At 57.7% G+C, this 56830-nt stretch carries 55 protein-coding genes, 3 tRNA genes, 1 other RNA gene and 1 other annotated feature (2 of these 60 only partly in view); of the genes, 36 read left to right on the forward strand and 23 right to left on the reverse strand.

Features of this window, described 5'->3' with window-relative positions:
• Window positions 1–356 carry the 3' portion of a protease HtpX gene (gene htpX, locus JK232_RS14005; RefSeq protein ID WP_101828521.1) on the forward strand. 526 nt of this gene lie to the left of the window's left edge, so only the last 356 of its 882 coding nucleotides appear in the window; the start codon falls outside the window, past its left edge; its stop codon occupies window positions 354–356.
• An 82-nt stretch (window positions 357–438) separates the two neighbouring features.
• Here htpX and JK232_RS14010 read toward each other — a convergent pair whose 3' ends face one another.
• Both JK232_RS14010 and rhaS read right to left on the reverse strand, forming a co-directional pair.
• The gene (locus JK232_RS14010) at window positions 439–1815 is read right to left on the reverse strand and encodes an MFS transporter (protein ID WP_072930997.1); all 1377 of its coding nucleotides are present in this window, start codon (window positions 1813–1815) and stop codon (window positions 439–441) included.
• Between the two features lie 118 nt (window positions 1816–1933).
• A complete protein-coding gene (gene rhaS, locus JK232_RS14015; RefSeq protein ID WP_072930995.1) occupies window positions 1934–2758 on the reverse strand; it encodes an HTH-type transcriptional activator RhaS in 825 nt (274 codons plus the stop codon).
• 280 nt (window positions 2759–3038) lie between these two features.
• Between rhaS and kdgR the strand changes: the two genes are divergently transcribed.
• On the forward strand, window positions 3039–3830 hold the full coding sequence (gene kdgR / locus JK232_RS14020; protein WP_072930994.1) for a DNA-binding transcriptional regulator KdgR: 792 nt from the start codon (window positions 3039–3041) through the stop codon (window positions 3828–3830).
• Between the two features lie 69 nt (window positions 3831–3899).
• On the opposite strand, the gene JK232_RS14025 is transcribed toward kdgR, so the two are convergent.
• From JK232_RS14025 to kduI, 4 genes are all read right to left on the reverse strand, one after another.
• Window positions 3900–5291, reverse strand: coding sequence for an L-cystine transporter (locus tag JK232_RS14025; RefSeq protein ID WP_072930992.1), 1392 nt, complete (start codon window positions 5289–5291; stop codon window positions 3900–3902).
• A gap of 193 nt (window positions 5292–5484) precedes the next feature.
• Window positions 5485–6048: a metal-dependent hydrolase gene (locus tag JK232_RS14030; RefSeq protein WP_072930990.1), complete on the reverse strand. Its 564-nt coding sequence runs from the start codon at window positions 6046–6048 to the stop codon at window positions 5485–5487.
• Window positions 6049–6234: 186 nt separating this feature from the next.
• Window positions 6235–6996, reverse strand: coding sequence for a 2-dehydro-3-deoxy-D-gluconate 5-dehydrogenase KduD (gene kduD / locus JK232_RS14035; protein ID WP_212589326.1), 762 nt, complete (start codon window positions 6994–6996; stop codon window positions 6235–6237).
• 64 nt (window positions 6997–7060) lie between these two features.
• Complete coding sequence (kduI, locus tag JK232_RS14040; protein WP_072930987.1) at window positions 7061–7897, reverse strand: 5-dehydro-4-deoxy-D-glucuronate isomerase; 837 nt, start codon at window positions 7895–7897, stop codon at window positions 7061–7063.
• 76 nt (window positions 7898–7973) lie between these two features.
• Here kduI and JK232_RS14045 point away from each other — a divergent pair, with 76 nt between their 5' ends.
• Together JK232_RS14045 and JK232_RS14050 are read left to right on the forward strand one after the other, a co-directional pair.
• Window positions 7974–8150, forward strand: coding sequence for a hypothetical protein (locus JK232_RS14045; protein WP_165698423.1), 177 nt, complete (start codon window positions 7974–7976; stop codon window positions 8148–8150).
• Between the two features lie 36 nt (window positions 8151–8186).
• Window positions 8187–8519 carry a cupin domain-containing protein gene (locus tag JK232_RS14050; protein WP_072930985.1) on the forward strand — a complete coding sequence of 111 codons (333 nt, stop codon included), beginning with the start codon at window positions 8187–8189 and terminating at the stop codon, window positions 8517–8519.
• A gap of 65 nt (window positions 8520–8584) precedes the next feature.
• Here JK232_RS14050 and hxpB read toward each other — a convergent pair whose 3' ends face one another.
• Entirely contained in the window at window positions 8585–9250 is a 666-nt protein-coding gene (hxpB, locus tag JK232_RS14055) for a hexitol phosphatase HxpB (protein WP_072930975.1), read from the reverse strand.
• Window positions 9251–9440: 190 nt separating this feature from the next.
• Between hxpB and JK232_RS14060 the strand changes: the two genes are divergently transcribed.
• Window positions 9441–9989: a YniB family protein gene (locus tag JK232_RS14060; RefSeq protein ID WP_101829401.1), complete on the forward strand. Its 549-nt coding sequence runs from the start codon at window positions 9441–9443 to the stop codon at window positions 9987–9989.
• Window positions 9990–10040: 51 nt separating this feature from the next.
• Here JK232_RS14060 and JK232_RS14065 read toward each other — a convergent pair whose 3' ends face one another.
• Window positions 10041–10916: a fructosamine kinase family protein gene (locus tag JK232_RS14065; RefSeq protein WP_072930972.1), complete on the reverse strand. Its 876-nt coding sequence runs from the start codon at window positions 10914–10916 to the stop codon at window positions 10041–10043.
• 181 nt (window positions 10917–11097) lie between these two features.
• Entirely contained in the window at window positions 11098–11412 is a 315-nt protein-coding gene (ghoS, locus tag JK232_RS14070; RefSeq protein WP_072930970.1) for a type V toxin-antitoxin system endoribonuclease antitoxin GhoS, read from the reverse strand.
• Window positions 11413–11537: 125 nt separating this feature from the next.
• On the opposite strand from ghoS, the gene JK232_RS14075 reads away from it, so the two are divergent.
• The 16 genes from JK232_RS14075 to JK232_RS14150 all read left to right on the forward strand — a co-directional run bounded on the left by JK232_RS14075 (window position 11538) and on the right by JK232_RS14150 (window position 26394).
• Window positions 11538–12164, forward strand: a complete 627-nt coding sequence (locus JK232_RS14075; protein WP_101829404.1) for a transglycosylase SLT domain-containing protein — start codon at window positions 11538–11540, stop codon at window positions 12162–12164.
• 78 nt (window positions 12165–12242) lie between these two features.
• Complete coding sequence (locus JK232_RS14080; protein WP_175558171.1) at window positions 12243–13403, forward strand: ABC transporter substrate-binding protein; 1161 nt, start codon at window positions 12243–12245, stop codon at window positions 13401–13403.
• A gap of 287 nt (window positions 13404–13690) precedes the next feature.
• Window positions 13691–15619, forward strand: a complete 1929-nt coding sequence (thrS, locus tag JK232_RS14085; protein WP_072930965.1) for a threonine--tRNA ligase — start codon at window positions 13691–13693, stop codon at window positions 15617–15619.
• A 3-nt stretch (window positions 15620–15622) separates the two neighbouring features.
• Entirely contained in the window at window positions 15623–16174 is a 552-nt protein-coding gene (gene infC, locus JK232_RS14090) for a translation initiation factor IF-3 (protein WP_072930963.1), read from the forward strand.
• A gap of 96 nt (window positions 16175–16270) precedes the next feature.
• Window positions 16271–16468, forward strand: a complete 198-nt coding sequence (gene rpmI, locus JK232_RS14095; protein ID WP_072930961.1) for a 50S ribosomal protein L35 — start codon at window positions 16271–16273, stop codon at window positions 16466–16468.
• A gap of 40 nt (window positions 16469–16508) precedes the next feature.
• Window positions 16509–16865, forward strand: a complete 357-nt coding sequence (rplT, locus tag JK232_RS14100) for a 50S ribosomal protein L20 (protein WP_013576134.1) — start codon at window positions 16509–16511, stop codon at window positions 16863–16865.
• Window positions 16866–16978: 113 nt separating this feature from the next.
• Window positions 16979–17103, forward strand: a sequence feature (Phe leader region).
• Window positions 16984–17028 (forward strand): pheST operon leader peptide PheM, encoded by a 45-nt coding sequence (gene pheM / locus JK232_RS14105; RefSeq protein ID WP_165698429.1) that lies wholly within the window; start codon window positions 16984–16986, stop codon window positions 17026–17028. It overlaps the preceding feature by 45 nt.
• A 124-nt stretch (window positions 17104–17227) precedes the next feature.
• On the forward strand, window positions 17228–18211 hold the full coding sequence (gene pheS, locus JK232_RS14110; protein WP_212589327.1) for a phenylalanine--tRNA ligase subunit alpha: 984 nt from the start codon (window positions 17228–17230) through the stop codon (window positions 18209–18211).
• Between the two features lie 14 nt (window positions 18212–18225).
• Entirely contained in the window at window positions 18226–20613 is a 2388-nt protein-coding gene (gene pheT / locus JK232_RS14115) for a phenylalanine--tRNA ligase subunit beta (RefSeq protein ID WP_072930957.1), read from the forward strand.
• Between the two features lie 4 nt (window positions 20614–20617).
• Entirely contained in the window at window positions 20618–20914 is a 297-nt protein-coding gene (ihfA, locus tag JK232_RS14120) for an integration host factor subunit alpha (protein ID WP_004717732.1), read from the forward strand.
• Window positions 20915–21651: 737 nt separating this feature from the next.
• The gene (locus tag JK232_RS14125; RefSeq protein ID WP_072930956.1) at window positions 21652–22110 is read left to right on the forward strand and encodes a DUF2502 domain-containing protein; all 459 of its coding nucleotides are present in this window, start codon (window positions 21652–21654) and stop codon (window positions 22108–22110) included.
• 153 nt (window positions 22111–22263) lie between these two features.
• Window positions 22264–23292 carry a vitamin B12 ABC transporter permease BtuC gene (gene btuC / locus JK232_RS14130; protein WP_101828873.1) on the forward strand — a complete coding sequence of 343 codons (1029 nt, stop codon included), beginning with the start codon at window positions 22264–22266 and terminating at the stop codon, window positions 23290–23292.
• Window positions 23293–23367: 75 nt separating this feature from the next.
• Window positions 23368–23919, forward strand: a complete 552-nt coding sequence (locus JK232_RS14135) for a glutathione peroxidase (protein ID WP_072930952.1) — start codon at window positions 23368–23370, stop codon at window positions 23917–23919.
• A 2-nt stretch (window positions 23920–23921) separates the two neighbouring features.
• Window positions 23922–24677 carry a vitamin B12 ABC transporter ATP-binding protein BtuD gene (gene btuD, locus JK232_RS14140; protein WP_212589350.1) on the forward strand — a complete coding sequence of 252 codons (756 nt, stop codon included), beginning with the start codon at window positions 23922–23924 and terminating at the stop codon, window positions 24675–24677.
• Between the two features lie 199 nt (window positions 24678–24876).
• Window positions 24877–25350, forward strand: coding sequence for a C40 family peptidase (locus JK232_RS14145; protein ID WP_072930948.1), 474 nt, complete (start codon window positions 24877–24879; stop codon window positions 25348–25350).
• A 27-nt stretch (window positions 25351–25377) separates the two neighbouring features.
• On the forward strand, window positions 25378–26394 hold the full coding sequence (locus tag JK232_RS14150) for a lipoate--protein ligase (protein ID WP_072930946.1): 1017 nt from the start codon (window positions 25378–25380) through the stop codon (window positions 26392–26394).
• Window positions 26395–26586: 192 nt separating this feature from the next.
• Here JK232_RS14150 and JK232_RS14155 read toward each other — a convergent pair whose 3' ends face one another.
• Complete coding sequence (locus tag JK232_RS14155; protein ID WP_146000765.1) at window positions 26587–26814, reverse strand: hypothetical protein; 228 nt, start codon at window positions 26812–26814, stop codon at window positions 26587–26589.
• Here JK232_RS14155 and JK232_RS14160 point away from each other — a divergent pair.
• Window positions 26786–27514: an EAL domain-containing protein gene (locus JK232_RS14160; RefSeq protein WP_072930944.1), complete on the forward strand. Its 729-nt coding sequence runs from the start codon at window positions 26786–26788 to the stop codon at window positions 27512–27514. The genes JK232_RS14155 and JK232_RS14160 overlap by 29 nt on opposite strands.
• Window positions 27515–27601: 87 nt before the next feature.
• Window positions 27602–29044 (forward strand): protein adenylyltransferase SelO, encoded by a 1443-nt coding sequence (locus JK232_RS14165; RefSeq protein WP_072930942.1) that lies wholly within the window; start codon window positions 27602–27604, stop codon window positions 29042–29044.
• Window positions 29045–29114: 70 nt separating this feature from the next.
• Here the strand turns inward: JK232_RS14165 and JK232_RS14170 are convergent, their stop codons facing one another.
• Window positions 29115–30161 (reverse strand): 3-deoxy-7-phosphoheptulonate synthase, encoded by a 1047-nt coding sequence (locus JK232_RS14170; RefSeq protein WP_072930940.1) that lies wholly within the window; start codon window positions 30159–30161, stop codon window positions 29115–29117.
• A gap of 179 nt (window positions 30162–30340) precedes the next feature.
• Window positions 30341–31162, reverse strand: coding sequence for a posphoenolpyruvate synthetase regulatory kinase/phosphorylase PpsR (ppsR, locus tag JK232_RS14175; protein WP_072930938.1), 822 nt, complete (start codon window positions 31160–31162; stop codon window positions 30341–30343).
• A gap of 134 nt (window positions 31163–31296) precedes the next feature.
• Between ppsR and JK232_RS14180 the strand changes: the two genes are divergently transcribed.
• Window positions 31297–31524, forward strand: coding sequence for a hypothetical protein (locus JK232_RS14180; protein ID WP_165698422.1), 228 nt, complete (start codon window positions 31297–31299; stop codon window positions 31522–31524).
• Window positions 31525–31544: 20 nt separating this feature from the next.
• The gene (gene ppsA / locus JK232_RS14185) at window positions 31545–33926 is read left to right on the forward strand and encodes a phosphoenolpyruvate synthase (protein ID WP_072930936.1); all 2382 of its coding nucleotides are present in this window, start codon (window positions 31545–31547) and stop codon (window positions 33924–33926) included.
• Window positions 33927–34234: 308 nt separating this feature from the next.
• Here ppsA and rprA read toward each other — a convergent pair.
• An RNA gene (gene rprA, locus JK232_RS14190) (antisense sRNA RprA) lies at window positions 34235–34349 on the reverse strand.
• Window positions 34350–34602: 253 nt separating this feature from the next.
• Window positions 34603–35706, reverse strand: coding sequence for an AI-2E family transporter YdiK (ydiK, locus tag JK232_RS14195; RefSeq protein WP_072930934.1), 1104 nt, complete (start codon window positions 35704–35706; stop codon window positions 34603–34605).
• 308 nt (window positions 35707–36014) lie between these two features.
• Between ydiK and ydiJ the strand changes: the two genes are divergently transcribed.
• A complete protein-coding gene (ydiJ, locus tag JK232_RS14200) occupies window positions 36015–39068 on the forward strand; it encodes a D-2-hydroxyglutarate dehydrogenase YdiJ (RefSeq protein ID WP_072930932.1) in 3054 nt (1017 codons plus the stop codon).
• Window positions 39065–39484 carry a hotdog fold thioesterase gene (locus JK232_RS14205; RefSeq protein WP_101828877.1) on the forward strand — a complete coding sequence of 140 codons (420 nt, stop codon included), beginning with the start codon at window positions 39065–39067 and terminating at the stop codon, window positions 39482–39484. Before ydiJ ends, JK232_RS14205 begins: the two co-directional genes overlap by 4 nt.
• A gap of 18 nt (window positions 39485–39502) precedes the next feature.
• Here JK232_RS14205 and JK232_RS14210 read toward each other — a convergent pair whose 3' ends face one another.
• Window positions 39503–39907: a hypothetical protein gene (locus JK232_RS14210; protein ID WP_072930928.1), complete on the reverse strand. Its 405-nt coding sequence runs from the start codon at window positions 39905–39907 to the stop codon at window positions 39503–39505.
• 550 nt (window positions 39908–40457) lie between these two features.
• Between JK232_RS14210 and sufA the strand changes: the two genes are divergently transcribed.
• The 7 genes from sufA to JK232_RS14245 all read left to right on the forward strand — a co-directional run bounded on the left by sufA (window position 40458) and on the right by JK232_RS14245 (window position 47350).
• A complete protein-coding gene (gene sufA / locus JK232_RS14215; RefSeq protein ID WP_072930927.1) occupies window positions 40458–40847 on the forward strand; it encodes a Fe-S cluster assembly scaffold SufA in 390 nt (129 codons plus the stop codon).
• A gap of 11 nt (window positions 40848–40858) precedes the next feature.
• Window positions 40859–42388: a Fe-S cluster assembly protein SufB gene (gene sufB, locus JK232_RS14220; RefSeq protein WP_072930925.1), complete on the forward strand. Its 1530-nt coding sequence runs from the start codon at window positions 40859–40861 to the stop codon at window positions 42386–42388.
• Window positions 42389–42520: 132 nt separating this feature from the next.
• The gene (gene sufC / locus JK232_RS14225) at window positions 42521–43267 is read left to right on the forward strand and encodes a Fe-S cluster assembly ATPase SufC (RefSeq protein ID WP_072930923.1); all 747 of its coding nucleotides are present in this window, start codon (window positions 42521–42523) and stop codon (window positions 43265–43267) included.
• Window positions 43242–44546, forward strand: a complete 1305-nt coding sequence (sufD, locus tag JK232_RS14230) for a Fe-S cluster assembly protein SufD (protein ID WP_101828878.1) — start codon at window positions 43242–43244, stop codon at window positions 44544–44546. The genes sufC and sufD overlap by 26 nt, the downstream gene beginning before the upstream one ends.
• Complete coding sequence (gene sufS / locus JK232_RS14235; protein WP_212589328.1) at window positions 44543–45763, forward strand: cysteine desulfurase SufS; 1221 nt, start codon at window positions 44543–44545, stop codon at window positions 45761–45763. Before sufD ends, sufS begins: the two co-directional genes overlap by 4 nt.
• 42 nt (window positions 45764–45805) lie before the next feature.
• On the forward strand, window positions 45806–46216 hold the full coding sequence (gene sufE / locus JK232_RS14240; RefSeq protein ID WP_072931032.1) for a cysteine desulfuration protein SufE: 411 nt from the start codon (window positions 45806–45808) through the stop codon (window positions 46214–46216).
• A gap of 105 nt (window positions 46217–46321) precedes the next feature.
• The gene (locus JK232_RS14245; protein WP_072930917.1) at window positions 46322–47350 is read left to right on the forward strand and encodes a L,D-transpeptidase family protein; all 1029 of its coding nucleotides are present in this window, start codon (window positions 46322–46324) and stop codon (window positions 47348–47350) included.
• Between the two features lie 173 nt (window positions 47351–47523).
• On the opposite strand, the gene JK232_RS14250 is transcribed toward JK232_RS14245, so the two are convergent.
• From JK232_RS14250 to JK232_RS14275, 6 genes are all read right to left on the reverse strand, one after another.
• Window positions 47524–47760 carry a major outer membrane lipoprotein gene (locus JK232_RS14250; RefSeq protein ID WP_004943717.1) on the reverse strand — a complete coding sequence of 79 codons (237 nt, stop codon included), beginning with the start codon at window positions 47758–47760 and terminating at the stop codon, window positions 47524–47526.
• Window positions 47761–48059: 299 nt separating this feature from the next.
• Window positions 48060–49472 (reverse strand): pyruvate kinase PykF, encoded by a 1413-nt coding sequence (pykF, locus tag JK232_RS14255; RefSeq protein WP_072930916.1) that lies wholly within the window; start codon window positions 49470–49472, stop codon window positions 48060–48062.
• A 540-nt stretch (window positions 49473–50012) separates the two neighbouring features.
• A tRNA-Val gene (locus tag JK232_RS14260) sits at window positions 50013–50089 on the reverse strand.
• A gap of 16 nt (window positions 50090–50105) precedes the next feature.
• Window positions 50106–50182: transfer RNA gene (locus tag JK232_RS14265), tRNA-Val, on the reverse strand.
• A gap of 30 nt (window positions 50183–50212) precedes the next feature.
• Window positions 50213–50289, reverse strand: a tRNA-Val gene (locus tag JK232_RS14270).
• A 172-nt stretch (window positions 50290–50461) separates the two neighbouring features.
• On the reverse strand, window positions 50462–51835 hold the full coding sequence (locus tag JK232_RS14275; RefSeq protein ID WP_101828879.1) for an MATE family efflux transporter: 1374 nt from the start codon (window positions 51833–51835) through the stop codon (window positions 50462–50464).
• Between the two features lie 217 nt (window positions 51836–52052).
• Between JK232_RS14275 and JK232_RS14280 the strand changes: the two genes are divergently transcribed.
• Both JK232_RS14280 and bglB read left to right on the forward strand, forming a co-directional pair.
• Window positions 52053–52709, forward strand: a complete 657-nt coding sequence (locus JK232_RS14280; RefSeq protein ID WP_212589329.1) for a riboflavin synthase subunit alpha — start codon at window positions 52053–52055, stop codon at window positions 52707–52709.
• Between the two features lie 213 nt (window positions 52710–52922).
• Window positions 52923–54062, forward strand: a complete 1140-nt coding sequence (bglB, locus tag JK232_RS14285) for a beta-galactosidase BglB (RefSeq protein ID WP_072930911.1) — start codon at window positions 52923–52925, stop codon at window positions 54060–54062.
• 84 nt (window positions 54063–54146) lie between these two features.
• On the opposite strand, the gene cfa is transcribed toward bglB, so the two are convergent.
• The gene (cfa, locus tag JK232_RS14290; protein WP_072930909.1) at window positions 54147–55298 is read right to left on the reverse strand and encodes a cyclopropane fatty acyl phospholipid synthase; all 1152 of its coding nucleotides are present in this window, start codon (window positions 55296–55298) and stop codon (window positions 54147–54149) included.
• A gap of 347 nt (window positions 55299–55645) precedes the next feature.
• Window positions 55646–56830, reverse strand: partial view of a purine nucleoside transporter PunC gene (punC, locus tag JK232_RS14295; RefSeq protein WP_101828880.1) — the 3' portion only. Its footprint extends 24 nt past the window's final position; 1185 of the gene's 1209 nt are visible here — the last part of the coding sequence; the start codon falls outside the window, past its right edge — the gene reads right to left on this strand; the stop codon is at window positions 55646–55648.

A 56830-nucleotide genomic window follows, 5' to 3' on the forward strand; every position in this document is an offset into this window, starting at 1 on the left:
GGTTCCTGGGCGGTAACCGTGAAGAAGAGGGCAGCAACAACGGCAACCCGCTGATCTATTTCGCGGTGGCAACCGTGCTGGAGCTGGTCTTCGGTATTCTGGCCAGCATCATCACCATGTGGTTCTCCCGTCATCGTGAATTCCACGCGGATGCCGGTTCGGCCAAGCTGGTCGGGCGTGACAAGATGATTGCTGCCCTGCAACGGTTGAAAACCAGCCATGAGCCGCAGGAAGCGGGCAGCATGATGGCGTTCTGTATCAATGGTAAGAGTAAATCGCTCAGTGAGCTGTTTATGTCTCACCCGCCGTTGGATAAACGGATTGAGGCGCTGCGCAGCGGCCAGTACCTGAACTGATTTACACGATAGTAAAAAGCCCCGCCAATGTGCGGGGCTTTTTTATGCCTTCAGCCCGGCGGGTTGCCCGGCGCTTAAGGCATCAGGTGGCCGGGCTGCCTTGCTGGGTCATCCGCAGGAAGCTGACCAGCGCGCCGCCCGCCGCCAGCGACCCGGCCAGCAGCAGTGAGGCATGGGTGCCGGCCTGGGAAAACAGGTTGAACATCAGCGCCACCAGCGCAGCACCGGCCGTCTGGCCCAGCAGGCGGGCTGTGCCGAGCATCCCACTGGCCCCTCCGCTGCGCTCACGCGGGGCCGCGCTGATAATGGTGTGGTTGTTAGGCGACTGGAACAGCCCGAACCCAGCCCCACACAGGATCATCCGCCAGATGATATCACCATCGCTGGGGGCGGCGGGCAGCAGCGCCAGGGCAAAAAGGCCCGCGGCAAACACCATCAGGCCGATGCCGCCCAGCAGCCCGGCATGGTAGCGCTCCACCAGCCTGCCGGCGATGGGGGCCATGACCATCGTCGCCAGCGGCCAGGGCGTCAGCAGCAGGCCGGTTTCCACTTCGCTGCGCCCCAGTACGGTTTGCAGGAAAAACGGCAGCGACACAAAGGCCAGCATCTGGGCGCTGAAGGAGCAGAGGGAGGTGCCGATTGACAGCGAAAAGATCGGGATACGCAGCAGATCAACCGGCAGCAGCGGGAAGGGCTGATTCAATTGCCGCCGCACAAACACCACCCCGACAATCAGCAGCGCCAGCAACTCCCCAAATGTCAGCAGCAGGCTCTGCCCCTGGGCAAAGCCGCTCAGCGCAGTAATCAGTAAGCCGAAGGTCAGGGCATTCAGGATGCCGCTCAGCACATCAAAGCGCTGGCCTTTACGGCGGCTGAGGTTAGCCGGTAAAAACTTCATACCGAGCGCCAGCGCCACCAGGCCGATCGGCAGGTTAATGGCGAACAGCCAGGGCCAGGCGGCAAAGGAGAGGATGGCCGAGGCTACGGTCGGCCCGGCCGCCGAAGAGACGGCGACAATCAGCGCATTGATGCCAATACCGCGCCCCAGATAACGCTGTGGATAGATAATGCGCACCAGCGCCGTGTTTACGCTCATGATCGCCGCGGCACCAAAACCTTGCAGGACACGGGCGATAGTCAGGGTGAGCAGCGAGTCTGACAGGGCACAGAACACAGAGGTAATACTGAATACCAGCAGACCGGCCTGATACACCCGGCGGTACCCGACAATATCCCCCAGCGAGGAGAGCGGGAGCAGGGAGATGGTAATCGCCAGTTGGTAGGCATTCACAATCCAGATCGATGACGCCGGGCTTGCCTGTAAATCCCTGGCGATGGTCGGCAGGGCGACGTTGGCAATGGCCCCGTCCAGCACGGAAACAATAATACCCAAGGCGATAGCGAGGATCGCACCATAACGTTGTGGAACGGGCAAGCCGTCAGCAGGAGTTGCGGTCATGAAAGGGGTCTGATGTTAAACAGGTTTGTTTAAAATATTAACATGCCGGCTACTTAAGCGCGGGGTTTCATGCCGGCAGGCGGCCTCTTTTTTGTAAGCAACCGCTGTCCGCCGGGGGCTAATTATACTGCAGGGATTTGCGTAACTGGCTGGGGCTGACGCCAAACGCTTTTTTAAACGAGGTAGAAAAGTTGTTGCTGTCGCTGAAACCGCAGGCAAACGCAATCTCCGTCAGCGTGTCATCCGTGGATTGAATCTGGTATTTCGCCCGGTTCAGCCGCAGGGTATTGAGGTATTTTTGCGGCGTCTGGCCGGTATGGCTGAGGAACTGGCGGTGCAGGGTGCGTGGCGTGATAAAAAAGCGTTCCGCCAGGGCTTCCCAGTTAATCTCATCCTGCGGGTTCTGTTGCAGGTAGAGCAGGATCTGTTGCAGCTTGTCCTGATTGGAACCGGCCGGGGTAATCCGGTAACGCCCCTGGCGCAGCAGCATCAGGATGCGTAAAAACAGCGTCTCCTGGCGGCACTGCTCAATCAACGGCTCCTGTTCGACCTGAAGTTTCATTTCATCCAGCAGGCTTTTCAGCGCTTTTTTCAGCACCGGGCTGATGCTCCAGACGCACCCGTCATCCGGCGAGGGCAGCAGGTGGCTGAAGTTTTTGATAAAGGTAAAGGAAGTATTCGGCCGGTAAAGAATATTCACCAGGCGCAAATCATCCACCTGTTCAAACAGATGGCGATCGTCTGCATTAATGTAAAAGCACATGCCGCAGTTAATGGTGTAAGGGAAATCATTCAGGACGTGTAACCCGCTGCCGCCATCCACAATAAAGATTTCGTTGAAATCGTGGGTATGCTCAGGAAAAGGCTCCTGCGGCTCGCGAAACGCCAGGGCCACGGCATCCTCCTGGCGCGGAAAAAAATCATAGCTGCGCAAGGTATACATGTGGGTCTCTCACTCTGGCCGGGCCACAAAACAGGCGGCCCGCGGTTAGGTAGGTTTTTTAATTAAAACGTATAAATAAAAAAAATAAACTGGCGTTTCATTAAATTGTGACGGCGGTGAGATATTTTATGATTGAACACAAGAAAGGGTGAAAGGGGCGTAAAAGTCCCGTAGATTGCTAACCGTGCGCGATTTCTCTTATACTGAATTACTGTTCTGATTTTTTTGAAACCCATTGAACCGGGGGCCTGAACCAGGCACCGGCGAAGGTAAGGCAACTATGGCAATTGCAGATTTTGATAAACAACCCGATTCCGTGTCCTCTGTCCTTAAGGTGTTCGGCATTCTTCAGGCGCTGGGTGAGGAGCGGGAAATTGGGATTACTGAGCTCTCCCAACGGGTGATGATGTCCAAAAGCACCGTCTATCGCTTTCTGCAAACCATGAAGTCGCTGGGCTATGTGGCGCAGGAAGGGGAGTCAGAAAAGTATTCGCTGACGCTGAAGTTGTTTGAACTGGGGGCCAAGGCGTTGCAAAACGTCGATTTGATCCGCAGTGCTGACATCGAAATGCGTGAGCTGTCGAAGCTGACCAGGGAAACCATCCACCTCGGTGCGCTGGATGAAGACAGCATCGTCTACATCCATAAAATTGACTCCATGTACAACCTGCGCATGTATTCGCGTATCGGCCGCCGCAACCCGCTGCACAGCACGGCCATCGGCAAAGTGTTGCTGGCCTGGCGCGATCGCAAGGATGTGGCGGAAATTTTGAAAGAGGTGGAGTTCACCCGCAGCACCACGCGCACGGTCGGCAGCGCCGATGAATTGATGCCGGTGCTCGATCTGGTGCGTGAGCAGGGTTACGGTGAAGACAACGAAGAGCAGGAAGAGGGGCTGCGTTGCCTGGCGGTGCCGGTATTCGACCGCTTCGGGGTGGTGATTGCCGGCCTGAGCATGTCGTTCCCGACCATCCGGTTCTCGGAAGAGGCGAAAGTGGATTATGTGGCGATGCTGCACACTGCGGCCCGCAACATCTCCGAGCAAATGGGTTACCACGACTACCCGTTCTGATAACGGGATAACCTGATAAAAAAACCGGCGCCTGGAGCGCCGGTTTTTTTTGCTGCGTACTCAGCAGGCTTAGCGGTGCGCCAGCTCTGCCGTTTCGTCTGCGTTCATCAGCGATTTGTCCGTCTGGCGCATCAGCTGGCTGGTCACGGTGCCGGCCGTCATGGAGCCGCTGACGTTCAGGGCGGTACGGCCCATATCGATCAGCGGTTCGACGGAGATCAGCAGCGCGACCAGCGTCACCGGCAGGCCCATCGCCGGCAGCACAATCAGGGCTGCGAAGGTCGCGCCGCCACCCACGCCCGCCACACCGGCAGAGCTGAGGGTCACGATGCCGACCAGCGTGGCGATCCAGACCGGGTCAAACGGGTTGATGCCCACGGTCGGGGCGACCATCACGGCCAGCATGGTCGGGTAGAGACCGGCACAGCCGTTCTGCCCGATGGTCGCGCCAAAGGAGGCGGAGAAGCTGGCGATGGATTCCGGGATACCCAGACGGCGGGTTTGCGCTTCCACGCTCAGCGGGATGGTCGCGGCGCTGGAGCGGCTGGTAAAGGCGAAGGTCAGCACCGGCCAGACTTTACGGAAGAAGCGGCCTGGGTTGACCCCGACACCGGCCAGGAACAGCGCATGAACCACAAACATGATCGCCAGGCCCAGATACGACGCGACCACGAAGCTGCCGAGTTTAATGATGTCCTGCACGTTGGAACCGGCCACCACTTTGGTCATCAGTGCCAGCACGCCATACGGCGTCAGTTTCATCACCAGGCGCACCAGCTTCATCACCCAGGATTGCAGGGTATCGATGGCCACCAGCACGCGCTCGCCTTTGGTTTTGTCATCTTTCAGCAGTTGCAGTGCCGCCACACCCAGGAACGCCGCAAAGATCACCACGCTGATGATGGACGTCGGGCTGGCACCGGTCAGTTCGGCAAACGGGTTTTTCGGCACAAAAGAGAGCAGCAGTTGCGGGACGGTCAAATCCGCCACTTTACCGGCATAATTCGTCTGCAAAGCAGCCAGACGGGCCGTCTCCTGCGCACCCTGCACCAGGCCATCTGCCGTCAGGTTGAACAGCCAGGTCACCAGTACACCCACCAGGGCGGCAATCAGGGTGGTGATCAGCAGGGTACCGATGGTCAGCACACTGATTTTACCCAGCGACGAAGCGTTATGCAGTTTCGCGACGGCGCTCAGGATAGAGGCGAACACCAGCGGCATGACGATCATTTGCAGCAGTTGCACATAACCATTGCCGACGATGTTGAACCAGCTGATTGAGGTTTTCAGGGTTTCGCTGTCTGAGCCATATACGGCTTGCAGGCCAAGGCCGAACAGGACACCCAGCACCAGACCCACCAATACTTTTTTCGCCAGGCTCCAGGCTTTATGGCGGGTTTGCGCCAAAAGCCACAGGAGGGCAATAAAGACCACTACGTTAATCACGAGCGGAAGATTCATACCCAACTCTCCAGAAGTTTCCAATAAACAGTGCATTATTCTCAGGGCACCCGTTTTTTTCAGACGGTTTACCCTGACTTTTGCCTGTGCATAGGGTAACAGGCCGCAATAAAGGCGCTTATAACCAGATCTTATGGCTTATAACTTTTCCTGCAATTCAGGGCGTTATTTAAGCAAAGTGGCGATAAGGCACTCAGATTGAGGTGATGTTCTTCAGAAATTCGCCCAGTGCCGGGAGATGGAGGGTGTCAATAAAGCCCGGCCCTTGCTGCCACCAGACCGCCAGCCCCACCAGCACCAGGCAAAGCGTGCGCTCCAGCTGGTTGCCCCGCTGGCTGTTCAGGATCGGCACACGGAAGCGCCAGCGGCAGGGCCACAGCAGCGGCACACCGGCCGGGGTGAGCATGTCGGCCATAATATGGCTCAGGTAACCAATGATCATCGCGTGCAGCACATCAAGCGGAATGCCCCAGTCAGCCGGCACCTGGGAGCGGAACAGGAAAATACCGCCGGCGACAGCCAGCAGGCTATGGGTAAACCCCCGGTGGCCGCAAAGGCGGGAGATCGGCAGGGAAAGCCATTTCAGACGTTGGCCAAGCAGCGAGTTGGGGTGGTCTATATCCGGCAGCAGCGAGGTGACCAACGCACCGGGAATAATATGCCACCAGTCCCCCTGGGCGAGCTCAGGGGAAAGTTCTGCCTTTTTGGCAAAAATGGCACAGGCAACAGAAAAAATGAGATGCCCTTCGGCAGTCATACGACAATCCTGACTGAAAAACTGGTAATTTATCCAGTATAAAACATAATGTTGGCGCGCGGAAGCGGTTACCCTGTAACTATTTGCAAGCGCAATCGGCCAGGGTATGAAAGCAGACAACAGCAGGCGGGCAGCAGGCATAAAAAAACGCGGCCGGAGGCCGCGTTGTCGTGATGCGCAGAAACGTTACCGTGCCAGCCAGCCGCCGTCAACCGCCAGCGTATAGCCGTTCACATAATCCGACGCCGCGGACGCCAGGAACACCACCGGCCCCATCATATCTTCCGGTACGCCCCAGCGGCCGGCCGGGATGCGGTCCAGGATCGCTTTGCTGCGGTCTTCATCGTCACGCAACTGCTGGGTATTGTTGGTGGCCATGTAACCCGGCGCGATGGCGTTGACGTTGATGTTGTGCTTTGCCCATTCATTGGCCAGCAGCCGGGTCACGCCCATCACCGCACTTTTGGAGGCAGTATAAGACGGGACGCGGATACCGCCCTGGAAAGAGAGCATGGAAGCGATGTTAATGATCTTGCCGCCGTTGCCCTGTTTAATGAACTGATGCGCCACCGCCTGGGACAGGAAAAACACGGTTTTGATATTGACGTTCATCACGTCATCCCAGTCCTGCTCGGTGAAGGAGAGCGCATCTTCACGGCGGATGATCCCGGCGTTATTCACCAGAATATCGATCCTGCCGAAGGCGGTGACCGCCTGTTCTACCACCGGGGGGATGACCCCGGTGCTGCTCAGGTCAGCTTTTACCGTCAGAAAACGTCGCCCCAGTGCTTCCACGGCCTGCCGGGTTTCCGTGGGTTCTGACATATTAACACCCACAATGTCGCAGCCCGCCTGGGCCAGGCCCAGCGCCATGCCCTGGCCCAGGCCGGTGTTGCAGCCTGTGACCATCGCCACCTTATCTTTCAGTTCAAACGCATTCAGCATCATCTCTCGCTTCTCTTGTCAGCAGCCGGATTGGCGCGGGTTATGCCGTCAGCGGCAGGTGCGCAGGTTAGCGCAGATCGGCCACAGCCACGTGGTCCATGTCATCAAATACCTGGTTCTCGCCGATCATGCCCCAGATAAAGGTATAGCGCTTGGTGCCGACACCGGCATGGATAGACCAGCTTGGCGAGATCACCGCCTGCTCATTGTGCACCAGCAGATGGCGTGTCTCCTGCGGCTCGCCCATCATATGGAAGACCGCGGTCTCTTCGTCCATGTCAAAATAGAAGTAGACTTCCATGCGGCGCTCATGGGTATGGCACGGCATGGTGTTCCACTGGTTGCCGTCCGCCAGTTTGGTCAGCCCCATGGTGAGCTGGCAGGTCGGCAGTACATCCGGCACGATGAATTTGTTGATGGTGCGGCGGTTGCTGGTGGCATCGTCGCCCAGCGTCTGGGGCGAGGCTTCCGCCATGGTAATTTTACGGGTCGGGAAGGTGGTGTGAGCCGGGGCGCTGTTGTAATAGAACTTGGCCGGGCGAGCGGCGTCTACGCTGCTGAAGACCACTTCCTTCGCGCCTTTGCCGACATAGAGCGCTTCTTCAGAGCCGATTTCGAAGGTATCACCATCAACCACGATCAGGCCCGGCCCGCCGATGTTAATGACCCCCAGTTCCCGGCGCTCAAGGAAATAGCTGACGCCCAGTTGCTTACCGACTTCCCCGCCAATCGAGACGCTGTTCTGCACCGGCTTGATGCCGCCGATGATGATGCGGTCGATATGGCTGTAGGTCATGGTGTAGGTGTCGTCTTCAAAGATCTTCTCGATCAGGAATTCCCGGCGCAGGCCGGCAGTATCGAGGTGTTTGGCGTGTTCGCTGTGAATGCTTTGACGGACTTGCATGTCAGTGCCTCTTGAGGGGTAGCGGAGCGGGCGAAGGCCCGTGGGAGGGAATGCACCGGGCAGAGAGGCAGGCCGCGTGGCAGCGACAGCCCGCCTCTCCGGAGTGTGCCCGGTTCATCCTCGTTCTGAAAAAAGCATAAGCCCTGCGGGATGTGAATTCAATAAATATGAAATGATGTTTTATTTATTTTTTGAAGGGCGTCATGCTTTTGCTATTTTTGCGCTGACGCCACAGCCGGAACCCGTAGTATGAGCCACGGTAACCCCCATTTGGTGACAGGAGCAGAGCATGAAAACCTTCTTTTTCGATCAGGAGACCCCGTGGGACGATCTGGGGCAGGGCATCAAACGTAAAGTCATGACCTGGAGTGATGAATTGATGATGGTCGCGGTGCATTTTGAAAAAGGTGCCGTCGGCACCCCGCACCAGCATGACATCCATGACCAGATTGCCTATGTTGCCGCAGGCAGTTTTGAGGTGGAGATTGAAGGGGTGAAACAGGTGCTGAAAACCGGCGATGCCTACCGGGCGGTTAAACATGAGATGCATGGGGTAGTGGCACTGGAAGCGGGCAGTATTCTGATCGACACCTTTTCGCCAAAGCGCGATGACTTCTTATAACGCCTGACGCCGGAGCGCTTCCGGGCCGGGCGGGTGTGCCGCCCGGCCTGGTATCCGGTGCGGTGTCAGGTGAGGTGTTCAACACGTAACTGCGCCAGCGACTCCAGCCTGACGTCTGCCAGCGCCCAGCGGGCATCCCCACGGTTCTCCGGGGCCGGGACCACAATCGAGCGCATCCGCGCCGCTTTGGTGGCGACCATACCGTTAACCGAATCCTCCAGCGTCACGCAGTTAAGCGGATCCACGCCCAGCTCCTGCGCCGCCAGCAGGTAGACCTCCGGGTGTGGCTTGCTGTAAGCCAACGGCTGGGCGGAGACCCGCACCGGGAAATAATCCTCCAGTGCAAACATCGCCAGCACCTTATCCAGCATAAAGCGGGGTGACGCGGACGCCAGGCCGATTTTCAGCCCCTGTTGGCGGCAGAGTTCGAGGGCATGGCTGACGCCGGGCAGCAGCGGGCGATGCTGCTCTACCAGTGCAATCGCGCGGGCGATAATCATCTCCGTCACCTCCGCCCGGCTGGGGCCATGCCACGGCATCGCCTGGTACCACAACTCCACCACCTGATCGATACGCAGCCCCAGCGTGTCCGGCAGGGTGTCACGCTGCGACAGATCCAGCCCCAGCCCGCCGAAGATGTCCAGCTCAGCCTGGGTCCATAACGGCTCTGAATCAATCAGTAACCCATCCATATCAAAAATTGCTGCGTGTATCGGTCGGACATAGGCCATGCGCAAAGGCTCCTTAAGCAGTAAACAGGAAGATAACCGCAGACACTCTACCACTGCCGGCCGCCGGCTGAATATCCCGGCGCCTGCGCCCGGCACGCCGCGCAGGGGCTAAATGATTAAAAGTTTGGGCGGTTTTTGTATCTGTAGGTACACTTGGCTGACAGGAACGACGTCTTTACAAGGGGAATCCATGACGTATCAACAGGCTGGGCGCGTTGCCGTGCTCAAACGGGTATTAGGCTGGGTAGTGTTTATTCCGGCCTTGCTGTCGACAGTGGTGTCACTGCTGAACTTTATCTACAGCCAAAGCAAACAGACTCAGGGTATTAACGCCGTAATGCTGGATTTCCTGCATGTCATGATCGATATGATCCGCTTTAATACCCCGTTCCTGAACGTTTTCTGGCACAACTCGCCGGTGCCTGCGGTGGGCCAGGGGCTGAGCGGGGCGAATGTGATGTTTGCCGTGATTTATATTCTGATCTTCGTCGGGCTGGCCTTGCAGGCGTCCGGCGCACGCATGTCACGGCAAGTCCGCCATATCCGCGAAGGGGTCGAAGACCAGATGATTCTGGAGCAGGCGCGCGGCAGTGAAGGGCGGACGCGGGCGCAGGTCGAAGAGCGGATCATCCTGCCGCGCCATACCATCTTTTTGCAGGTTTTTTCACTCTATATCCTGCCGGTGGTGATCGCGGTAATCGCCTGGCTGGTGCTGAAGCTGCTGGGGCTGATTGCCTGACTCGCGAAACAGGACGAAAGAAACCCGGTGCTGCCGGGTTTTTTTATGCGCTTAGAACGGCTCCGGTTCCGGGTGCAGCAGTTGGTCCACCGCGCGCTGGGCAGCCACCAGGTGCTGGCCGCCAAACAGGTTGCTGCGGTTAAGCAGGAAATAGAGCTGGTAAAGCGGCTGGCGGGCCGGGAAATCTTCCGGCAGCGGCCAGATGCTCTGATAGCCGTCATAGAGCTGGGCCGGCAGGTCAGGGTAACGCGGCAGCATCGCGAGATCACACTCCCGGTCTCCCCAGTAGCAGGCCGGGTCAAACAGCACCGGGCCGTCCGGGCCGAGCGCGCAGTTTCCCGGCCACAGATCGCCATGCAGCAGGGAGGGCTGGGGCTGGTGGTTATGCAACCGCTGTTTCACCAGATCAATAATCTCTTCCATGTTACCGAACACCATGCCTTTTTCCGCGGCCAGCTGTAATTGCCAGCCAATCCGCTGTTCGGCAAAAAAGGTGCTCCAGCGGCGCTGCCAGCTATTGGGCTGCGGCAGCGTGGCCAGGTCGTTGTCAAAATCCAGGCCGAACTGCAGCTGCTCGCTCCACTGGTGCAAGGCCGCCAGTTGTTGCCCGAGCCGGTAAGCTGCCGCGGCATCCAGCGGGCGCAGGGGGATATATTCCAGCAACAGGAAACTGTCATCCCGGTCGCTGCCCACGCCATACACCTCCGGCACCCGCACCGTTTTACTGCGGGCCAGCAGCTCAAGCTGATCGGCTTCTGCAGTAAACATCGGCAGCAATTCGCGGCGGTCCGCTTTGACAAACACCTCATGCTCGCCGTAACTCACCCGCCAGGCCGGATGGATTTCACCGCCGGGCAACTCAACACGCTCGCGTATCTCGGCGATGCCAAGGTGATCATTCAACAGACGACTAATGGCTTGCCACATAGTAGTACCCTCCGTCCGGCCGGTGATTCATCAACGCCGGGAAAGCGCTGATAAAAAACGATCTGGCGCACAGGCAGGCCCCGGAGGGCGCTGCCGGGGCAGCTTGCCCTAGGAAGTATATACGCGATTGATAGTACGCCTGAAAAAAGCGCAAAAATTGTGCAAAGCGGTACGCGGCAGATCACGCTTTTGGCGGCATTTTCGTCTCATTAATCTGTTGCAGGTACTCCTCCAGCGACGCCAGGCTGACTTCCGGAGTCTGGCCCAGCGCGGTTTCACCCAGGCGGGTCGCCAGTTCAGTGACATCCTCCCGGCTGTGCAGGCCGCTGATGCCGTAGCTGTTGGTGCCGAGCTCATGCAATACGCCGTCCTCGCTGGTCAGCGAAGTGGTAAACCCCGCCAGGGTCAGCTGATTGGTGAGCTTTGCCAGGTCAGCCAGGCTCTGCTCCTGATAACGAAAGGTCACGACATAAGGTTTAGGATGTGATAACGCCATAATTCACCTCATTGTTTATTGGGATATTATTGAGAATAGTCCACAAATCCTATTCAGGTGGCACGCCGGAGCCGGTATCCTGACGCCGGTGATGATGAGCACGACAGCGGAAAAAGGGAATGAACATAAACCGAAAACTGAGCTATTTGCTGGCGGCGTTGCTGCTGGCAGGGTGCGCCGGTGAGAAAAAACCGCCGCAGAGCAGCGGCAAGGTGTTTACCGGCACCAATATGAATGCACTGGCCTACAACCAGACCATCCATCAGGCCGCCCGGCGCTATGGGGTCGATGAGACGCTGGTCAAAGCGATTATTCAGGTGGAGTCCGGCTTTAAACCGGATGTGGTCAGCCGTTCCAATGCGGTGGGGCTGATGCAGCTTAAAGCTTCCACTGCCGGGCGTGATGCCTACCGGCTTCAGGGGCGGCGCGGCCAGCCGAGCAGCCGCGAGTTGAAAGATCCCGAAACCAATATTGAATTGGGCACCGCGTACCTGAGCGTACTCCAGCAGCAGCTGGCCGGGATTGACGACCCGCTGACCCTGCGTTATGCCGTCACGGTCGCGTACGTTAACGGGGCCGGTGCGCTGTTGCGCACTTTCTCACCGGATCGCAAGCAGGCGGTACGCGCCATCAACCGGCTGTCACCCACGGCGTTCTACGCGCATATCCAGGCGAACCATCCCGCCCCGCAGGCACCCCGGTATCTCTGGAAGGTGAATACAGCCTATCAGTCCCTGTTGCCGGAAGCCTGATGGCCAGGCGGAAAACGTAGGGCAGGGAGCACGGCAGGTGTGCATGATTGATAATGTAATCAATTCTCATTACTATCCATGCACACTTTTTTACAGGAGTTCCTTGTGCCGCGTTCCCTTTCCCTGCTGGCTGCCGCTGTAGCCCTCTGTTGTGCCGCCCCCGTGATGGCCACCACTTATCCGCTGACCGTCACCGACACCGCCGGCCAGACCGTCACCCTGAAACAGGAGCCGAAACGCCTTATCGTGCAGGATGGCCGGGATATTCTGGCGCTGGCGCTGCTTGACCGGCAAGACCCGTTTGCCCGCGTGGTGGCCTGGAATAACCTGCTGAAAAAGAGCGATGGGGCCACCTGGCAACTGCTTGACCAGAAATGGCCGGCCGCGAAAAAAATCCTGGATATGGGCTTCAGCGACAAAGGGGAAGTGAACCTTGAGAGCGTGATCGCCGAGCGCCCGGATCTGATGGTGGCGCAGCTGCGCGCCAAACCCTCCCTGACTGAAACCGGCGTGCTGGAAAAAATGAAGGCGCTGAATGTGCCGGTGCTGTTTATCGACACCATGCTGAAACCGGTGGAAGACACGCCGAAAAGCATCACCCTGCTGGGAGAAGTGCTTAACCGTGAGCAGGAAGCCAAAGCCTATACCGACTTTTATCAGCAGCACTATCAGGCCGTGCTGGAGAAAGTAAACAATGTCACCCCGAAGCCGCAGGTCTTTATTGAAGCCAAAGCCGGGCTGGGTGGGCTGGATGCCTGCTGCTTCACCCACGCGCATGTCGGGTGGGGCGCGCTGGTGGAGGCCGTCGGCGCCCGGAATATCGGGTCTTCATTGCTGCCGGGCGCAACCGGCGATATCTCCCTGGAAAAGGTCATCAGCCTGAAACCGGATGTCTATATCGTTTCCGGCTCCCAGTGGGCCAGCAAAAATAACGCAGCAGTGCCGTTTGGTTACAACGTCACGCAAGCGCAGGTGGATGCGGCCTTCACGAAAATGAAAAGCCGTGCAGGCTTCAGCGAGGTGTCAGCCATTCGCAACCAGCGCTTCTACGGTATCTACCACAACTTCTATAACCACCCGTACAACATCGTCGGGCTGGAATTCCTGGCGAAATTTATTTACCCGCAACAGTTTTCCAGCCTCGACCCAAACCAGACCTGGGGCGATATTTTAAGCCGTTTCACCACCCTGCCGGCAGGCACCGGCGTGCTGGCCTCACAGGCACCGGCGAAAGGATAACCCTGTCGCCGCGGCTTCAGCCGGGGGCAGCAGGCCATGGCAGCGGCGCGCTTTCCTCTGCCTGCCTGCGATCGGAGAATTCCCAATAAAGGGGTTGGAATCACGAAATTAATTAGTGTTACTATCGCAGGCTGCCGGCAACGCCGTTGGCGGCCAGACTGGTTACCCGTATGGATGGAAATGTAACAATTGTGGGTTAGATTGTCGTCCATGCGTTGAAAATACACTCAAATTTATTACTGCATGTGAACTGTCGTGTGGTTCACCACTGTAGATAAGGAATTATCATGCCTGTTATTACTCTTCCTGATGGAAGCCAGCGTCACTATGACCGTGCCGTCTCCCCGATGGATGTTGCCCTGGATATCGGCCCCGGCCTGGCGAAAGCCTGTATCGCCGGCCGCGTCAACGGGGAGCTGGTTGATGCCAGCGATCTGATCGAGACCGACGCCCAGCTTGCCATCATCACCGCCAAAGATCCGGAAGGCCTGGAAATCCTGCGCCACTCCTGCGCGCACCTGCTGGGGCACGCCATTAAACAGCTGTGGCCGGACACCAAAATGGCCATCGGCCCGGTGATTGATAACGGCTTCTATTACGATGTCGATATTGACCGCACGCTGACCCAGGAAGATCTGGATCTGCTGGAAAAGCGTATGCATGAGCTGGCGGACAAAGATTACGACGTCATCAAGAAGAAAGTGAGCTGGCAGGAGGCGCGTGACACCTTCGCCGCCCGCGGTGAAACCTATAAAATGGCGATCCTGGATGAGAATATCAGCCATGATGACCATCCGGGCCTCTACCATCACGAAGAGTACGTGGATATGTGCCGCGGCCCGCACGTGCCGAACATGCGTTTCTGCCACCATTTCAAGCTGCAGAAAACCTCCGGCGCTTACTGGCGCGGTGACAGCAACAATAAAATGCTGCAACGCATCTACGGGACGGCCTGGGCAGACAAGAAACAGCTGAACGCTTACCTGCAACGTCTGGAAGAAGCGGCCAAGCGTGACCACCGCCGCATCGGCAAGCAGCTTGACCTCTACCACATGCAGGAAGAAGCGCCGGGCATGGTGTTCTGGCATAACGATGGCTGGACCATCTTCCGCGAACTGGAAGCGTTTGTGCGCATGAAGCTCAAAGCGTACCAGTACCAGGAAGTGAAAGGGCCGTTCATGATGGACCGCGTGCTGTGGGAAAAAACCGGGCACTGGGACAACTACAAAGAGGCGATGTTTACCACCTCCTCTGAAAACCGTGAATACTGCATCAAGCCGATGAACTGCCCGGGCCACGTGCAGATCTTCAACCAGGGGCTGAAATCCTACCGTGATTTGCCGCTGCGTATGGCCGAGTTCGGCAGCTGCCACCGTAATGAGCCGTCCGGCGCATTGCACGGCCTGATGCGCGTACGCGGGTTCACCCAGGATGACGCCCACATCTTCTGTACGGAAGATCAGGTGCGTGAAGAGGTGAATGCCTGCATCAAGATGGTGTACGACATGTACAGCACCTTCGGTTTTGAAAAAATTGTGGTAAAATTGTCCACCCGCCCGGAAAAACGTATCGGTTCCGACGAGATGTGGACCCGCGCGGAAGAAGACCTGGCTGCTGCGCTGACTGAAAATGCGATCCCGTTTGAATATCAGCCGGGTGAGGGCGCCTTCTACGGACCGAAAATTGAATTTACCCTGTATGATTGTTTGGATCGTGCGTGGCAGTGTGGTACCGTGCAGCTCGACTTCTCTCTGCCGGGCCGTTTAAGCGCCTCTTACGTCGGAGAGAACAATGACCGTCAGGTCCCGGTCATGATTCACCGTGCCATCCTTGGGTCGATGGAGCGTTTCATCGGTATCCTTACCGAAGAGTACGCCGGCTTCTTCCCGACCTGGCTGGCACCGGTGCAGGTTGTGGTGATGAACATCACTGACAGCCAGTCAGCATACGTTGAGGAAGTGACCAAAAAATTGCAGGAAGTCGGCATTCGTGTGAAAGCGGACTTGAGAAACGAGAAGATAGGCTTTAAAATTCGTGAACACACGCTGCGTCGTGTTCCCTACATGTTGGTTTGCGGTGATAAAGAGGTGGAAACAGGCAAAGTTGCCGTTCGCACCCGCCGCGGAAAAGACCTGGGGAGCCTGGACGTGAGCGAAGTCGTAGACAAACTGCTCAGCGAGATACGCAGCAGAAGTCTTCATCAACTGGAGGAATAAAGTATTAAAGGCGGAAAAAGAGTTCAACCGGCGCGTCCGAATCGCATTAACAGAGAAATTCGCGCCCAAGAAGTGCGCCTTACAGGCGTCGATGGCGAGCAGATTGGTATTGTCAGTCTGAATGAAGCTCTTGAGAAAGCTGAGGAAGCAGGCGTTGATTTAGTCGAAATCAGCCCCAATGCCGAACCGCCGGTATGCCGCGTGATGGATTACGGCAAATTCCTCTATGAGAAGAGCAAGTCCACAAAAGAACAGAAGAAAAAACAAAAAGTTATTCAGGTCAAGGAAATCAAATTCCGGCCTGGTACCGATGATGGCGACTATCAGGTCAAACTGCGCAACCTGGTTCGCTTTCTGGAAGATGGCGATAAAGCCAAAATCACCCTGCGGTTCCGTGGGCGTGAAATGGCGCACCAACAGATCGGTATGGAAGTGCTTAACCGCGTCCGTAAAGACCTGTGTGAAGATTCTGATCTGGCCGTTGTCGAATCCTTCCCTACGAAGATCGAAGGCCGTCAGATGATCATGGTGCTCGCACCTAAGAAGAAACAGTAAGGCTTCCAAGTAATCAATCCCGCGCTGCGTTCGCGTAGCGTGGGATTTTTTCGCCTTCTGGTTCGTTGTAATTAACAATGCGAAGTGGAAATTAAAATGCCAAAGATCAAAACCGTACGTGGCGCCGCTAAACGCTTTAAAAAGACCGCCAACGGTGGTTTCAAGCGTAAGCACGCTAACCTGCGTCATATTCTGACCAAAAAAGCTACTAAGCGTAAACGTCATCTGCGTCCTAAAGGCATGGTATCCAAGAACGATCTTGGCCTTGTCGTCGCATGTCTGCCGTACGCATAATTACACTTTTTTTAATCAAGAATAATACTCAGGAGAGCATATGGCTCGCGTAAAACGTGGTGTGATTGCACGTGCACGTCACAAAAAAATCTTAAAACAGGCGAAAGGCTACTACGGTGCCCGTTCGCGCGTATATCGTGTTGCATTCCAGGCTGTTATCAAAGCTGGTCAATACGCTTACCGTGACCGTCGTCAAAAGAAACGTCAGTTCCGTCAACTGTGGATTGCGCGTATCAACGCTGCAGCCCGTCAGAACGACATGTCTTACAGCAAATTCATTAACGGCCTGAAAAAAGCCTCTATTGAAATTGACCGTAAGATCCTGGCTGACATCGCAGTCTTCGACAAAGTGGCCTTCAGCGCACTGGTTGAGAAAGCGAAAGCAGCACTGGCGTAAGTCAGTTAAAAGAGGGAGCTTGCTCCCTCTTTTACGTTGTAATTCAAAGAGAATGTTTGACTTTTTGCCCCGCAAAACCTGACAATAGCCGTCAGTTGATTTTTAAGGTAATGCACGCATGAATGCTGCTGTTTTCCGCTTCTTTTTTTACTTTAGCGCCTGATTTCAGGAGGCTTCTGCGCGTAAGAGAAGAAACGGAAAATAGCGCCAAAGCCTCCCTCGCGGAGGCTTTTTTTTTGGCGTTAAGCACGGGCATGATGCAGTGCCTTGTGAAGAATCAGCAAGTTACAGGCCGTCAGAGTATTGACCGGCATGAATAATAAACAGACATCAGGCCAGTTGGTCTGAAGAAGAGGAAAGCAATGCCACATCTCGCAGAGCTGGTTGCCAATGCGAAAGCAGCCGTAGAAGATGCCAAGGATGTTGCCGCGTTGGAGTTGGTACGCGTCGAATATTTTGGCAGGAAGGGCCATTTTACCTTGCAGATGCAATCACTGCGTGAGCTGTCGCCGGAAGAGCGCCCGGCAGCCGGTGCCGTGATTAACGAGGCCAAGCAGCAGGTGCAGGATGCCCTGAACGCCCAGAAGCAGAACCTGGAAAGTGCCGCCCTGAATGCGCGGCTGGCAGAAGAGACCATTGATGTCTCCCTGCCGGGCCGGCGGATGGAAAACGGCGGCCTGCACCCGGTAACCCGCACCATTGACCGCATTGAGCAATTCTTCGGCGAGCTGGGCTTCTCCGTGGCGACCGGCCCGGAAATTGAAGATGATTACCACAACTTCGACGCGCTGAACATTCCGGGCCACCACCCGGCCCGCGCTGACCACGACACTTTCTGGTTTGATGCCACGCGCCTGCTGCGTACCCAGACCTCCGGCGTTCAGATCCGCACCATGAAAGCCCAGCAGCCGCCTATCCGCATCATTGCGCCGGGCCGCGTGTACCGTAACGACTACGACCAGACCCACACGCCGATGTTCCATCAGATGGAAGGGCTGATTATCGATAAAGATATCAGCTTCACTAACCTGAAAGGCACGCTGCATGATTTCCTGAACAACTTCTTTGAGGCCGATCTGCAGATCCGCTTCCGTCCTTCCTATTTCCCGTTCACGGAACCCTCCGCGGAAGTGGACGTCATGGGTAAAAACGGCAAGTGGCTGGAAGTGCTGGGCTGCGGCATGGTGCACCCGAATGTGCTGCGCAATGTCGGCATTGACCCGGAAATTTACTCCGGCTTCGCCTTCGGCATGGGTATGGAGCGCCTGACCATGTTGCGTTACGGCGTGACCGATCTGCGTGCATTCTTCGAAAACGATCTGCGTTTCCTCAAACAGTTTAAGTAAGGCGGGAATATCACATGAAATTCAGTGAACTCTGGTTGCGTGAGTGGGTAAACCCAGCCATCAGCAGCAATGAACTGGCCGAGCAAATTACCATGGCCGGCCTGGAAGTGGACGGCGTTGAGCCGGTTGCCGGGGCGTTTCACGGCGTGGTGGTTGGCCATGTGGTGGAGTGCGGCCAGCACCCGAATGCAGACAAACTGCGCGTCACCAAAGTGAATGTAGGCGGCGACCGCCTGCTGGACATCGTCTGCGGCGCGCCAAACTGCCGCCAGGGCCTGAAAGTGGCGGTCGCCACCGTGGGTGCCGTGCTGCCGGGCGACTTCAAAATCAAGGCCGCGAAACTGCGAGGCGAGCCGTCAGAAGGGATGCTCTGCTCCTTCTCTGAGCTGGGTATTTCTGATGACCATAACGGCATCATTGAATTGCCGGAAGACGCGCCGATCGGCACCGACATCCGTGAATTCCTCAAGCTCAATGACAACACCATCGAAATCAGCGTGACGCCAAACCGCGCAGATTGCCTGAGCCTGATCGGCGTGGCGCGTGACGTAGCGGTAAATAACCAGCTGCCGCTGAATGTGCCGGAAATGGCCCCGGTGGCCGCCACACTGACCGACACCCTGCCGATCAAGGTTGAGGCGACAGAAGCCTGCCCACGTTATCTGGGCCGGGTGGTGAAAGGCATCAACGTGAAAGCGGCCACCCCGCTGTGGATGCGTGAGAAGCTGCGCCGTTGCGGCATCCGTTCTATCGATCCGGTGGTGGATGTCACCAACTATGTGCTGCTCGAACTGGGCCAGCCGATGCATGCGTTCGACCTCGACCGCATTGACGGCGGCATTGTGGTGCGGATGGCGCAACCGGATGAAACGCTGGTGTTGCTGGACGGCACCGAAGTCAAACTGCGTGATGACACGCTGGTGATTGCCGATCACCAGAAAGCGCTGGCGATGGGCGGCATCTTCGGTGGTGAGCATTCGGGCGTGAATGAAGAGACGCAAAATGTGCTGCTGGAGTGCGCTTTCTTTGACCCGCTGGCGATCACCGGCCGTGCACGCCGTTACGGCCTGCACACTGACGCCTCACACCGCTACGAGCGCGGCGTAGACCCGGCGCTGCAACCCCAGGCCCTGGAACGTGCCACCGCGCTGTTGCTGGCCATCTGCGGCGGCCAGGCCGGCCCGGTGATTGACGTCACCCATGAGGCGAGCTTGCCGCGCCCGGCGACCATCACCCTGCGCCGTGAAAAACTTGATCGCCTGATCGGGATTCAGGTCGAAGACCAGCAGGTCAGTGACATCCTGAGCCGCCTGGGCTGCACCGTGACCACCCTTGACGGCGGCTGGCAGGCCGTGGCCCCAAGCTGGCGCTTTGACATGCAGATCGAAGAGGATCTGGTGGAAGAGGTGGCACGCGTTTACGGCTACAACAACATCCCGGACGTGCCGGTCAGGGCGAACCTGGAGATGACCACGCACCGCGAAGCCGACCTGTCGCTTAAGCGCGTGAAAACCATGCTGGTAGACCGCGGTTATCAGGAAGCGATCACCTACAGCTTTGTTGACCCGAAAGTGCAGGCATTGCTGCATCCGGGTGAAGAGGCGCTGATCCTGCCCAGCCCGATCTCGGTAGAGATGTCGGCCATGCGCCTCTCCCTGTGGACCGGCCTGCTGTCTGCCGTGGTGTATAACCAGAACCGCCAGCAAGGGCGCGTACGCCTGTTTGAAAGCGGCCTGCGTTTTGTGCCTGATAGTTCGGCAGATCTGGCTATCCGGCAGGATCTCATGCTGGCAGGCGTGATTGCCGGCCATCGCTACGAAGAACACTGGGATCTGGCGCGCCAGCCGGTTGACTTCTACGATATGAAAGGTGATCTCGAAGCAATTCTGGATCTTACCGGGAAAGCAGCGGAAATCCAGTTCCGTGCCGAAGCCAATCCGGCGCTGCACCCAGGCCAGAGCGCCGCGATTTATTTGCAGGGCGAACGTATTGGTTTCATTGGAGTCGTGCACCCGGAGCTGGAGCGTAAACTGGATCTGAACGGCCGTACTATCGTGTTCGAACTGCTGTGGAATAAGCTCGCAGACCGCGTCCTGCCTGATGCGAGCGAGATTTCCCGCTTCCCGGCAAACCGCCGTGACATCGCAATTGTAGTGGCAGAAAACGTTCCCGCAGACGATATTTTGGTCGAATGTAAGAAAGTTGGCGCAAATCAGGTAGTTGGCGTAAACTTGTTTGATGTGTACCGTGGCAAGGGCGTGGCAGACGGTTTTAAGAGCCTGGCTATCAGTCTGGTATTGCAGGATACCGCTCGTACACTGGAAGAAGAGGAGATCGCCGCTACCGTTGCAAAATGTGTAGAGGCTCTGAAACAGCGATTCCAAGCATCCTTGAGGGATTGAACCTATGGCGCTTACTAAAGCTGAAATGTCAGAACACCTGTTTGAAAAGCTCGGGCTGAGCAAACGGGATGCCAAAGACCTGGTGGAGTTGTTCTTCGAAGAAGTACGCCGTGCTTTGGAAAATGGAGAACAAGTCAAGTTGTCAGGGTTTGGCAACTTTGATCTGCGCGACAAAAACCAACGTCCGGGCCGTAACCCGAAAACGGGCGAGGACATTCCGATTACGGCGCGTCGTGTGGTCACTTTCCGTCCGGGGCAGAAGTTAAAAAGCCGGGTAGAAAATGCGACGCCGAAAGAGTAAGCAATCACCCTGTTAAAAAAGGCCGCCTTGTGCGGCCTTTTTCTTTGTCCTTTTTTCTGTTTCCTTTTTAGCATTAGTGAAAATATAAAGCGCATTCCTTTTATTCCCTGCCTTGGGTTAGCCTGATGTGCTTTTTTATTTATTTGTGGGGAAAAGTAAATTAACTTCAGGATTATTCCGATATCTGTAAGGGAAAAATAAAGCAGAGGGAAAAGGGAGGGGGGAATAAGTAAGGAAATAAAAAAGGGAGCGAGGCTCCCTTGTTATTCATAACGTAATACAGTGCTGTGCTGAATTAAGTCAAATTAACCGGCGATTATGCGACAGGTTTAACGGTCAAACCGCATACCTGGGCCACCACCGCCATGACCGCCGCCACCGTGGCCGCCGCCCCAGCCACCGCCGCCCGGAGGCGGGAACAGGCAACCGGAGAGAGATGTGACTACCAGAGCAATACCAAGCATAGCAATTAATTTACGCATCATTTTTATAACCCTCTCATTGAATGCACGCTCAGTATAAAAGCGGCAATAAATAAAGCACGTAAGCTTATCGTTAAGAGTTGTTAAAGGGGATGCGGATTAACCGGCTATTTAAAATAAAACATCCGCGGCGTTGAAGTGTAAGGATTGCGTAAGATCAATGAAAGTGATGTGCAAATACGCCATCTGGCGATAGCAGTAAAAATTAAGAGTTGATATAAAAAGCCATGCCTAAATAAATAAGGTGAGCATAAAATGAAAAGTTCTTCTTTACTGTTGCGTAGTGTGGTGTTGTGCGGCGTTCTGGCGCTGCCGATGATTGCGCAGGCAGGTGTATCCCTTGATATTAATGTTCCTGGCGTTTCATTACATTTGGGTGATCAGGATAAACGGGGCTATTACTGGGACGGCTACGACTGGCGTCCGCCGCAGTGGTGGCACGAGCACAAAAACAAACACATCGGCGACCGCAACGAGCGCGGCCTTTACTGGAACGGCGGTGGCTGGCAGCCGCACCGCCCGCCGCAACGCAATGCCGCGCCACACGCCCCGCAGCATGACAATGGCCCGCGCGGCCATGACAAGCCCGGCAATGATCATCCCGGCAACCCTGGTAAGGGTAATAAGGGCGATCGGGGGAATCACGGGGGTGACGACCACCGCGGCGGTAACGGCCGGCCGGTGCCGCCACAGGAGAATGGCCCGCGCCATTGATTCCGGTAACACACGCTCAGGCCGCGCAATGCGGCCTGATTTTTTTATGCCTGCACGCCACCGTGGCTCCCCTCTGGAGCTGACGCCCGCTTCCCGGTAGGATGGACGATCAATCCCATTGATTTATCGGCATTGCCGCATCCGGAAACTGTTATGCACCGCGCTCCCGCTTCCTCCTCTGACCTGACCTTTTCCCACCTCGTGCGGCAACAGCAGCGTCGCGATCGCCGTGGGCTATTACTGCTGGCGTTGCTGCTGGCGGCCGTGGTGGCGCTCAGCCTCAGCGCCGGGGAAGCCTGGATCACACCGCGCCACTGGTGGGATGACGGCGCGCGTTTGTTTGTCTGGCAGATCCGCTTGCCGCGTACACTGGCCGTGCTGCTGGCCGGGGCCGCCCTGGCAATGGCCGGTGCCGTGATGCAGTCGCTGTTTGAAAACCCGCTGGCCGAGCCGGGACTCCTGGGGGTGGCCAACGGTGCCGGGGTGGCACTGGTGCTGGCGCTGCTGCTGGGGCAGGGCGTGTTGCCGGGGTGGCTTATCAGCCTGAGTGCGGTGGCCGGCGCGCTGATCGTCACCTTTTTGTTACTGATGGTTGCCCGGCGACGCTTACTCAGCAATGCACGGCTATTATTAGTCGGCGTGGCGCTGGGGATTGTCTGCAGCGCCGTGATGACCTGGGCGGTTTACTTCAGCACCGAACTCGATCTGCGCCAGCTGATGTACTGGATGATGGGCGGGTTTGGCGGAGTGGACTGGCAACAGGGCTGGCTGATGCTGGGGTTATTGCCGGTCGCGCTCTGGCTGGGCGGGCAGGGCAACGCCCTGAACCTGCTGGCGCTGGGCGCTGTGCAGGCGCGGCAACTGGGGCTGGACGTCACCCTGTGGCGCAGCCTGCTGGTACTGGCCGTAGGCTGGCTGGTCGGGGTCAGCGTGGCGCTGGCCGGGGTGATTGGCTTTGTCGGGCTGGTTATCCCCCATATCCTGCGGCTGTGCGGGCTGACTGACCAGCGCCGCCTGATGCCGGGGTGCGCCCTGGCTGGGGCGGCGATCCTGCTGCTGGCGGATGTGCTGGCCCGCACGCTGCTGCCGGCCGCGGAACTGCCGATTGGTGTGGTCACCGCCACCCTCGGTGCCCCGGTCTTTATCTGGTTGCTGGTGCGGCTGAAAGAGCGGCAGGCGTAAGGCCGCCGTCCACCGGTTACCCTTTTCTCCGCGGCAGCGTGCTGCCCGGAACACTCCAACAGAAGGACTGATGCGATGAATAATGTTGATTTCTCTATCCCGCTGCAAACCATTGACGGTAAATCCACCACACTGGAGGCGTATAAAGGGTCCGTACTGCTGATCGTGAACGTGGCCTCAAAATGCGGGCTGACCAAACAGTACGAACAGCTGCAAGGGATTTACGACGCATGGCACCCGCGCGGTTTTGAGGTGCTCGGCTTCCCGAGCAATGAATTTGCCGGGCAGGAGCCGGGCAGTGAGGCGGAGATCCAGGCATTTTGCAGCACCACCTACGGCGTCACCTTCCCAATGTTCAGTAAAATCGAGGTCAATGGTGATAACCGCCACCCGCTTTACCAGGCGCTGGTTGAAGCCTGCCCAACGGCCGTGCAGGCAGAAGGCAGCGAGTTCTATAACCGCCTTGCCAGCAAAGGCCGCGAACCGAAATTCTCCCAGGATATCCTCTGGAATTTCGAAAAATTCCTGGTGGGGCGTGACGGCACGGTGATCCAGCGCTTTGCGCCGGACATGGATCCGCAGGATCCGATCATCATGGAAGCGATCAAGATCGCCCTGGCAAAATAGTGATGCTGCAACTCCGGCAATTTGCGGTGGCGGGGCGACTCGCCCCGTTCAGCGCGGAGGTGCCCGCCAGGTGTCAGGTGCATCTGATCGGCCCGAACGGGGCGGGCAAAAGCTCGTTGCTGGCGGCCCTGGCCGGAGTGACTGCCGGCAGCGGCGACGCCCGGCTGGCCGGTGAGCCGCTGCTTACGCAGCCTGGGCGGCAGCAGGCCGGGCATCGTGCCTACCTGAGCCAGCAACAGCCCCCGGTTTCCATGATGCCGGTGTTCCAGTATCTGGCTTTGCACCAGCCGCCGGGCAGCCCACCGCAGGCGGCAGAACGGGTGGTCGCCGATCTTGCAGACCGGCTTCGCATGGCGGATAAACTGGCGCGCCCGACCACGATGCTCTCCGGCGGTGAGTGGCAACGGGTACGGCTGATGGCGGTGCTGCTCCAGATCTGGCCGACGCTTAATCCGCATGGGCGGCTGTTGCTGCTTGATGAACCGGTCAACAGTCTGGACGTGGCCCAAAAGGCCGCGCTGGACCAACTGATTGCTGAGGTGTGCCGCCACGGCCTGTGCGTGATCCTCAGCGCCCATGACCTCAACCACACCCTGCACCAGGCTGACGCCGTCTGGTTACTGCATCAGGGGAAACTGGTGGCCGCCGGTGACCCGGATGCCGTGATGCAACCGTCAGTGCTTGAGCCGGTGTATGGGGTGACCTTCCAGCGGCATGAGGCCGCCGGGCACCAGTGGCTGATCACCCGGACGGCCTGAATCCGCGGAATAAGCCAAATTTCGTGACGATACGGTATAAAATGCCTGTTTAGCGGCAAAACCCCTGTTTTTCCATTGGAAAGCGGAAAAAAATCAGGCTACATTGAGCAGCGCGCCCGCGGCATTCACAGGCCGGGGCAAGGAGGTTTCCCGCTGGGAAATAAGGTTGGTTTTGCTTCTCCATCAAGGATGTTCCGCCATGCGACGTTGGCCATTACTCATCTGCATACTCTTCATCAGCGGGGTATTAGTGGGGTGCAGCAGCCATGCTCCGCCGCCCAGCGGCCGGCTGGCGGATTCCATCACCGTGGTGGCCGAGCTTAACGACCAACTCCGGCAATGGCACGGCACCCCCTACCGTTATGGCGGCCTCAGCCAGGGCGGGGTGGACTGCTCCGGCTTTGTTTACCTCACCTTCCAGGATCGCTTTGACCTGCAACTGCCGCGTACCACCAAAGCACAGACCCGCATCGGCACCGAAGTGTCGCGGGACGAACTGCTGCCCGGCGATCTCATCTTCTTCAAGACCGGCAGCGGCGAAAATGGCCTGCATGTCGGTATTTATGATACGGATGACACCTTTATCCACGCCTCCACCAGCCAGGGTGTGACCCGGTCATCCCTGGATAATGTTTACTGGAAGCGCGTCTATTGGCAGGCGCGGCGCATTTAGCACGCTTCCCCAGCCCAAGGAGGGTACATGACGCCCCGTTTACGTTTACTGATCTCTGACTCCTATGACCCGTGGTTCAACCTGGCGGTAGAGGAGTGCATTTTCCGACAGATGACCACCCAGCGGGTACTGTTCCTGTGGCGCAATGCAGAAACCGTGGTGATCGGCCAGGCGCAGAACCCGTGGAAAGAGTGCAATACCCGGCGCATGGAGCAAGACGGCATCAAACTGGCGCGCCGCAGCAGCGGGGGCGGGGCGGTGTTCCACGATCTCGGCAACACCTGCTTTACCTTTATGGCCGGTAAGCCGGAGTATGACAAAACCGTCTCGACCCGGATCATCCTCAACGCCTTGCAGGCGCTCGGCATTCCGGCGTCGGCGTCGGGGCGTAACGATCTGGTGGTCAGCACACCACAGGGCGAGCGGAAGATTTCCGGCTCTGCCTACCGCGAAACCGCCGATCGCGGTTTCCACCACGGCACGCTGCTGCTGGATGCTGACCTCAGCCGCCTGGCGGACTACCTGAACCCTGACATCAAAAAGTTACAGGCCAAAGGCATCACCTCGGTGCGCGGGCGGGTGGCGAATCTCAGCGAGCTGCACCCCGGCCTGACCCACCAGCAGGTGTGTGATGCCGTGATCGCCGCCTTTTTCAGCTGGTATGGCGAAGAGGTGGAGGCCGAGGTGATCTCGCCCGACGTCTTCCCCGACTTGCCGGGGTTCCCGGAACAGTTTGCCAAACAGAGCAGCTGGGCGTGGAATTTCGGCAAGGCCCCGGCGTTCAGCCACCTGCTGGATGAGCGTTTTGTCTGGGGCGGCATTGACCTCTATCTGGACATTGAGCATGGGCATATCCGCCGCGCGCAACTGTTCACCGACAGCCTCCAGCCGGAGCCTTTTCAGGCGCTGGCCGGGCACCTGGTGGGCTGCGCCTACCAGAGTGAGGCAGTAGCGGCCCGCTGCCTGGCAATGGCCGCTGCCTGTCCGCAGCAACAGGCCGAATTCCAGGCGCTCGCCGACTGGCTGGAGCGCGTTCTGAAATAGCCGCCCCACAGGCAACGCCGGTGATCATAATGGTTAAGGCCAGCAATCATTAACGCCGGCGTAGGGCTTCCCGCCCTGCAGGGTTACCCGGTTTTCCGGCCGGTTTCGGCCCTTTTTCCGTCTAAACAGTTGCCTGATGAACCGAAGCGCGAAGCGCGTGACTTCGCTGGTTATTTTTTATACAGTTAATACTTAAATAAGTGCGATGGTTCCCCGCCGGATACCGGCAAGATAAATTCTTAAAAAATCAGGCCCACCTTTAATTTTTGCTTGGAAAACAACATAATGCTTTATATCTACGCATAATGCGCGCAGTGCCGGAGGCAGTGCGCGCTGGCGTTTGCCGGAAAAAATAACGCCGGCTATGCCCTGATGCCTGCCCGGAACTGAGATGAAAATACAACGCGAGACGACGTTCATCAGCAGCTTTTTCTTCCAGCCTGTCTATACCCTGCAAGGGTCGCTGCTGGCCGTTGAACTGCTCGTGCGTTTTAACAGTGAAGACCATAAGTTAAGTACCCCAACCGAGCTGGTGATGAAGTCACTCGATCGGCCGCAAATTGTGGCGTTGCTGATGGAGCAGGTGGCCTGGGCTGAACGCCATGCTGACTGGTTTCACCGGGCGGGTGTGCCGCTGAACCTGAATATCGGCGAGGCGTGTGCCAGGGCGATTGTGCAGGAGCCGGTGCTGCGCCGCCACCTGACCGCCTTGCCGTTTGTCCACCTGGAGATTGCCGAGTCTTACCCGGCGCTCTCCAGCGGCAAACGTAACCCGGTGCTCGCGGCATTAAGCCGTGATTTTACCCTGTGGCTGGACAGCTTTGGCTCCGGCAACGCCACCCTGACGCCGCTGTTTGACGGGCTGTTTGATTACGTGAAAGTGGATAAAACCTTTTTCTGGCAACTGGTGGATGGCGAACACTTCACCATCGTGATGCCTTCGCTTATCCGTAACGTCAACCGTTTCTGCCACGGCATTATTATTGAAGGGGTGGACAGCCCCGCCTATTTCAATGCGTTTTCTGAATTGCCGCTGGCGGGCGTTCAGGGCCAGCTCTGGCCCAGCCGCGATGAAAACCAACTGGACAGCCTGCTGCAAAAACCCGCCGAATTTCGCTGATTCCTTCCGGTAACCCCCTGTCTGCTGCCCGTTGTCTGGTATGAATTCCCCGCCCGGCGTTCTACACTGTCACCAGGGGGATACTTTATGCCACAATTCGATAACACCTATTTTACCCAGTTGCCGGGCTTCTACACGGCCCTGACACCCACTCCGCTGAAAGGTGCACGCCTGCTCTACCACAGTGAACCACTGGCCCAGGATCTGGGGCTGGAGGCGTCATGGTTCAGCGCGGAACATACCCCGGTCTGGGCCGGGGAACGGCTGCTGCCGGGCATGCAGCCATTGGCGCAGGTTTACAGCGGCCACCAGTTCGGCGTCTGGGCCGGTCAGCTTGGCGACGGGCGCGGCATCCTGCTCGGTGAGCAGCGGCTCGGGGATGGCCGCCATATGGACTGGCACCTGAAAGGGGCCGGGCTGACCCCGTATTCACGTATGGGCGATGGCCGGGCGGTGGTGCGTTCCGTAGTGCGTGAATTCCTCGCCTCAGAGGCGCTGCACCATCTCGGCATCCCGACCACCCGCGCGCTGACCATCGTCACCAGTGATGAGCCGGTCTACCGTGAGCGGGAGGAACGCGGCGCGATGTTGCTGCGGGTGGCGGAAAGCCACGTCCGTTTCGGCCATTTCGAGCACTTCTACTACCGCCAGCAGCCTGAACAGGTGCAACAGCTGGCGGATTACGTGATCGCGAAACACTGGCCGCAGTGGGCGCAGGCACCGGATCGCTATGCCCGCTGGCTGACCGATGTGGTGGAGCGCACCGCACGGCTGATTGCCCACTGGCAGACAGTCGGGTTCGCCCATGGGGTGATGAACACCGACAATATGTCAATTCTGGGCCTCACCATCGACTTCGGCCCGTTTGGTTTTCTCGATGATTACCAGCCCGGCTACATCTGCAACCATTCTGACTATCAGGGGCGCTACGCCTTTGACAACCAGCCGGCGGTGGCCTTCTGGAACCTGCACCGGCTGGCGCAGGCGCTCTCTGACCTGATGCCCACCGAGGTGTTGCAGGAGGCGCTGAAGGCGTATGAACCGGCGCTGATGGCGGCCTTTGGCGCACAGATGCGGGCCAAGCTGGGGCTGTTTACCCAGAGCGCCAAAGACAATGACGTGCTGACCGGCCTGCTGAGCCTGATGGCCAAAGAGGGGCGTGATTACACCCGCACCTTCCGGTTATTGAGTGAGGTGCAGCAGGATCAGGCGGTTTCCCCGCTGCGTGATGAGTTTATCGACCGCGAAGCGTTTGACCGCTGGTACCAGGGTTACCGTGAGCGGCTGCTGGAAGAGGGCGTCAGCGACGGCGAACGCCAGCAGGCGATGAAAGCGGTGAACCCGCGCATCATTTTGCGCAATTATCTGGCGCAACAGGCGATTGACGGTGCAGAGAAAGATGACATCAGCACCCTGACGCGGCTGCACCAGGCATTACGTGACCCGTACAGCGACGATCCGGCGTTCGATGATTTCGCCGCCCTGCCGCCGGACTGGGGCAAACACCTGGAAATCTCCTGTTCCAGCTGAACCGGAAACATAAAAAAGCCTTGCGGATGCAAGGCTTTTTCGTTTTATGCGGGCAGGCGCGGGCACGCCGTCAGAAGCGGCTGTCCACCGCATCAGCCAGCATCGCCAGCAGCGTGTTGCTGTCGCCCCAGCTGAGGCACGGGTCGGTTATTGACTGGCCGTAGGTCAGCGGCTCGCCGGCGATCACCTGCTGGGTGCCCTCGACCAGGAAACTCTCCGCCATAATCCCGGCAATCTGGGTACTGCCGCGGCGGATCTGGCCGCAAATGTCTTCCGCCACCTCAAGCTGGCGGCGGTGCACTTTCTGGCAGTTACCGTGGCTGAAATCCACCACCAGCCGTTCCGGCAGGGCGAATTCACGCAGGTTATCACACGCCTGCTGAAGATCTTCCGCATGGTAATTCGGCGCTTTGCCGCCGCGCATAATCACATGGCCGTAAGGGTTACCGGCCGTCTGGTAGACCGTCATCTGGCCGTGCTTGTCCGGCGACAGGAACATGTGCGCCGCACGCGCCGCGCGGATGGCATCAATCGCGATACGGGTGTTGCCGTCCGTGCCGTTTTTGAAGCCCACCGGGCAGGAGAGCGCCGAGGCCATTTCGCGGTGGATCTGGCTCTCAGTGGTACGCGCCCCGATGGCCCCCCAGCTGATAAGGTCAGCAATATACTGCCCGATCACCATATCCAGGAACTCCGTGGCGGTCGGCAGGCCCAGCTCATTGACGGCCAGCAACAAACGGCGCGCCAGTTCAATGCCCTGATTCACCTGGTAACTGCCGTCCAGGTGCGGATCGGAGATCAGCCCCTTCCAGCCCACCACGGTGCGCGGTTTCTCAAAATAGGTGCGCATCACGATTTCCAGCCGATCCTGATAACGGATGCGCAGTTCATTAAGCTGTTGGGCATAGTCAATGGCGGCTTCCACATCATGGATGGAGCAGGGGCCAATCACCACTAACAGGCGCTGGTCCGCGCCGCTGATAATCTGTTCAATACGTTGACGCGCGCCGGTCACCGTCCGGGCCACCGCTGCAGAAACCGGCAGGCGGTCGGCCAGGGTTTGCGGGGTGATCAGGCTGTCGATGCGCGTGGTCCGCAATTCATCGGTTTTGTTCATAACGCTCTCAAAATGGGTCTTCGCAGCGGCAGGAATGCCGGGAAGTGATGGCGATCACAATAAAGCAAATGGCGATGATTTCAACCATCTGTGATGCGTTATGCAGGCCGGATTGACGCAGCAGGGGGAAAAGCGGGGAAAAACCGGCACCGGCAGGCGGGCACCTGCCGGGCCAACCCTCAGAACAGGCGGCGGCTCATGCCGAAGCTGTCGAGGATTTTGGTGGAGATCTCTTCCACCGAATAGTTGGTACTGTTGAGGTAACGGATCTGGTGTTTGCGGAACAACGCCTCTACTTCCGCCACCTCCATCCGGCACTGGCGCAGGGAGGCGTAACGGCTGTTCTCGCGCCGCTCCTCGCGGATGGCTGCCAGCCGCTCCGGGTTAATCGTCAGCCCGAACAGTTTGCTCTGGTAAGGGCGCAGCGCGGCCGGTAACTGGATATTGTCCATGTCATCGGCGGTAAACGGGTAGTTGGCGGCACGCACGCCGAACTGCATCGCCAGATAGAGGCTGGTGGGCGTTTTGCCGCAGCGGGAGACGCCGAGCAAAATCACCTGTGCCTGATCGAGGTTACGCAATGAAATGCCGTCGTCGTGCGCCAGGGTGTAATCGATGGCGGCGATACGCGCATCATATTTGCCGAGGTTGCTTTCGGTCAGGCCGTGGGTGCGGTTGGCCACCGGGGTCGGGTCGACCCCCAGCTCCTGCTGCAACGGGGCCACCAGCGCCTGCACGATGTCCTGGCAGAACCCGGCGCTGCTGTTGATGATGTCCCGCACTGCCGGGGAGATAATCGAGTAGAACACCAGCGGGCGGACGCCGCTTTTCTGGTAGATCTCATTAATTTGCTGGCAGACGGCCCTGGCGCGCCCCTCATTCTCCACGAAAGGTAGGGAAAAAATGGTCGCCTTCACCGGAAACTGTGACAGCACCGCATGGCCAAGCACTTCTGCCGTGATGGCCGTCCCGTCTGAGATATAGAACACACACCTTTCCACGTCCGTCTCCTTGTCTGTTTTGTGGCCGCTACCGGCCCTGATCCCAGTCTGGCACAGCGCAGACGTTCAGGCGAGTGGGCCTGCTTGCGCCTTTCAGCCGCGTTCCTGCCGGGCAAGGAATGCCTGTTCCCTGCATGAAGGAAAACGAAAATGCGTTTCACGCCGCAGCGGTTTTCAGGCAAAAGTCAGGATTCTCAAGCCATTGTCGTCTTTTAGCCGGGGCAGAAACAGCGCGGATTAATCCTAAAGCGTTGGGATTGCGACAGTTGTATCGATTCACCCATCCAACCGGTATGGATCATTGTGCTAGGCTGGAATTGCTGAATAATCAGCCAGAAATGCTTCCGTTTGTATCTTACTGAATGTCAAAAGGATTGCTTCGATGTCCAATAAAGAGTCTGACGTGCGTAATATCCTCTGGTACAACCAGCTTGGTATGCATGACGTGGATAAAGTGGGCGGTAAAAATGCCTCCCTGGGTGAAATGATCACTAACCTGTCTGAGCTGGGCGTTTCTGTGCCCAATGGTTTTGCCACCACCGCTCAGGCGTTTAATGAGTTCCTCGATCAGAGCGGCGTCAACCAGCGTATCTACCAACTGCTGGACCAGACCGATATTGATGATGTCACCCAACTGGCCAAAGCGGGCAACCAAATCCGCCAGTGGATTATCGAAACACCTTTCCAGCCGGCGCTGGAGCAGGCGATCCGTGAGGCGTACGAGACGCTCTCCGCCGACGATGCGGACGCGTCGTTTGCGGTGCGCTCCTCAGCGACCGCCGAAGATATGCCGGATGCGTCCTTTGCCGGTCAGCAGGAGACGTTCCTCAATGTGCAGGGGTTTGATGCGGTGCTGGTGGCGGTGAAGCATGTCTTCGCCTCCCTGTTCAATGACCGCGCGATCTCCTACCGCGTGCACCAGGGCTACGACCACCGCGGCGTCGCGTTGTCGGCCGGGGTGCAGCGTATGGTGCGCTCCGATCTGGCGGCCTCCGGCGTGATGTTCACCATTGATACCGAATCAGGCTTTGACCAGGTGGTGTTTATCACCGCGGCCTATGGGCTGGGTGAAATGGTGGTGCAGGGCGCGGTGAACCCGGATGAGTTCTACGTGCATAAACCCACGCTGGCCAACGGCCGCCCGGCGATTGTGCGCCGTACGCTGGGGTCGAAGAAGATCCGCATGGTCTACGCCGACAGCCAGGAGCACGGCAAACAGGTACAGATTGAGGATGTGCCGGAAGAACAGCGCGGGCGCTTCTGCCTGACCAATGAGGAAGTACAGGCGCTGGCGCAGCAGGCGGTGCTGATTGAACAGCATTACAAACGGCCGATGGACATTGAGTGGGCCAAAGACGGCCACACCGGCAAACTGTTCATCGTGCAGGCCCGTCCGGAAACCGTGCGCTCCAACGGCCAGGTGATGGAGCGTTACCAGCTCAATGCCAGCGGCCAGGTGCTGGTGGAAGGGCGTGCCATCGGCCACCGCATCGGGGCCGGGCCGGTTAAGGTTATCCATGACATCAGCGAGATGAACCGCATCCAGCCGGGCGACGTGCTGGTCACCGACATGACCGACCCGGACTGGGAACCGATCATGAAAAAGGCGTCAGCGATTGTGACCAACCGCGGCGGCCGGACCTGCCATGCGGCGATTATCGCCCGTGAGCTGGGCATTCCGGCGGTGGTCGGGTGTGGCGATGCCACGGAGCGCCTGCAGGAGAACCAGAACGTCACGGTTTCCTGTTCAGAAGGCGATACCGGCTACGTTTACGGCGAGATGCTGGACTTCAGCGTCCACAGCTCGGAGATTGATGAGCTGCCGCCGCTGCCGCTGAAAATTATGATGAACGTCGGGAACCCGGATCGCGCCTTTGATTTTGCCTGCCTGCCGAACGAAGGCGTCGGGCTGGCGCGGCTGGAGTTCATCATCAACCGCATGATTGGCGTTCACCCGCGCGCCTTGCTGGAGTTTGACCAGCAGGAACCGGCCTTGCAGGAAGAGATCACGCGGCTGATGCAGGGCTATGACGACCCGGTAGAGTTCTACGTGGCCCGCCTGACCGAAGGGATCGCCACGCTGGGCGCGGCGTTCTGGCCGAAACGGGTTATCGTGCGCCTTTCTGACTTCAAGTCCAATGAGTATGCCAACCTGGTCGGCGGCGAGAAGTATGAGCCGCATGAGGAGAACCCGATGCTGGGCTTCCGCGGGGCCGGGCGCTATGTCTCTGACAGCTTCAAACCCTGTTTCGCGCTGGAGTGCGAGGCGATGAAGCGGGTACGCAATGACATGGGGCTGACCAACGTGGAAGTCATGGTGCCGTTTGTGCGTACCGTGGCCCAGGCAGAAGCCGTCGTGACCGAGCTGGCGGCGCAGGGGCTGAAACGCGGCGAGAATGGCCTGAAAGTGATCATGATGTGCGAAATCCCGTCCAATGCGCTGTTGGCCGATCAGTTCCTGGAACACTTTGACGGCTTCTCCATCGGCTCCAATGACATGACCCAGCTGACGCTGGGGCTGGACCGCGACTCCGGCGTGGTGTCCGCGCTGTTTGATGAGCGTAACGACGCGGTGAAGGCGCTGCTGGCGATGGCGATTCAGGCGGCGAAACGGCAGGGCAAATATGTGGGCATCTGTGGACAGGGGCCGTCCGATCATGAGGACTTCGCCGCCTGGCTGATGGAGCAGGGGATTGACAGCCTGTCGCTGAACCCGGATACCGTGGTGCAGACCTGGCTGGCGCTGGCAGAAAAACCGGTGTAATGGCCGCGCAAACCTTGCTGTATTAAGAACATGCCGCGTGAATAACACCATGGCAGCCGCCGTGGTGTTTTTTTTCGGCGGCACCTTTAAACCCGATGCCGGCAGGGTGCTGTAAACCGATTTACCCGGCAGGCTTTTTTTTCCGGCATTACGGCGTTTTCTACACATTTTCCTCACCGGAAATAAAATTTCATCACAGAGGAAATAAGCGTGATGAATTTTATACCGGGCGGGAATTAGCTACACCGCATGTTCATCGGGCAATTAATTAAAATGCTGAGTAATTATCCGCTTACCTGGAAAATCAGCAAAAAAAAAGCCCATCATAGGATGACGGGCAAAGACTACACACAGCAATTCGATGATTCACTATACTCACTCAGGGGAAAGGTTGTATATAAATCAGTGGGTTGAAATCCGAATTACCAACAATACTAGAGATGTGGGGCAAAGGAGTCTTTAAGAATCATCCTAATCATTCTGGCATTGTGAGATAAATGATTACGCTGACTTAAGGGTTTCAACGCGCCTTGATTATTTATAATGATAAATAAACCGGTTTCCCAATGGGGAGGTTCCGCTTTTATCAACAGGCTGGCGGGGTTAGGCGGATAAAAATAACCGGAGAAGCGTGTGGGCAGATTCAGTAACGCTACTTAATCCGCCCACATTTTTTTTATTTTAATTCATCTAAACCGTGCGCTGCATCACGGCTGTCTTTTTCCGGTTCCGGCGCCTCGCTGACCCACACAGAGATTAACCGGTAAGAAACCGCCAGCACCACCGGCCCGATAAACAGCCCAATCATCCCGAATGCCAGCAGCCCGCCGATAACGCCGGAGAGGATCAGGATCATCGGCAAATCAGCGCCCATCCGGATTAATACCGGCCGCAGCACGTTATCCAGCGTGCCGACCACGCAGCTCCAGACCAGCAGCACTGTGCCCCAGGTGGTGTCGCCTGACCAGTAGAGCCAGATGATCGCCGGGATAAGCACCAGCAACGGCCCCAGCTGGGCCACGCACAGGGTAAACATCACCACTGTCAGCAGCGTGGCATAAGGGATACCGGCAATCGCCAGCCCGACGCCGCCCAGCACCGCCTGCACAATCGCCGTCACCACCACCCCGAGCGCCACGGCACGGATTGCCTGGCCGGCCAGCAGCACCGCGGCATCACCACGCTCCGCGGCCAGACGGTAGGCAAAGTGGCGGATACCCATGCCGACCTGTTCGCCCCGGCTGTAGAGCAGGGCACTGAACAGCACCATCAGCGCACAGTGCATGATAAAGCGCCCAAGGTGCGCGGCCTGAATGCCGACCCAGCTGGCCGTGCGGCCGATATAGGGTTGCATTTTTGCCATCAGCGCGCTGCCGCCGCCATCCAGCAGGCTGTGCCAGCCATTGTAGAATTTGTTCCCGACCATCGGGATGTCACGCAGCCACTCCAGCGTCGGCAGTTGCAGCTTGGACGGGTCACTGGCGAGATCCACCAGCGGCGCGCCATTCTCAATCGCGCTGTTGACCAGCAGGGCAATCGGCAGCACAAACAGCAGGATCAGCAGCAGGGTCATCACCAGCACCGCCAGTGAGCGCCGCCCCCACAGCAGCGCCTGCACTTTAAGCAGCAGCGGCCAGGTGGCGATCACCACCATGCTGGCCCAGGCAAACCCCAGGATAAAGGGCTGCACCACCCAGATACTGGCGATGGTCATCAACGAGATGAACAGCACGCCAAACATAATCTGGGGCAGATCATAGTTCTTATTCGAATACATCATGGAAGGATCTCATCTCAATAAAAGGCAACAATGCCAACATCTAACCGCTGAATCATGGCGCATTATAAGAGTTTTTTCCCGCAGCAAGGGGGATTAGTTGCAATCGCCTGTGGCGAAAAAGTTTATGGTAAGGTGACGGCGCGCAGAAAAAAGAAGTGTGGTAGTTTTCTGTAGCACTGCGTGTGCCGCTCGCCATTATTCCTATAACAATAATACGGAGAAGGCTCGGCAAACGGGAAGGGCCTGCGCAGCCGGTGTTCCGGCAGGCCAGGCGTGAACACAACCTCACACGGACAGGGTCAACAGCAATGATCCCACAGATTTCTCAGGCACCGGGGCTTATTCAGCGCGTGCTCGATTTTTTGGAAGCCTTAAAGAAAAACGGTTTTAACGGCGACACCGCCACCAGCTATGCCGACCGCCTGACCATGGCGACTGACAACAGCGTCTACCAGCTGATGCCGGACGCGGTGGTGTTTCCCCGCTCCACGGCGGATGTGGCCCTGCTGGCGCGCCTGGCGGGCGAGGAGCGTTTCCGTTCGCTGGTGTTTACCCCGCGCGGCGGCGGCACCGGCACCAACGGCCAGGCCCTTAACAGCGGGATTGTGGTGGACATGTCACGCTACATGAACCGCATCCTCGACATCAATACCGAGCAGGGCTGGGTAAAAGTGGAGGCCGGGGTTATCAAGGATCAGCTCAACGCCTACCTGAAACCTTTCGGCTACTTTTTCTCGCCGGAGCTTTCCACCAGCAACCGCGCCACGCTGGGCGGCATGATCAATACCGATGCCTCCGGGCAAGGCTCGCTGGTGTACGGCAAAACCTCTGACCATGTGCTGGGGCTGCGCGCCGTGCTGCTCGGCGGTGAGATCCTCGATACCCGCGCCATGCCCACCGCACTGGCGGAACATCTGGCAAAAGAGGACTCGCCCACCGGCACCATTTACCGCACGGTGCTGACGCGTTGCCGTGAGCAGCGTAACCTGATCCTGGAAAAATTCCCGAAGCTGAACCGATTCCTCACCGGTTATGACCTGCGCCATGTGCTGAGTGACGATCTCCAGACCTTTGACCTGACGCGCATCCTGACCGGTGCAGAAGGGACTCTGGCCTTTATTACCGAGGCGCGCCTCGACATCACGCCGATCCCGAAAGTGCGCCGGCTGGTGAACATCAAATATGACTCCTTTGACTCTGCGCTGCGCAATGCGCCCTTTATGGTGCGCGCCAACGCGCTCTCCGTCGAGACGGTGGACTCCAAGGTCCTCAACCTGGCCCGCGAGGACATCGTCTGGCATTCGGTGAAAGATCTGATCAAAGACGTGCCGGACAAAGAGATGCTGGGGCTGAACATCGTGGAGTTCGCCGGTGACGATCATGACCTGATCGAAAACCAGGTCACGGATCTCTGTTCCCAGCTCGACGGGCTGATGTCGGACGGCAAAGACGGGGTGATCGGCTACCAGGTCTGCGGCGAGCTGGCCGAGATTGAGCGCATCTATGCGATGCGTAAAAAAGCGGTGGGACTGCTCGGCAATGCCAAAGGGCAGGCCAAGCCGCTGCCGTTTGCCGAAGACACCTGTGTGCCGCCCCAGCACCTGGCGGATTACATTGTGGAGTTCCGCGCGCTGCTCGACAGTTATGACCTCAGCTACGGCATGTTTGGCCACGTTGATGCCGGGGTGCTGCATGTGCGCCCGGCGCTGGATATGTGCGACCCGCGCCAGGAGGTACTGCTGAAGCAGATCTCCGATCAGGTAGTGGCGCTGACCGCCAAATATGGCGGCCTGTTGTGGGGCGAGCACGGCAAAGGTTTCCGCGCCGAATACAGCCCGGCTTTCTTTGGCGAGGAGTTGTTTACCGAACTGCGCCGTATCAAAGCCGCCTTTGACCCGGATAACCGCCTCAACCCCGGCAAGATCTGCGCCCCACTGAGCAGCGATGCGCCGATGATGCGCGTGGACGCGGTGAAGCGCGGCACCTTTGACCGGCGCATCCCGCTGGCAGTGCGGACCTCATTCCGCGGCGCGATGGAGTGTAACGGCAACGGCCTCTGCTTTAACTTTGATGTAAAAAGCCCGATGTGCCCGTCGATGAAGATCACCGGCAACCGCATCCATTCGCCGAAAGGGCGGGCCGGGCTGGTGCGCGAGTGGCTGCGGCTGCTGGCGGAGCAGGGCGTTGACCCGCTGGAGCTGGAGAAACGGCTGGCGGAAAACCGCATCAGCCTGCGCGGCATGATTGAGAAGATGCGCAACAGCTGGCACGCCAACAAAGGCGAGTATGACTTCTCCCACGAAGTAAAAGAGGCGATGTCCGGCTGTCTGGCCTGCAAAGCCTGCTCCACCCAGTGCCCGATCAAGATTGACGTCCCCGGCTTCCGGGCGCGTTTCCTCCAGCTCTACCATACCCGTTACCTGCGCCCGGCGCGTGACCATGTGGTGGCCAATGTCGAAAGCTACGCGCCGTTGATGGCGAAAGCGCCGCGGGTGTTCAACTTCTTCTTTAAACAGCCGTGGGTGCGCGAAATGAGCCGCAACGCGCTCGGTATGGTCGACCTGCCGCTGCTCTCCAGCCCGACGCTGAAACAGCAACTGATTGGCCACCGTGCCGTGACCATGACCCTGGAACAGCTGGAGAGCGTGCCGAAAAACCAGCGCCATGAGTATGTGCTGATTGTGCAGGACCCGTTCACCAGCTTCTACGATGCGGAAGTGGTCAGCGATCTGGTCTATCTGGTGGATAAACTGGGGCTGAAGCCGGTGTTGCTGCCGTTTGCGCCGAACGGCAAGGCGCAGCATATCAAAGGGTTCCTGGTGCGTTTTGCGAAGACAGCCGCCAAAACCGCGGACTTCCTCAACCGCATCGCGCAGCTGGATATGCCGATGGTCGGCGTCGACCCGGCGCTGGTGCTCTGTTACCGCGAAGAGTACCGCGAAATTCTCGGCATCCGCCGCGGCAGTTTCCAAGTGCAGCTGGTGCATGAGTGGCTGCAACAGGCGCTGGCCGCGCGGCCGGTGCAGCAGATCAGCGGCGAATCCTGGTACCTGTTCGGCCACTGCACGGAAACCACCTCGCTGCCCTCCAGCAGCCAGCAATGGGCTGATATTTTTGCCCGTTTCGGGGCAAAGCTGGAGAACATCAGCGTCGGCTGTTGCGGTATGGCAGGCACCTACGGGCATGAAGCGAAAAACATCGCCAACTCGTTAGGCATTTACGAGCTCTCCTGGCACCAGTCACTGCAACGGCTGCCGCGCCAGCGCTGCCTGGCAACCGGCTATTCGTGCCGCAGCCAGGTGAAACGCATCGAGGGCAACGGGCTGCGCCATCCGCTGCAGGCGTTGCTGGAGCTGGTATGAGCCTGTGGAAACGGGAAGCCACCCTGGAGGCGCTCAACCAGATGAGCGCCGGGTGCCTGGTCGGGCACCTGGGGATTGTGTTTACCCGGCTGGCACCTGATCAGCTGGAGGCGACTATGCCGGTGGACAGCCGCACCACCCAGCCGTTCGGCTTGCTGCACGGCGGGGCGTCGGTGGTGCTGGCGGAAACGCTGGGATCAGTGGCCGGTTACCTGTGTACCGACGGTGAACAGCAGGTGGTCGGGCTGGAAGTCAATGCCAACCACCTGCGTGCCGTGCGTCAGGGCAGCGTGCGCGGCGTCTGCCGGGCGTTGCACTGCGGGCGCAGCCACCAGGTGTGGCAGATTGATCTCTATGATGAGGCGGATCGGCTGTGCTGCACGGCGCGGCTGACCACGGCCGTGCGCGGCGGTTAACCACGCCGTACAGCAGGGTTACAGCGGGTTAGGGACGCGTTTGACGAAATCGTTCTGAAACGCGGTGGCTTTTTCCCAGATACCGAGCTGGGCGTAATGCTGGCAGATCAGTTTCAGCGTATGGCGCGCAAAATGGTAGCACTGAACCCGGAACAGGTAAGCCCTGGCCGGGTTGTTGATTTCGATAATCAGCCGGTTGTGCAATTTGCATAAGGCATGGAGATAACTCTCATCATCGCCGTTCATCGCGCAGAGGTTGGCCATCTCCAGGCACAGGCGGTTAAACCGGGTCAGCTGCTCAATACTCGCTTCCGGGCGCTTGAGGGCCGCGTCAGCCAGATAAAAGTCCACGGTGGCATCCCGCACCTGAAATTTATAGTCGTCAATTTTGCCCTGTAGCCAGGCGTTAAGGGAGGCCGTCATAAGAGTTCCGCTAACCATGAATGATAATGATTATCATATTCATAAAAATAGCGCCGATCAATGGTTGCCTGGGTACTTTTTCGCCCCCATTTAACCAGAATCTCACATCCTTTTTTAAACCGGTTTCGCTTCATAGTCAGGCACTGTAAGATAAATAGGTATTACCGATGAATGTTTAATAAGCAGTGCGCGGTCTAATGTGTTACATGAGATATACCGTAAAGCATTAATCTGTTAACATTAAATTCACAACAATTTCAACGCGTTCGGCCCGGCAGGTTAACGGCCCGCATCCTGACAGTGTCAGGCCGGCCCACCTGCTGCCCCGTCAGGAATGCCCTAATCGGTATACCCTCTCAAAACAAGAGGTTGAAGTGATTATTCTTATCACTAAGATGGTCGCCATGCGACAGCGCTTCCTGACCGGCACTCTTCCTCGGGTCAGCGCCGGTACACTATAATTCAGGTAGGATCAGATTGGACGACGCCCTGATTACGTTAACGGCAATACGGGGTTCGTACAATTTTTGCTCATTACGAGGTGGTTACGATGCAGACAGACAACACGTTGCCAAAGGAAAATGTCGGGACATTCTCGCTGGAAGAGAATGTCTGGCAGGGGCTTTCATTAACCGATGCCGCGGCCCGGCAGGTCAAAAAGCTGGTGGAGCAGGACCCGGAAGTCAAGGGGCTGCAACTGGCGGTGAAGCAATCCGGCTGCGCCGGCTTTGCCTACGTGCTGGATCTGACCAAAAATCCGGCCGCAGACGATCTGGTCTATGAGCGCGACGGTGCCCGGCTGTATGTCCCGCTGAAAGCGATGCCGTTTATCGACGGTACTGAGGTCGATTTCGTCCGTGAAGGGCTGAATCAGATTTTTAAATTCAACAATCCTAGAGCTCAGCACGCCTGCGGGTGTGGCGAGAGCTTTGGCGTTTAAGTGACTCCAACATGACACGAAGCAATGTAGAAATTCCTGAGAACGTACAGGCTTGGGTCGGTGAGGGCAGCAAATACAAGGAAGGTTTCTTTACCCAATTGGTGACCGATGAGCTGGCCTCCGGCATCAATGAGGATGTGGTCCGTGCCATCTCCGCCAAGCGTAATGAACCTGAATGGATGCTCGACTTCCGGCTGAAGGCGTACCATGCCTGGACCAAGATGGAAGAGCCGCATTGGCTGAAAGCCTATTACAAGCCCCTGGACTATCAGGATTACAGCTACTATTCCGCGCCGTCCTGCGGCAGCTGTGATGATGTCTGCGGCTCGCAGCCGGGTGCCACCCAACAGCCGTCCGCTGCGGATGCGCTGGGTGTGCCGGCACTGGAGACCCACAAAAATTACCTGACCAGTGAAGTGGAAGCCGCCTTTAATCAGCTGGGTGTGCCGGTGCGTGAAGGGGCAGAAGTGGCGGTCGATGCCATCTTTGACTCGGTGTCGGTGGCGACCACTTACCGTGACAAACTCTCTGAGCACGGCGTCATCTTCTGCTCGTTCGGCGAGGCTATCCAGGAACACCCGGAGCTGGTGCGTAAGTACCTCGGCACCGTGGTGCCGGCGCAGGATAACTTCTTTGCGGCGCTCAACGCGGCGGTGGCCTCTGACGGCACCTTCGTCTACGTGCCGAAAGGCGTGCGTTGCCCAATGGAACTGTCGACCTATTTCCGCATCAACGCGGCGAAAACCGGCCAGTTCGAGCGCACCATCCTGATTGCCGATGAAGGCAGCTACGTGAGCTACATTGAGGGCTGTTCCGCACCGGTGCGTGACACCTACCAGCTCCATGCGGCCGTGGTGGAAGTGATTCTGCACAAAGACGCGGAAGTGAAATACTCCACGGTGCAGAACTGGTTCTCCGGCAGCAAAGAGAGCAGCGGCGGTATCCTGAACTTTGTGACCAAGCGTGCACTGTGTGAAGGCAATGGCTCGAAAATGTCCTGGACCCAGTCTGAGACCGGCTCCGCCATTACCTGGAAATACCCGAGCGTGATCCTGAAAGGGGACAACTCGATTGGTGAGTTCTTCTCGGTGGCACTGACCAGCGGCAAACAGCAGGCAGATACCGGCACCAAGATGATCCACATCGGTAAAAACACCAAATCGACCATTATCTCGAAAGGGATCTCGGCCGGCCACAGCCAGAACAGCTACCGCGGCCTGGTGAAAGTGCTGCCGGGTGCCGAGAACGCGCGTAACTTTACGCAGTGTGACTCTATGCTGATTGGGCCGGACAGCGCGGCGCACACCTTCCCGTATGTGGAAGTGCGCAACAACAGCGCCCAGCTGGAGCATGAGGCGACCACCTCGAAGATTGGTGATGACCAGTTGTTCTACTGCCTGCAACGCGGCATCAGTGAAGACGATGCGATCTCCATGATCGTGAACGGCTTCTGTAAGGATGTCTTCTCCGAGCTGCCGCTGGAGTTTGCCGTTGAAGCACAGAAATTGCTGGCGATAAGCCTTGAACACAGCGTCGGGTAACCCCGGCGCAGAAACAGGATGCTGCGGTCGGCACCTGTTTTGACTATTACCCATGTTGAACAACACCGGATTTTGCGGTCAAGAGCGTGCAGGTCCACGCTGAACAGGGCGCAGGCGCGCTAAAGGACAGACATGTTAAGCATTAAAGATTTAAAAGTGAGCATTGAAGACAAGGAGATCCTCAAAGGCATCGATCTGGAGATCAAGCCGGGTGAGGTTCACGCCATCATGGGGCCGAACGGCTCCGGCAAAAGTACCTTGTCAGCCACGCTGGCGGGCCGTGAAGAGTATGAAGTGATTGACGGTGATGTGCTCTTTAACGGTAAAGACCTGCTGGAACTCGACCCGGAAGACCGGGCCGGCGAAGGCGTGTTTATGGCCTTCCAGTACCCGGTGGAAATCCCCGGCGTCAGCAACAACTTCTTCCTGCAGACGGCGGTTAACGCCGTGCGCAAATACCGCGGCCAGGAGCCGATGGATCGCTTTGATTTTGCTGATTTCATCGAAGAGAAAATTGACCTGCTCAAGATGCCGTCTGACCTGCTGACCCGCTCTGTGAACGTAGGCTTCTCCGGCGGTGAGAAAAAGCGTAATGACATCCTGCAGATGGCTGCGCTTGAGCCGTCGCTCTGCATCCTCGATGAAACCGATTCCGGTCTGGACATCGATGCGCTGAAAATCGTCTCCAACGGCGTGAACGCGCTGCGTGACGGCAAGCGCTCTTTCATCATTGTGACGCACTACCAGCGCATCCTGGACTACATCAAGCCTGATTTCGTCCACGTGCTGTATCAGGGTCGCATTGTGAAGTCCGGTGACTTTACCTTGGTCAAACAGTTAGAGGAGCAGGGTTATGGCTGGCTTACCGAGCAAGAGTGATGCACCCCAGGCCGGCAGCCCGCAGGCAATGCAACAGCTCTACCGGTTATTTGAAAGCCGTGGCGGTGAGCACTCCGCCCACGCGCATACGCACTGGCAGCAGGTGATGCGCCTCGGTTTTCCTCATGCAAAAATGGAAAACTGGAAATACACGCCGGTGTCACCGCTGTTGGGCAAACAGTTCTTTGCCCCACACGCACCCAGCCTGAGCCGCAGTGACTGTGACCAGCACGCGCTGGCGATTGACGCCTACCGCCTGGTGTTTGTGGACGGCGAATTCAGTGCTGAGCTGAGTGATAGCGAAACCGGTGCCTTTGTGGTTGAGGCCCTGACGCCGTCGCTGCATAACGCATTGCCGGAGCCGGTGCAGTCTGAGGTCTTCCTGCACCTGACGGAAAGCCTGGCGCACCAGCCGCGGATGATCCGCCTGCCGGCCGGGAAACAGGCTGACAAGCCGCTGTACCTGCTGCACCTCTCCAGCGGCCGGGCGCAGGCCGCGGAAATCAACACCGTGCACCACCGTTACCACCTCGAGATCGGCCGGGGTGCCCAGGCTCAGGTGATTGAGCACTACCTCAGCCTGAGCGACAGCGGCCACTTTACCGGCGCACGCCTGACGGCGGACATCGGTGACAATGCGGTGCTGAGCCACATCAAACTGGCGTTTGAGAGCCAGGCCAGCTACCACTTCGCGCATAACGATCTGGTTGTCGGCCGTGATGCCCAGGTGACCAGCCACAGCTTCCTGCTGGGCGCGGGCCTCTCCCGCCATAACACCAGTGCGCAGCTGAACGGTGAAAACACCCAGCTGCACATCAACAGCCTGGTGTTGCCGGTGGACGATGAGATAAGCGACACGCGTACCTACCTGGAGCACAACCAGGGGTATTGCCAGAGCCGTCAGATGCATAAAGTGATTGTGCATGACCGCGCCAAAGCGGTGTTTAACGGCATGATCAAAGTAGCCAAACATGCGCTGAAAACCGACGGCCAGATGACCAACAACAACCTGTTGCTGAGCAAACAGGCTGAAGTGGACACCAAGCCGCAGCTGGAAATTTACGCCGATGACGTAAAATGCAGCCACGGTGCCACCGTCGGGCGCATCGATGATGAACAGCTGTTCTACCTGCGTTCACGCGGCATTGCCGGTGATGCGGCGCAGGAGATGATTATCTTCGCCTTTGCCGCCGAACTCACTGAGGCGCTGGAGGACGATGTCCTGCGCGAAACGGTCTTGCACCGTATCGCCGGGCGCTTACGTGGAGGCCAGCAATGAGTTACCCGATTGAACGGATCCGGCAGGACTTTCCGCTGCTGGCGCGTGAGGTAAATGGCCAGCCGCTGGCCTATCTCGACAGCGCAGCCAGCGCACAGAAACCGGAGCAGGTGATTGCCCGCGAGGCGGAGTTCTATCGCCACGGTTATGCCGCCGTTCATCGCGGCATTCATACCCTCAGCGCGGAAGCGACCGAGCAGATGGAAGGTGTACGCGCCCAGGTGGCGCGTTTTATCAACGCCGCCTCGCCGGAAGAGATCATCTTCGTCAAAGGCTCGACCGAGGGGATCAACCTGGTCGCCCATAGTTTCGGTAACACCTTCCTGCAACCGGGCGATCGCATCCTGATCACCGAGATGGAGCATCACGCCAACATCGTGCCGTGGCAGATGCTGGCGAAGGCCCGTTCGCTGCATATTGATGTCTGGCCGCTGACCCCAGAGGGTGAATTGCAGCCCGGTATGCTGGAACAGCTGATTACCCCACGCACCAAATTGCTGGCGTTGACGCAGGTCTCCAACGTGCTGGGCACCATTAACCCGCTTGAACAGATCATCCCGCAGGCGAAAGCCGCCGGGCTGAAAGTGCTGGTGGACGGCGCGCAGGCGGTGATGCACCAGAAAGTGGATGTGCAGGCACTGGATTGTGATTTCTATGTCTTCTCCGGCCACAAGCTGTATGGGCCGTCCGGTATCGGCATTCTCTACGGCAAGGCGGAATTGCTGGAGCAGATGCCGCCGTGGGAAGGGGGCGGGTCGATGATCCGCGAAGTGAGCCTGACCGGTGACACCACCTTTGTGGCTGCGCCGTGGCGCTTCGAGGCGGGCTCACCCAATACCGCCGGGATGATGGGCCTCGGGGCCGCCATCGACTACGTGGAGTCGATCGGCCTGGATGCCATTCACGAGTATGAAACGTCGTTGATGCACTACGCGCTGGAAGCGATGGCGCAGGTACCGGATATCATCCTGTATGGCCCGGCCGATCGTGCCGGGGTGATTCCGTTTAACCTGGGCAAGCACCACGCCTATGACGTCGGCAGCTTCCTCGACCAGTATGGTATCGCCATCCGTACCGGCCACCACTGTGCGATGCCGCTGATGGCGTTTTATCAGGTTCCGGCCATGTGCCGCGCCTCCCTGGCCATGTACAATACCCGTGAAGAAGTGGATCGCCTGGTCGCAGGCCTGCAGCGTGTCCACCGGCTGCTGGGCTGATTGCCCGGCCGCTTTTATGTTAACTGAGGCAGGATGGGCTTTATGGCGACGTTGCCGGACAAACAAAAATTGCTGCGCAACTTCTCCCGTTGCGCAAACTGGGAAGAGAAGTACCTGTATGTGATTGAGCTGGGGGCAAAACTGCCGCCGCTCGATGAGGAACTGCGCCAGGACCGTTACCGCATTTCCGGCTGCCAGAGCCAGGTATGGATTGCGATGGATACCCTGGATGGCCGGGTCACCTTCCAGGGTGACAGCGATGCCGCCATCGTGAAAGGGTTGCTGACCATTGTGTTTATTCTCTATAGCGGCATGACGCCGCAGGAGATTGTGGCACTGGATGTGCGCCCGTTCTTTGCTGAGCTGGAATTAAGCCAGCATCTGACCCCCTCCCGCTCACAGGGGCTGGAGGCGATGATCCGCGCCATCCGCACCAACGCTGCAGAGCTTTAAACCTCCTGTAAGCCGCGCCTCCTGCGCGGCTTTTTTTTGGCCTGCGCCAGGCACCAGGATAGCGACCCGGCTCCCTTGTGTGACGTGATAAGGATAAAATCAGGTATGAAAAAAGCACGCTTGCTGCTGGGGTTCCTCAGCACCCTCTGGTTACTCATTTCATTTTCTGCCCACGCCACGGAATACCCGCTGCCGGCAGAAAACAGCCGGTTGATTGGTGAAAATATCACCTACACCGTGCCGGATGACGGCCGTTCGCTGGAGATGATTGCCGCCGATTTTAAAATCGGCCTGTTGGGAATGCTGGAAGCCAACCCAGGCACCGATCCCTATCTGCCGGCACCCGGCTCGGTATTGACTATCCCGACACAGATGCTGCTCCCGGATACCCCACGCGAAGGTATTGTGATTAACCTCGCCGAACTGCGGCTCTATTACTACCCGAAAGGTGAGAATAAAGTGGTGGTCTACCCGATCGGCATCGGCCAGCTTGGGCGCAATACCCCGACGATGGTGACCTCCATTATCCAGAAAATCCCGAACCCGACCTGGACGCCCACCGCCAATATCCGTAAGCACTACCTGGAAGAGCAGGGCATCACCTTGCCGGCCGTGGTACCTGCCGGGCCGGATAACCCGATGGGGCTGTTTGCGCTGCGTATGGCGGCAGGCGGCGGCGTTTACCTGATCCACGGCACCAATGCCAATTTCGGCATTGGGATGCGCGTCAGTTCCGGCTGCATCCGCCTGCGGGCGGCAGACATCGAAGCGCTGTTTAACCAGGTGCCGAAAGGCACACGGGTGCAGGTGATCAACCAGCCGATCAAAGTGGCGGTCGAACCGGATGGCAAACGCTACATTGAGGTGCATCAACCGTTGTCGCATACCGATAAGGATGACCCGCAAACCATGCCTATCGCGAAAACCAAGGTGATTAAAGCCTTTATCAAAACGCCGGAAACCAATGCCGACGTCGTGAAACAGGCAATTGAGCGCCGTTCCGGGATGCCGGTACTGGTCAACACCGGGCCGGAAGCCAATGACGCCATCCCTGAGGCCATTATGCCGCAGAGCGCCAGCAGCCAGCCCACAGCGCCGGGGACAGACGCCACGCCGCCACAGAGCCTGCAATAAGGGGCAGGGGAAGCCTTTTGCGCAAGGACGCGCAGAAAAGTTGTCAAAAGGGGGAAGGTCAGGGAAGAGGGAAAACCAGGGCAGGGGCGGAGCATAAGGCAGCGCAGGCCACCGCGAATAACAGGCAAAAAAAATGGCGCACACTGTGCGCCATTTTTATTAGCCGAGCTCGATTACTTTTTGTAAGCGTGAGCTTGGTTGTCCAGACGCTGGTTAGCGCGTGCTGCATCGTCTTTAGCGGCTTGGACGTCAGAACGGATTGCGTTCACGTCGTTGCTCAGCTGGTCAACTTTAGCGTTCAGAGTCTGAACGTCAGAAGACAGTTGATCGATTTTAGCATTGCTGGAGCAACCTGCCAGCAGAGTAGAACCCAGGATTACTGCGCCCAGTACCAGTTTAGTGCGATTCATTATAAATACCCTCTAGATTGAGTTAATCTCCATGTAGCGTTACAAGTATTACACAAACCTTTTTCTAATGAGAATAAATTTTTAGGGCTGAAGCACTTTATTTTGATCGTTCGCTCAAAGAAGCATCTGCTTTTGCTGAAAAGTTAAAAAAACCAGCTAAAACATGCTGCTTCTATGAGAACCCTCTCAATTTTTGTACGCTTAAAAAAGTAGCGTTTTTCTGAAAATAGCCGATCGTCAGATGAAAAAAACGCCGCTGAAGGGCGGCGTTTTTATTCAGTTCAGAATGTCACGTTTAATTAAAGCACGTGCACCGAGGCAGTATTGGTGGTGCCGCTTGGTACCAGGGCACCAGATACCATCACCACGACATCGCCTTTCTGTGCCAGGCCGCTTTCCAGCGCCGCTTCTTTACCGATGCGGTAGAAATCGTCGGTGGAGGCGATCTCTTTCACTACCTGCGTGATCACGCCTTTGCTGAGGATCAGCTGGCGGGCAGTCACGGCATTGGTGGTCAGGGCCAGGATTGTGGCATGCGGGAAGTATTTACGTACCGCTTTGGCTGATTTGCCGCCGCCGGTCGCAACCACAATCAGCGGGGCGTCCAGCTTCTCAGCGGTTTCTACCGCACCGCGGCATACTGCTTCAGTGATGCGCAGTTTACGGCTGTCATTCAGGCCATCAATACGGCTCTGCATCACGCGGTCAGTACGCTCACAGATGGTCGCCATGATGGTGACCGCTTCCAGCGGGTATTTACCCTTGGCGCTTTCACCAGACAGCATCACTGCGTCAGTGCCGTCGATGATGGCGTTGGCCACGTCACCGGCTTCTGCACGGGTCGGGCGCGGGTTTTTGATCATGGAATCCAGCATCTGGGTCGCGGTAATGACCACTTTGCGGGCGCGGTTACATTTCTCAATCATCATCTTCTGCGCGAAGATAACTTCTTCAACCGGGATCTCAACGCCCAGATCACCACGTGCGACCATGATGCCGTCAGACGCATCCAGGATTTCGTCGAAGTTGTTCAGGCCTTCCTGGTTTTCGATTTTGGAGATGATCTGGATCTGCTCGCCGCCGTTGGCTTTCAGGTGCTCACGGATTTCCAGCACGTCAGAACGCTTACGGATGAACGAGGCCGCCACGAAATCAACGCCTTGTTCACAGCCGAAGATCAGGTCACGTTTGTCTTTTTCGGCCAGTGCAGGCAACTGGATAGAAACGCCCGGCAGGTTAACGCCTTTGTTTTCACCCAGGTCGCCGCTGTTCAGCACTTTACAGATCACTTCGGTTTCAGTGACTTCAATCACTTCCATGCCGATTAGGCCATCGTCCACCAGCACGGTGTTACCAATTTTCAGGTCAGCGGCGAAACCGGCATAGGTCACGGCCACACGTTCCGTGTTACCGATGACGCTCTGGTCAGTGGTGAAGGTAAAAGTCTGGCCGGCAGTCAGAGACGCGTCTTTACCGCCTTCCAGTTTCATGGTGCGGATTTCCGGGCCTTTGGTGTCCAGCAGGACGCCAGCCTTATGGCCGGTCTTCTCCATAACCGCGCGCAGGTTTTTAATGCGCTGGCCATGTTCTTCGTAATCCCCGTGGGAGAAGTTCAGACGCATCACATTCATGCCGGCATCCAGCAGCTTGGTCAGCATCTCTTCTGATTCAGTTTTCGGGCCGATCGTACAAACAATTTTGGTCTTTTTCATGACAATAGGTTCTACAAGTTGTGATGGATTGAAAAGTGCGTATGGCTGGCCGCTGTGCGACCAGCGTGGAATAGGGACGGTGTTGGGCGCTGCAAAACATAACTAAGGATAGGCGATGGCAGCAGGGTTGGGGTGGAAATATGCGTTGGAACAGCGCCGGACGTGGCAGTGGCCGGTTGAAGGAGTCGGAATAATCGTTGTAAGAGGTATCGACAGTTCAAGGCGCTGAAACCTTTCAATTGAAATGACGTTCCGCATTATAGTGGGTAAGCGACGGGGAAACAAAACAAAAATCAGAAAGAGACGGCTTGATTTATACGAAATACTCAGGAATGTGACGCAAATGAAACTTTTTGCATCCACTTGTTGCGCAACCGGTTAATCGCTGTTTTTCATCTGCTTATAAGGTGTAAATGGCAGAAGCAGCAGGGCAGGCAAGAAAAGAGTAGGTGATGAAACAGCAGACAACACAGCAGCAGGTATGACAAAAACAGGGACGTTAAGGGAAGGAAAACGAAGGAAAATCAGGGAAAGCAAGAATGGTGCGTTCTAATGGACTCGAACCATCGACCCCCACCATGTCAAGGTGGTGCTCTAACCAACTGAGCTAAGAACGCATCGGAAAAGCTGATGTGGTGCGTCCGAGTGGACTCGAACCACCGACCCCCACCATGTCAAGGTGGTGCTCTAACCAACTGAGCTACGGACGCACATTATCATTTTGCAGAAGCCAGAAAGTGTGGTGCGTCCGAGTGGACTCGAACCACCGACCCCCACCATGTCAAGGTGGTGCTCTAACCAACTGAGCTACGGACGCATCATTTTTCTGATTGCCGGTGCCGGCAACGGGGACGAATATTAACGGCGTGGCCGGACACTGGCAAGCGGAAAAATGCAATTTTCTTCCAGATTTCACGCGATTGCCGAGCGAGTGCGCACTCCGCTGTTTTTTTCAGCACTCCCGGCCGGTGCCGGGCGCAAAGACAGCGTTAATGGGCCGCACGTTTCAGGATCAGCGCCGCCGGTTGGCGTTGCAGCCAGCGCATCCGCCAAATCACCATTACCGCCGCGAAGGTGAGGCCGATGATAAAACCGCACCAGAACCCGCTCGGCCCCATCCGCGGCACGATCACGTCAGTCAGTGCCAGCAGGTAACCGCTCGGCAGCCCCAGCACCCAATAAGCGACAAAGGTAATAAAGAAGATCGACCGCGTATCTTTATAACCGCGCAGCACCCCGGAACCGATCACCTGCAACGAATCCGAGATCTGGTAAACCGCCGCCAGCAGCATCAGCTGGCTGGCCATCGCCACCACCGCCGGGTTTTCGTTATACAGCAGCGCGATTTTCTCACGCATCAGCACGGTGAAAATCGCCGTACAGCAGGCCATCAGTACGCCGGTCGCGAGGCTGGCATAAGCCGCTACCCGCGCGCCCTCCGCCGACCCTTCGCCCAACCGGTGCCCGACACGGATAGTGGCCGCGACGCCCACCGACAGCGGGATAACAAACATCAGTGAGCTGAAGTTAAGGGCAATCTGGTGGCCCGCCACCGGCACAATGCCGAGCGGGGAGACCAGCAGCGCCACAATGGCAAACAGCGTCACCTCGAAAAACAGGGCCAGCGCAATCGGCAGCCCAAGCAGGGTCAGGCGGCGCAATACCTGCCAGTCCGGCCGTGCCGGTTTGCTCTGCAAATGGATGTCACGCAGGGAAGGCGCGCGTTTCACATACCAGCCCATCAGCAGGAACATCACCCAGTAGACCGTGCCGGTCGCCACGCCGCAGCCGACGCCGCCCAGCGCCGGTGCGCCGAATTTGCCGTAGATAAAGATATAGTTGACCGGAATATTCACCAGCAGGCCGATAAAGCCGATCACCATGCCCGGTTTGGTTTTGGACAACCCCTCGCACTGGTTGCGCAACACCTGGAAACCCAGGTAGCCCGGTGCGCCCCACATAATCGCGTGCAGATACCCCACGGCTTTGGCTTCCAGCGCCGGGTCCACATCCTGCATCAGGCCCAACAGGTGGCCGCTTTGCGAAATCACGGCAATCACCAGCGCCGACAGCGCCGCCACCAGCCAGAACGCCTGCCGCACCTGGTGCGAGATGCGCTCACGGCGGCCGGCACCGTTCAATTGGGCGACCACCGGCGTCATCGCCAGCAGGATGCCATGCCCGAACAGGATCGTCGGCAACCAGATTGAGGTGCCGATCGCCACTGCCGCCATATCGGTGGCGCTGACAGAACCGGCCATGATGGTGTCTACGAAGCCCATCGCCGTCTGGGAGATTTGCGCAATAATCACCGGAATGGCTAACGCCAATAAACTTCGCGCTTCGATCAGATACTTCTGCACGCCAACACCTTTTTATTATGGGGAATGAGCAGGGGAGCCGGCCGTCACTGGCGGCATCAGGAAAAAATAAGAATAAGAATAAGATTGTACCGATCCACCCCGGTCAAGCAAACCCCGGCGGCAAAAAGCGTGCGGATGACGCTGAGTTGGCAAGCCGGGAAAACTGCGGCACACTGGATGAATTGATAACGCCTGAAAATATGAAAGAGGCTCGCTAATGTTTACCGGTATTGTTCAGGGCACCGCGCCCGTGGTGGCGATTGATGAAAGACCCAATTTCCGTACCCATGTGGTGCAGTTGCCTGCGGAGATGCTGCCTGGCCTGGCCCTGGGGGCGTCCGTCGCCCACAACGGCTGCTGCCTGACCGTCACGTCAATTGACGGCGATCGCGTCAGTTTTGACCTGATCAAAGAGACGCTGCGCCTGACCAACCTCGGCGCACTTCAGGTGGGCGATCGGGTCAACCTTGAGCGGGCAGCCCGTTTCAGTGATGAGATTGGCGGCCACCTGATGTCCGGCCATATCATCTGCACCGCTGAGATCAGCAAAATCGTGACCTCGGAGCATAACCGGCAGGTCTGGTTCCGCATCGCCAACGCAGAGTATATGAAATATATCCTGCATAAAGGGTACATCGGCATCGACGGCATCAGCCTGACGCTGGGGGAAGTGGTCAAAGACCGCTTCTGCGTGCACCTGATCCCGGAAACGCTGGAGCGGACAACGCTTGGCAAAAAACGCCTGGGTGATGTGGTGAACATCGAGATCGATCCGCAAACCCAGGCGATTGTGGATACCGTAGAGCGGGTGCTCGCCAGCCGCGAAGCGGCGATGGCCGCCGCCAAAGCGATCAGTGACAATCTGGCGGAGTAAGCCTTCCCGCGAAACCCCCTGTCATCCTGCACCCGGCCCCGCGCCGGGTTTTTTTTCGCTGTGGCATGGCTCACAAAACCACCGGTACGGCACCGGCCTCTTTCCGGTGTTGCCAGCCCCCCCGGCGGCGTGGCAGTCAGCCAAAGGCAGCCCTGTTTTCATCTGCTTACACTGCAGGAAAGCTTATAACCTGTTCTCTTGCGAAGGTGAAAAATGAACGTATTCCCGGTAAAACAGAGTGAACTGCTGCGCCAGCCTGACTTTTTTATTACCCGCGATGAGGTCACGCGCCTGATTCGCCTCACGGCGGATAACCTGATTAATATCAAGGATGAGACCGGAGAATTCCTGCTGCGGCTGGACGATGGCCGGGTGATTGACACCAAAGGCTGGGCAGGCTGGGAGTGGACGCACGGCGTCGGGCTGTACGGCATTTATAAGTATTACCAGCAGACCAATGACCCGCAGGCGCTGGCGATCATTGATGACTGGTTCGCTGCCCGCTTTAAAGAGCCGATGCCGACCAAAAACGTCAACACCATGTGCCCGTTCCTGACACTGGCTTACCGCTATGAAGAAACGCGTAACCAGAGCTGGCTGCCTTACCTGGAAGCCTGGGCCGACTGGGTGATGTACCAGATGCCGCGCACCGAGAAGGGCGGGTTGCAGCATATTGTGTACAACAATGAAAACCATCAGCAGATGTGGGATGACACCCTGATGATGAGCGTGCTGCCGCTGGCAAAAATCGGCAAATTGCTTAACCGGCCTGAGTATGTCGAGGAGGCGAAATACCAGTTTATGCTGCATGTGCAGTACCTGATGGATCGCAAAACCGGCCTCTGGTTCCACGGCTGGACGTTTGAGGGCAACCATAACTTTGCCGAGGCACGCTGGGCGCGCGGCAACAGCTGGCTGACGGTGGCCATCCCGGACTTTATTGAGATGCTGGACCTGCCGGAACAGGACGCCACCCGCCGTTTCCTGCTGCAGGTGCTGGAGAGCCAGATCGCCGCGCTGCAACAGTATCAGGATGCCTCCGGCCTGTGGCATACGCTGATTGACGATCGCGACGCTTATCTGGAAGCGTCCGCCACCGCCGGTTTTGCCTATGGCATCCTGAAAGCGGTGCGCAAACGCTATGTCGGCAAACAGTATGCAGAAATGGGGCTGAAGGCCGCGCAGGGCGTGGTGCGCCATATCAACAGCCAGGGCGAGCTGACGCAGGTTTCCTTTGGGACGGCAATGGGCAACGACCTCGATTTCTACCGGGACATCCCGCTCACCTCCATGCCCTATGGGCAGGCGATGGCGGTGCTCTGCCTCTCAGAATACCTGCGTGTCTACATTTAATGGCCTGAATCCGGGCGAAAAAAAACCGGTCATCTGACCGGTTTTTTTATAGGCATCGTGTTTACAGGCACCGCGTTGATGGCCTCAGTGGGGGACGCGGATCCCGCCTTCGACCCCATGCGGGCTGAATACCACCTGCCAGAGCTGAATATCCCTGGCGCGGAAGGCGCCGGCGCAGGCATTCAGGTAGTAGGTGAACATCCGGTAGAAGCGGTCTGAATAGCGTTCAGCCAGTTGCGGCCACGCCGCCAGGAAGCGTTCATACCACGCCATCAGCGTGCGGTCATAATCCGCGCCGAAGTTATGCCAGTCCTCCATCACAAAGACGCCCTCACTGGCCTGGGCGATATGTTTCACGGACGGCAGGCAACCGTTGGGGAAAATGTATTTGTCGATCCACGGGTCCACCGTCATATCGGTCCTGTTGGCCCCGATGGTGTGCAACAGGAACAGGCCGTCCGGTTTCAGGTTACGCGAGACCACATCGAAATAGGTCTGGTAATTCTTCGGCCCCACATGTTCAAACATGCCGACAGACACAATCCGGTCAAACTGCTGGTCCAGGTCGCGGTAGTCCTGCAACAGGATAGTGACATCCAGCCCCTCGCAGCGCTGCTGGGCGAGTTTCTGCTGTTCGGCAGAGATCGTCACGCCGCTGACCGACACGCCGTAATGGCGCGCGGCAAACGCCGCCAGCCCACCCCAGCCACAGCCGATGTCCAGCAGGGTCATGCCCGGCTTCAGCTGCAACTTCTCGCAGATCATGCGTAATTTGTGCTCCTGTGCCTGCTCAAGCGTTTCCGCTTCCTTCCAGTAGCCACAGGAGTACTGCATGTAGGGGTCCAGCATCAGGGTAAAGAGGTCGTTGCCGAGATCGTAATGCTCTTTGCCGACGATCCAGGCACGTTTCTTGGATTGCAGGTTGGTCAGGCGGGCGGCGGCAATGCGCAGGGTATCTTTCAGGTGGTGCGGGAGCTTCCGTTCCAGCCCGGCGGCAATGACACGGTGGAAGAACATATCCAACCGTTCACACTCCCACCAGCCATCCATATAACTCTCGCCCAGGCCGAGCGAGCCGTCCTGTAACACGCGTTTAAAAAAATCGGGATGATTAACCTTGATATCGAAAGGCCGGGAGCCGTTGATTTCGATATCGGCCATGCTGAGCATCTCATGGGCAATGCGGTACCACTGATTATCCTGGATGCTTAGATCTTCTATACACGATGAACTCATAGCTTCTCCATCACCTTTCTTCTGACTTATACCTGCAAGGAAAAGCAGCGGCAATTTGCAGGCGTATACGAGAATCCGCGGTTACCCGCCGTATCTGATATCCGACTATGAACAGAGGAAAATGCAGGAAGAACCCCGGATCGCCAACAGAGCCCGAGAGCAGGCGACGGAGATGTCATCCTTGATAAAGCGGGCGCTTTCCGCGCGCACCAAACATGCTGTAATAAAAGTTTTGTAAAAGCGTTATTTTTATGGGTTGAAACCGAGTATAAGCGCGCCGGAAACGATACTCAACCGCAAATCGCTTCCGGGCTTAATATTATTTAAGTTATTATTAACTAAGGTAATTATGCCGCCTGGTTACTGTTTTCACGACGGGCGGACGGCAGGTGTCGCTGTGAGGCCACCCCACGTTGCAAGAAAAAGCCCAGGGCCGCTAACCCCACTGTCATTAACATTACCGTCACCGTCGCCATCAGCGGCCGGCTGATAAACGCCGACACTGCCAGGCTGGCCACAAAGCATAATCCGAGTTGCAGCGCGTTCTGTAAGGCGGCGGCCTTACCGGTACTGTGCGGGAAAGGCAGCAAGGCATTAGCCACAATTATGGGATAAAGCGCGCCATTTGCCAAAGCCATCACACAAAAAGGCACCAGCAACGCCGCCAGGCCCGGTTGCGCCAGCAACGCCAGCAAGAACAGCGCCACAATGCTCAGGCCATACCCGGCCAGCAGCCACGGCACCAGGAACTTGCCGTCACGGCGGCTGACCACCATCCGGCAGCCGAACCCGCCCAGCAGGAACGCAAAGGTCTGCGGCACATAGCTCAGGCCGATATCATCCGGGCTGTAACCCATCGCATGCAGGATGAACGGCGACCCGGTCAGCCAGGCGAAAAAACCGGCGGAGCAGGCGGCATACATCAGCACATTGCCGCTGAACACGCGGGAGTTAAGCAGCGTCCACAGGCTGGTTTTCGGTGCGTTGGCCGCACCGGCCGCGGGGGCGGCCGCTTTCAGCCGTAATGTAGGGATCAGCAGCAGCAGCGTTATCGCCAGCAGGGCGAGGAAAATACTGCGCCAGCCGAAATGGTTCAGCAGCCACGCCCCCAGCAGCGGGGCAAGGGCCGGGGAGAGCGCCACCAGCGGCATAATCGTGGCAAAGACTTTTTTGCTCTGCTGGGGGGAGTAACGATCCACCACCAGTGCCTGCCAGCTCACGGCGGCAGAACAGACGCCGATGGCCTGCACAAAGCGCATCAGCCAGAGCTGGTGGGCGTTCGTTACCCACATCATGCCGGCGCACCCGGCCGCAAACAGCAGCAGGCCCAGCACCAGCACCGGTTTACGGCCGATGCGGTCAGAGAGCGGGCCCCAGATCAGCTGGGCGCAGGCGAAGCCGGCCAGAAACAGGCTCAGGCTGGCACTGATGGCATTGGGGGAGAGCGCGAGATCTTCCTGCATCAGCGCAAAGGCGGGCAGGTACATGTCCGTGGCCAAAAAGCCCAGCATACTCAGGACAGCAAGATAGAG

Origin of the sequence: Nissabacter archeti (genome assembly GCF_018257325.1) — a bacterium.
GTDB lineage: Bacteria > Pseudomonadota > Gammaproteobacteria > Enterobacterales > Enterobacteriaceae > Chimaeribacter > Chimaeribacter arupi.

Bases quoted from the DNA above. Each gene is read 5' to 3' on its own strand.
- JK232_RS14010 (WP_072930997.1), bottom strand. From the start codon at position 1,815: ATGACCGCAACTCCTGCTGACGGCTTGCCCGTTCCACAACGTTATGGT.
- rhaS (WP_072930995.1), bottom strand. From the start codon at position 2,758: ATGTATACCTTGCGCAGCTATGATTTTTTTCCGCGCCAGGAGGATGCC.
- kdgR (WP_072930994.1), top strand. From the start codon at position 3,039: ATGGCAATTGCAGATTTTGATAAACAACCCGATTCCGTGTCCTCTGTC.
- JK232_RS14025 (WP_072930992.1), bottom strand. From the start codon at position 5,291: ATGAATCTTCCGCTCGTGATTAACGTAGTGGTCTTTATTGCCCTCCTG.
- JK232_RS14030 (WP_072930990.1), bottom strand. From the start codon at position 6,048: ATGACTGCCGAAGGGCATCTCATTTTTTCTGTTGCCTGTGCCATTTTT.
- kduD (WP_212589326.1), bottom strand. From the start codon at position 6,996: ATGATGCTGAATGCGTTTGAACTGAAAGATAAGGTGGCGATGGTCACA.
- kduI (WP_072930987.1), bottom strand. From the start codon at position 7,897: ATGCAAGTCCGTCAAAGCATTCACAGCGAACACGCCAAACACCTCGAT.
- JK232_RS14050 (WP_072930985.1), top strand. From the start codon at position 8,187: ATGAAAACCTTCTTTTTCGATCAGGAGACCCCGTGGGACGATCTGGGG.
- hxpB (WP_072930975.1), bottom strand. From the start codon at position 9,250: ATGGCCTATGTCCGACCGATACACGCAGCAATTTTTGATATGGATGGG.
- JK232_RS14060 (WP_101829401.1), top strand. From the start codon at position 9,441: ATGACGTATCAACAGGCTGGGCGCGTTGCCGTGCTCAAACGGGTATTA.
- JK232_RS14065 (WP_072930972.1), bottom strand. From the start codon at position 10,916: ATGTGGCAAGCCATTAGTCGTCTGTTGAATGATCACCTTGGCATCGCC.
- ghoS (WP_072930970.1), bottom strand. From the start codon at position 11,412: ATGGCGTTATCACATCCTAAACCTTATGTCGTGACCTTTCGTTATCAG.
- JK232_RS14080 (WP_175558171.1), top strand. From the start codon at position 12,243: ATGCACACTTTTTTACAGGAGTTCCTTGTGCCGCGTTCCCTTTCCCTG.
- thrS (WP_072930965.1), top strand. From the start codon at position 13,691: ATGCCTGTTATTACTCTTCCTGATGGAAGCCAGCGTCACTATGACCGT.
- rpmI (WP_072930961.1), top strand. From the start codon at position 16,271: ATGCCAAAGATCAAAACCGTACGTGGCGCCGCTAAACGCTTTAAAAAG.
- rplT (WP_013576134.1), top strand. From the start codon at position 16,509: ATGGCTCGCGTAAAACGTGGTGTGATTGCACGTGCACGTCACAAAAAA.
- pheS (WP_212589327.1), top strand. From the start codon at position 17,228: ATGCCACATCTCGCAGAGCTGGTTGCCAATGCGAAAGCAGCCGTAGAA.
- pheT (WP_072930957.1), top strand. From the start codon at position 18,226: ATGAAATTCAGTGAACTCTGGTTGCGTGAGTGGGTAAACCCAGCCATC.
- ihfA (WP_004717732.1), top strand. From the start codon at position 20,618: ATGGCGCTTACTAAAGCTGAAATGTCAGAACACCTGTTTGAAAAGCTC.
- JK232_RS14125 (WP_072930956.1), top strand. From the start codon at position 21,652: ATGAAAAGTTCTTCTTTACTGTTGCGTAGTGTGGTGTTGTGCGGCGTT.
- btuC (WP_101828873.1), top strand. From the start codon at position 22,264: ATGCACCGCGCTCCCGCTTCCTCCTCTGACCTGACCTTTTCCCACCTC.
- JK232_RS14135 (WP_072930952.1), top strand. From the start codon at position 23,368: ATGAATAATGTTGATTTCTCTATCCCGCTGCAAACCATTGACGGTAAA.
- btuD (WP_212589350.1), top strand. From the start codon at position 23,922: ATGCTGCAACTCCGGCAATTTGCGGTGGCGGGGCGACTCGCCCCGTTC.
- JK232_RS14145 (WP_072930948.1), top strand. From the start codon at position 24,877: ATGCGACGTTGGCCATTACTCATCTGCATACTCTTCATCAGCGGGGTA.
- JK232_RS14150 (WP_072930946.1), top strand. From the start codon at position 25,378: ATGACGCCCCGTTTACGTTTACTGATCTCTGACTCCTATGACCCGTGG.
- JK232_RS14160 (WP_072930944.1), top strand. From the start codon at position 26,786: ATGAAAATACAACGCGAGACGACGTTCATCAGCAGCTTTTTCTTCCAG.
- JK232_RS14155 (WP_146000765.1), bottom strand. From the start codon at position 26,814: ATGAACGTCGTCTCGCGTTGTATTTTCATCTCAGTTCCGGGCAGGCAT.
- JK232_RS14165 (WP_072930942.1), top strand. From the start codon at position 27,602: ATGCCACAATTCGATAACACCTATTTTACCCAGTTGCCGGGCTTCTAC.
- JK232_RS14170 (WP_072930940.1), bottom strand. From the start codon at position 30,161: ATGAACAAAACCGATGAATTGCGGACCACGCGCATCGACAGCCTGATC.
- JK232_RS14180 (WP_165698422.1), top strand. From the start codon at position 31,297: ATGAAGGAAAACGAAAATGCGTTTCACGCCGCAGCGGTTTTCAGGCAA.
- ppsA (WP_072930936.1), top strand. From the start codon at position 31,545: ATGTCCAATAAAGAGTCTGACGTGCGTAATATCCTCTGGTACAACCAG.
- ydiK (WP_072930934.1), bottom strand. From the start codon at position 35,706: ATGATGTATTCGAATAAGAACTATGATCTGCCCCAGATTATGTTTGGC.
- ydiJ (WP_072930932.1), top strand. From the start codon at position 36,015: ATGATCCCACAGATTTCTCAGGCACCGGGGCTTATTCAGCGCGTGCTC.
- JK232_RS14205 (WP_101828877.1), top strand. From the start codon at position 39,065: ATGAGCCTGTGGAAACGGGAAGCCACCCTGGAGGCGCTCAACCAGATG.
- JK232_RS14210 (WP_072930928.1), bottom strand. From the start codon at position 39,907: ATGACGGCCTCCCTTAACGCCTGGCTACAGGGCAAAATTGACGACTAT.
- sufA (WP_072930927.1), top strand. From the start codon at position 40,458: ATGCAGACAGACAACACGTTGCCAAAGGAAAATGTCGGGACATTCTCG.
- sufB (WP_072930925.1), top strand. From the start codon at position 40,859: ATGACACGAAGCAATGTAGAAATTCCTGAGAACGTACAGGCTTGGGTC.
- sufC (WP_072930923.1), top strand. From the start codon at position 42,521: ATGTTAAGCATTAAAGATTTAAAAGTGAGCATTGAAGACAAGGAGATC.
- sufD (WP_101828878.1), top strand. From the start codon at position 43,242: ATGGCTGGCTTACCGAGCAAGAGTGATGCACCCCAGGCCGGCAGCCCG.
- sufS (WP_212589328.1), top strand. From the start codon at position 44,543: ATGAGTTACCCGATTGAACGGATCCGGCAGGACTTTCCGCTGCTGGCG.
- sufE (WP_072931032.1), top strand. From the start codon at position 45,806: ATGGCGACGTTGCCGGACAAACAAAAATTGCTGCGCAACTTCTCCCGT.
- JK232_RS14245 (WP_072930917.1), top strand. From the start codon at position 46,322: ATGAAAAAAGCACGCTTGCTGCTGGGGTTCCTCAGCACCCTCTGGTTA.
- JK232_RS14250 (WP_004943717.1), bottom strand. From the start codon at position 47,760: ATGAATCGCACTAAACTGGTACTGGGCGCAGTAATCCTGGGTTCTACT.
- pykF (WP_072930916.1), bottom strand. From the start codon at position 49,472: ATGAAAAAGACCAAAATTGTTTGTACGATCGGCCCGAAAACTGAATCA.
- JK232_RS14280 (WP_212589329.1), top strand. From the start codon at position 52,053: ATGTTTACCGGTATTGTTCAGGGCACCGCGCCCGTGGTGGCGATTGAT.
- bglB (WP_072930911.1), top strand. From the start codon at position 52,923: ATGAACGTATTCCCGGTAAAACAGAGTGAACTGCTGCGCCAGCCTGAC.
- cfa (WP_072930909.1), bottom strand. From the start codon at position 55,298: ATGAGTTCATCGTGTATAGAAGATCTAAGCATCCAGGATAATCAGTGG.